Here is a 56,296-nt window from a genome sequence, read left to right as displayed (position 1 = left end):
GGCGAGGATCCGGCCGTCGGCCGCCAGCCACAGGATGCTTTGCACCGCCGGCAGGGCTTGTTGCAGACGCGCCAGGGTATCGGCTTTCTCGCGACCGCTGGGGAAGGGCGGCGTGGTCAGCAGGCGGTTGAGCGCCGTCTGGGAGTTGAGCGCCAGGTTCAGGTCCAGCCGGGCCACCCGTTCGGCGCTGGCGTCTATGCTGTGTTGGCGCTGGTCGCTGAGGGTCCGCTGGAATTGGTCGACCAGTTGCCACAGCAACAAGGCCAGCAGAAACAGCACCAGGACCGCCAACGCGCTTTTCAGCATCCCGCGCAACGGGGTAGCGGGGGCGGTTGGCGCTGAGCGCAGGGACGACGGCGGATTGAGATTGGTCAAACTGTGGTCCTGCGGTCTGTCTGGCGGTGGCAGGGGTGCCGGCGTCGAGGTCTGTAACACGGCTGACAGCAACGGCCCGGACTTCGCGCACTATAAGCCCCTGCCCATGAGGCGGCTAGGGTTGCGGCGCGGCACCGATCAAGCCGTCTTTCGTGAGCGGTAAAATTGGCTTGGGTGCATGGCAAAGAGTAGCAAAGTGCCAGCCCAAAACGTAGGCCGTTTGCCCTGTCAGGCGCATTCCGGTAGCTTTGCGGTCTGCATTTTTTTCATCTGTCTCCGACACCAGGTTTACCCATGGCTCAATACGTTTTCACCATGCATCGGCTCAGCAAGGTTGTGCCGCCGAAGCGGGAAATCCTCAAGAATATTTCGCTGTCGTTCTTCCCCGGCGCCAAGATCGGCGTGCTAGGCCTCAACGGTTCGGGCAAGTCGACCTTGCTGAAAATCATGGCCGGCGTCGACACCGAATTCGACGGCGAAGCGCGGCCGATGCCCGAGCTCAATGTCGGCTATTTGCCTCAGGAGCCGCAACTCGACCCGAACAAGACCGTACGCGAAGTGGTCGAGGAAGCCGTCAGCGTGATCAAGGACGCCCAGGCGCGCCTTGACGAAGTCTACGCCGCCTATGCCGACCCGGACGCCGACTTCGACAAGCTGGCTGCCGAGCAGGCCAAGCTGGAAGCCATTCTTCAGGCCAGCGACGGCCACAACCTCGAACGCCAGCTGGAAGTGGCCGCCGACGCGCTGCGTCTGCCGGCGTGGGACGCCAAGGTCGAGGTCCTGTCCGGTGGCGAAAAGCGCCGCGTGGCCCTGTGCCGCCTGCTGCTGTCGGCCCCTGACATGCTGCTGCTGGACGAACCGACCAACCACCTGGATGCCGATTCGGTGGCCTGGCTGGAGCAGTTCCTGCACAACTTCCCGGGCACCGTGGTCGCCATTACCCACGACCGTTACTTCCTCGATAACGTCGCCGGCTGGATCCTCGAACTCGACCGCGGCGCCGGCATTCCGTATGAAGGCAACTATTCGGGCTGGCTGGAAGCCAAGTCCGATCGTCTGGCCCAGGAATCCAAACAGCAATCGGCCCATGAAAAGGCCATGAAGGAAGAACTGGAGTGGGTGCGCAAAGGCGCAAAGGCGCGCCAGTCCAAATCCAAGGCCCGTCTGCAGCGTTTCGAAGAAATGCAGTCGCAGGAATTCCAGAAACGCTCGGAAACCAACGAGATCTACATCCCCGCCGGCCCGCGGTTGGGTGACAAGGTCATCGAGTTCAAGAACGTCAGCAAGGGCTATGGCGACCGCGTGCTGATCGACAACCTGTCGTTCGCCATGCCCAAGGGCGCCATCGTCGGCGTCATCGGCGGCAACGGTGCCGGCAAGTCGACCCTGTTCCGCATGCTGATGGGCAAGGAGCAACCGGATTCGGGCAGCATCGAAATCGGCGAAACCGTACAACTGGCCTGCGTGGACCAGAGCCGCGATGACCTGGACGGCAGCAAGACGGTGTTCCAGCAGATTTCCGATGGTTCGGATCAGATCCGCATCGGCAACTACGAGATTCCGTCGCGCACCTACGTCGGCCGCTTCAACTTCAAGGGTGGCGACCAGCAGAAGTTCGTCAAGGACCTCTCCGGCGGTGAGCGCGGGCGCCTGCACCTGGCCCTGACCTTGAAAGAGGGCGGCAACGTCCTGCTGCTCGACGAACCGTCCAACGACCTCGACGTGGAAACCCTGCGCTCGCTGGAAGAAGCCCTGCTGGACTTCCCTGGCGCCGCCATTGTGATCTCTCACGATCGGTGGTTCCTGGACCGCGTGGCCACCCACATCCTGGCCTATGAGGATGACTCGCAGGCGGTGTTCTTCGAAGGCAACTACACCGAGTACGAGGCCGATCGCAAGAAACGCCTGGGCGATGCCGCCGCACAGCCCCATCGTGTGCGGCACAAGAAGCTGGCGTGATAAACGCAACGGGCCCTTCGGGGCCCGTTTTGGTTTATCTCTGGCGCAATTTCGCTGCAGGCGGGTGCTTAGCGAAATCCTCCCGCCCGCTGACTCAACCCCGCACTGGAAATCGACCGCGCCGTTTCGATCAACTGTGGCGCCAATTGCTCGCGCGCATCCTCGGGGCGCCAGCGGCTGGCGGGGACCGAGATGTTCACGGCGCCGAGGGGAATGCCCGCCGCATCAACGATCGGCGCCGCCAGGCTGATGTCGCCGGGGAAATACTCCCCCACGGTCATCGCGTAGCCCTCATCCCGAGCCTTTGTAACGGCCTCCAGCAACGGCTCCAGCGCGGTCACGGTAGCGGGCGTATGCGCTGGCCGTGGCATCTGCTCCAGCATCAGGCGCGCCTCGCTCGCGGCAATCCGCGACAGCCAGGCGCGGCCCGATGCCGTGCAGTACATCGGCAGGCTCAGCCCCAGGGGCATGGGGATCATCACCTGATTGTGGCTGGGGAAGCGCGCGACGAAAATCATGTCGTTGGCGTCTGGCTCCGACAGGTTGCAGCTCTCGTGGCACTCGCGGTTCAGCTGGTGCAGGTAGGGCGTGGCGCGGTCGATCAGGCTGTCGGTCTGCAAGAAGCCGAAGCCCAGCGACAGTGCCCGTGGTGTCAGTTGATAGCGCTTGCTCTGCGGGTCCTTGCGCAGATAGCCCAAGGTTTCAAGGGTGTACGCAAAGCGCTGCGCGGCGCTTTTGGTCATGTGGGTTGCCGCCGCCAGCTCGGGCAGGTTCATGCTTGGCCGGCCGGCGCGGAACGCATTGATCACCTCCAGACCGCGCGCCAGGGTGCTGGCGAACAAAGGGGATTTGTCAGGCGAAGTCATGAGGCCTCTGGGCAGAAAAAAGTGGCAGGGCGCCGAGCGCGCCCCAGTATAACCAAGCTCGCAGCACCCGGCTCAACCGCCCAGGTGCACCCACACCGATTTGGTCTGGGAGTACTGGGTCAGCGCCTCCAGGCAACGGTCGCGGCCGTTGCCCGATTGTTTGAAACCGCCCCAGGGCTGGGTCATGTCGCCGTGATCGAAACAGTTGACCCAGACAATGCCGGCCTCTACATCCCGGGCGAAGGTCAGGGCGCGGTCGATGTCGCGGGTCCAGACCGAGGCGGCGAGGCCATAGATCGAATCGTTGGCAATCGCCAGCGCCTCCTCAAGGTCCTTGACCCGGATGGCCGCCGCCACCGGACCGAACACTTCCTCGCGGGCCAGGGTCATGCTCGGCGTGATGTCCGCATACAGGGTCGGATTGACGTAAGCGCCATGGGCCAGTGCCGCCGGTACATCGCCGCCGAACACCAGCCGGCCGCCTTCGTCGCGGGCTTTTTCGACATAACCGAGCACCCGTTGCTGCTGCTCGAAGGACACCAGCGAGCCCATTCGCGTGGCGGGGTCCAGCGGGTTGCCCGGTACGTACAGGCTGGGCGCAAGTTCCGCGAAGCGCTCGACGAAACGCTCGTAGATCGACGCCTGTACCAGGATCCGCGAACCCGCATTGCACACTTCGCCCTGGTTGGCGTAGATGCCGTTGATGGCGTAGGTCACGGCGCGGTCGAAGTCGGCCACGTCCTCCAGAATGATCTGGGGGCTCTTGCCGCCGCATTCGGTGGTGACCCGCTTCATGTTGGACTGGCCGGCATAGACCATCATCAACTTGCCGATTTCCACCGAGCCGGTGAAGCCGATCTTGTCGACGTCCATGTGCAGCGCCAATGCGGCGCCGGCCTCGGCGCCGTGGCCCTGAACCACGTTGAAGATCCCCGGCGGGCCGCCGGCCTGAACGAACAGTTCAGCCAGCAACACGGCGCTGCTGGGTGACTGCTCGGCCGGCTTGAGCACCACGGCGTTCCCCATGGCCAAGGCCGGCGCCAGCTTCCACGCAGCCATCAGCAACGGATAGTTCCACGGCACGATCAGCCCCACCACCCCCAAGGGCTGGCGCAGGATGTAGTGCAGGGCCTCGGGCGTCGTGCTGGTGACCGAGCCTTCGAGCTTGTCGATGGTCTCGGCAAAGAAGCGAAAGGACAAGACCGAGCCCGGCACGTCGACATTGAGCATGTCGCTGATGGGTTTACCCACATCCAGCGTGTCCAGCAAGGCCAGGCTTTCAGTGTGCGTCTCGATCAGGTCGGCGAAGCGATACAGCACGGCCATCCGTTCGCGCGGCGCCAGGCGCGACCAACTGCCACTGCGAAAGGCCTTGCGCGCGGCCTTTACTGCCAGGTCCACGTCTGCGCTGGCGCTGCGCGGTGCTTGGGTGTGCGGGTGTCCGGTGGCCGGGTTGAGCACGTCGAAGCGTTCCCCCGAGAGGGCCGGGCAGCGCTGACCGTCGATAAAGTTGTCAACGTGATAAACAAACCGCTCGGCGCGCTGCTGCCAGTCGCCTGCGCTGAGTTGGCCGAGGGTGGGGTCTAAATGAGGCATGGGACGCACAGCTCCTTCAAAGGGTCGGTTGCACGGCAAACGCACAGGCGGCGCCGGGCTGGATACTCAGAGTGATTTCATCGCCGGGGTACAGGGCCTGGCCTTGGGCGGCTTCCCTCGACACATCGAGGGTCAGGCTGTCGATCCCCGGCAGGCTGATCTGCAGGCGCAAGGCGCGACCGTGAAACAAACGTTGCAGCACCCGGCCAGTGGCCTGTGGCTGACTGTCGGCGCGCACACCGAGCCGCAGATCTTCGGGGCGCAATGACACGGTCACCGCACTGCCTCGTGCCAGTGGCCCTCGGCTGCGTGCCACAAGGTGCAAGGCGCCGACGCCCACCGTCACCTGATCATCGACGCTGTGCAGCACCTGCCCGTCGAGCAGGTTGGAGGCACCAATGAAACCGGCGACGAAAGCCGATTCCGGAGAGTCGTACAGCGCGTCCGGGCTGGCGATCTGTTCGATGCGACCCTTGTGCATCACGGCAATACGGTCGGAAATCGACAGCGCTTCGGTCTGATCATGGGTGACCATCACGAACGTCGTGCCCAGGCTCGATTGCAGGCGTTTGAGTTCCACCTGCATGTGCTGGCGCAAGTGCGCATCCAGGGCCGACAGCGGTTCGTCGAGCAGCAGCACGCGGGGTTGGCAGACCAGCGCGCGGGCCATGGCGATGCGCTGTTGCTGGCCGCCCGACAACTGCTGCACCCGCGCCCGCGCCTTGTCCGCCAAGCCCACCAGTTCCAGCATGTTGACGACGCGCTGGCGCGCCTCGGCGGCAGGCACCTTGGTCAGGCTCAGGCCGAAGCCGACGTTGTCGCTGACGTTCAAGTGGGGAAACAAGGCGTAGTCCTGGAACACCGTGTTCACCGGCCGTCCGTAAGGCGGCGCGGCGGTCAGGTCCTGGCCGTCGATCAGTACCTGCCCGGCCGTGGGCTGCTCGAACCCGGCGATCATCCGCAGGGTGGTGGTCTTGCCGCAGCCCGAAGGCCCGAGCAGGCTGATGAACTCGCCGGGGGCGATGTCCATATCGATGTTGTCGACGCTCAGCACCTTCTCGCTGTAGCGCTTGCTCACACCCCTGAGGCTGACCACGCTGGAATGGGCCATGACTCGGTTCTCCTGTGCTCGGTAAGGAAGATGGACCGTCTGTCAGCCGCCGGCCTTGACCCGTTCGAACAGCTTGGCCAGTTCTTCGTTGCTGGGGATCGGCCGGGTCAGCACGGTGTCCTTGAGCATGGTTTCCGGATCGTTGGGCAGTTGCAGTTCTTCGAGTTTGGCCTCGGGCACGCGAGCGAACGCAGCCTTGCTGGCGCTGCCGTAGCCGTACTCGGTGATCAATTTTTCACCGGATTCGGGGGCCAGTCGCGCATTGATGAAGTCGTAGGCCAGGTCGACGTGCTTGGCATCCTTGAGCATGACGATGCCGCAGACCCAGGTAAGCATTCCTTCTTTGGGCTTCATGAATGCCACGGGCACGTTCTGCTTTTTCAGGGCGGTGGCCGAGGCGTTCCAGGCCATGGCCGCCACCAGTTCGCCACTGGCCAGTGACTGCTCCACCGAGGTCATGTCGGTGGTGTAGGTGGTCACCAGCGGCCGTTGCTGACGCAGCACGGCGCCGACCTTGTCCAGCTCTTCGGGGGTGAGTTTCTTGAACGGGTCGACACCGGCCAGCAGGGCGGCCACCAACGGCGTGTCGTGCACTGCGTCGATGGTCGCGATGCGCCCGGCGTACTGTTTGTCGAAGAGCATCTTCCAGCTGGCTTCGGGGTTTTTCACCAGGTCGGTGCGGTACAGCACCGAGGTATTGCCCCAGTCCCATGGCACCATCCAGACCTTGCCATCGGCGTCGACGATACCCGGCAGCTTTTGCAGGACCGGGAAGATCTGATCGAAGTTCTTCAGCCGCGACTTGTCCAGCGGCTGGATCAGCCCGGCCTGTTTCCAGCGTTCCAGCTTGTCGTAGCAGGGGTGAGCGAGGTCGGGGTGAAAGCCGGCGCGGGCTTTGGACAACGCATCGTCATCATCGCCGAATACCGTGATGTCGACCTTCTTCGGGTGGGCCGCCTCGAACGCGGGGTTGAACTCCGGCAGCTCATAGCCCGACCAGGTGAAATAGGTCAGGTTGCCGGCGTCGGCGGCGATGGCGCCTTGCAGCAACGCGGTGTTCAGGGCAAACGCTGCCAGACCCACCACCCACGAGCGTTTAGCGATTGTGCGAACTTTCATATGACCTCCAGAGGCTGGACTAGGAGCGTGTTGATTGAGGTGTTCATTGTTCGAGCTTGGCAGGCGGCCCAATGCCGCGGCGACGCAGTGCTTCGGCCCCGGCGGCTATCGCCACCGAGACCAGCAGAATCAGACTGCCCAAGGCCATGACCATGGGCAGTTGCCTGGGGAAGCGCAGTTGGCTCCAGATGTAGATGGGCAGGGTGGGCTCGGTGCCCACCAGGAAAAACGCGACGATGAACTCGTCGAACGAGGTGATGAACGCCAGCATGAAGCTGGACACCAGACCCGGCAGGGCCAGGGGCAGGGCGATGCGCCGCAGGGTCGTCCATTCGTCGGCACCCAGATCCATGGCCGCTTCTTCGAGGCTGCGGGGGAAGGCGGCAAAGCGGCTGCGCATCACCACCACGGCGGTGGGCAGGCAAAAGCACACATGGCCGACCACGATGGCCCCCAGCGAAGGACCGGGGCCGATCAGGTTGACGCCCACCAGCAGGGCGATCCCCAGCACCACGCCGGGCAGCAGGATCGGCAGCCGCGCCAGCAGCGACACGGCATTGGCCAACGGGCTGCTGCGCCGCACGTCGGCATAGGCGATCAAGGCGCCGACCACGGTGGCGATGGCCGCTGCCGAACCGGCGACGATCAGGCTGTTGAGCGCGGCATGGGCCAGCGCCGGGTTGTTGAACAGGTCGGCGTACCACTGCACGGTGAAACCCTTGAGCGGGAACACCGGGGCGATCGAGTCGTTGAAGGAAAACACCGGGATCAACAAGGTCGGCAGGTACAGGAAGGCCAGGTACAGCAGCACGTACAGCCCGAGCCAGCGGCCTTGCATGGCCGGCCAGCGTTTCAAGGTCATCCGGTTCATCGCGGTTCCACCCAGCGCTGGACCAGCGCCCTCGTCAAGAGCACCACCAGAGCAATCGCCAGCATGCTGATCACGGCCAGCGCGGCGCCGGCGGTCCAATCGTTGGCCTTGCCGAACTGCGCCTGGATCAGGGTGCCGATCATCGAACTGGCCGGCCCGCCCACCAGCGCCGGGGTCACGTAGTCGCCCACCGTGGGCACGAACACCACCAGCGCTGCCGAAAGAACCCCGGGCATCGACAGCGGCAACACCACTTTGCGAAAGCGCTGATGGGGCCGTGCACCGAGGTCGGCGGCCGCCTCCAGCAGGTTGCGGGCGAGGCCGTTCAGGCAAATGTACAACGGCAACACGGCGAAGGCCGCGTAGGCGTGGGCCAGGGTAATCACCACGGCGGTCGGCGTATTGAGCAGGCCGGTCAGGGGCGCGTCGGTGATGTGCAGGGCCATCAGGCTGGAGTTGAGCACGCCGTTATAGGCCAGCACGATCTTCCAGGCGAACACCCGCAGCAGGTAGCTGGTCCAGAAGGGCAGGCTGATGAGAAACAGCAGCAGATTGCGTCGTTTGCCAGCATAAAAAGCCAGGTAATAGGCCACCGGGTACGCCAGCAGCACAGTCACTACGGTGACGATGGCCGACAGGACGATGGAGCGCAGCAGCACCGTGCGGGTCAAGGGATCGCGCAAGGCGAAGGACAGGTTGTCGGTGGTGAACGCGCTGCCGATGATTTGCCCGTCGTTTACCCGCACGCTCAGGTACAGCAGCAGGCCCAGGGTGAATAGAATCAACGTGCAGGTCAGCAGGCCGCCGGGCAGGTTGACAAAAAAGTCGAAGCGCTTGCTGGAGTTGCGCCGAGGCTGGGTCGCAGGCGCTGTGTCGCGGGCTTCTCCCGCCCGAACGAGGGTCATGAGCCGGCTCCCGCCCGAAGGCGCCGTTCCAGCAGGTCGCGCAGGCGCATGACGTTGGCGGTGATCCGTGCCGCGCTGCGATGCAGGGGGGCCGCTGGGAACGGTTTGAAGGGCAGCACCGGATAAGCGCTGTGGGCCGCAGGCAGGCCGTTGACCAGGTCGGCGACAAAGCCACCCATACGCGTGGCCATGGCGACCCCACGCCCGTAATAACCCAAGGCAACGGTGACGCCTTTGGCCGGCTGGCTGAGGAATGGAATGGTGGACGCGGGCACCGCGACCCGGCCGCACCAACAGTGGCTCAAGGGTACGCTGTCGAGTTCGGGGTAGAGGCTGAGCATCTCATCGCGCACCCGTCGTGCATCGCCGGCACCGAGCTCGTCGCGAAAGGCACCGCGGGTGCCCAGTACGAAGCGTCCGTCGTGGCTGCGGCGGAAGTAGCGCAGCACGCGGAAGGTGTCCGACACCGGCAGGTCGCCGGGCAGAATCCGTGCGGCGAGTTCGTCTGGTAGCGGCACCGTGGCCGCTTGCAGGCTCCACAGGGTGACGTAGGTTTGCGGCAGGCCTGGCAGCAGCGCAGGGGAGTAGGCGTTGGTGGCAATGACAATTTGTTCGGCGTGGATGTCGCCGCGCGAAGTGCTCAGGGTCCAGCCCTGGGCGTCGGGGCTCATGCTCAGCGCGCGGGTCTGTTCCAGCAGGGTGACACCTTGTGCCCGGGCTGCAGCGCCAAGGCCCAAGGCGTACTGATAAGGCTGCAACTGGCCAGCGCGAGTGTCGAGCAAGGCGCCATGGTAGATCGAGGTGCCTAGCCGCGCCTGGGTCTGCTGACGGTCGAGCATGCGCACGTCGGCGCCGTGTCGCTGCCACTGTTCGGCGCGTTGGCTCAGCACTCGCAAGGTGCCTTCGGTATGGGCCGCTTGCAGCCATCCGCATTGGCGGGCGTCGCAGTCGATGCCCAGGCGTTTGATCAGGTCGAAGGTGTAATCCGCCGCGCCGCCTACCGCTTCGATCAAAGCGGCGCCACCCGAGACGCCAAAACGCTCGATCAGGGTGTCCGGGTCCAGCTTGAGACCCGGAATGACCTGCCCACCGTTGCGCCCCGAAGCGCCTTCGCCGATGTGCAGGCTGTCGAGCACCACCACGCCCTCGCCACCGGTAGTGCGGGCTATTTCCAGTGCGCTATTCAAGCCGGTGTAGCCCGCGCCGATGATCACGCAGCGAGCGCGAGAAGGCAGGGCCGGGACGGCTTGTGGGGAAGGCATGAGGCCTTCCCTCCAGAGGCATTCGAAACGAGGTTCGGGGTTATTCACGCATCACCTGTATCGATTATCGATATACTAGTATTTATATTTCTAGTAGGCGCACTGAATTACCGCAAACAACCTTGTCGTTTTCAGAATGGTTGTGTCGTTTTAGCGAGGGCGGATCCGAGATCAGTCGGGGTATATCTCAATGGGCCGCGATGGAGATCACTTCGATCGCCACATCCCCCACCGGTCGTTGCCACACCACCTCATCCCCAGGTCCCGCGCCCAGCAGCGCGCGGCCCAGTGGCGAGGCCCAGTTGATCAAACCTTGACTGACATCGGCCTGGTCCTCGCCCACCAGCTGTACCCGTTGCTGCTGGTCGTGCTCATCGGCAAAGGTCACCCAGCTGCCGATCTGCACCTTGCGGGTGGAATCGGCCAGCACCACCACCTGAGCGCTCTGCAAGCGCTGGGTGAAGTAGCGCAGGTCGCGCTGCACGTCGACCAGGCGTTGCTTGTCGCCGTCGTCACCGCGGGTCTGCAGCAAGGCTTGTTCGCCTTGCAGGTCGGCCACACGTGTCTGCAACTGGGCGAAGCCTTCGGTGGTGACGTAGTTGGTCTGCTCACTGACGCTGCGCTCTACCGGCTGGTCGGCCTGGGCGGCGGCGTTGTCTTCGTTGACGAATGCTCGGCTCATGATTGTTCTCCTGTCGTAAGGCTTGGGCCATGCTGACAGGCAGGTAGTTTCAATGGATGTCCCATCACGACCTAATCAGATTTGAATGCGCGCCCCATGGACTGGCTCCGTTGCTGTTCCCAATTGCGCTCGCGGTCGTCCCAGCGGTTGCGATAACCTTGGTCTTCCTGGGTCTGCGCACTGGTCTGGCATTGCTGGAAACCGTCGTCCCAGCCGGTGCTGTACTGCTTCTCCTTAAGGTAGCGAGGGACGTTCTTGACGAAATCACCCACCGCCGCCACCGCACTGTGGCCGCTGACGCAGCCATCCTGATAACCGTCGGCAAACGCGGGCGGGTAACCCTGTTGCACCATCTGCTCGTGAGTGGACTGGCAACCGACCAACACCACCATCACCACACCCACGCACCACCCTTTGTTGTTCATGATCCTGACCTCGGAAGCGGTCAACGTCTGCATGACCACTCTTTGAGTCTAGGTGCTGGTGCGTTAACGCGAGGTCAAGCCGATGTAAGGAAAATGTCGGCGTCAGTAGTGGTACCACTTGAGCGACAGCATGACTTCGTTCTGCGGCGCCGTCAGCTGGCTGAAATCGCGCTGGGCGCTCAGGCGCAAGCCCAGGTTACGAGATAACTCCCACTGCTGGTTGAGGCTCAGGGTACGGCGCACTTCGCCGTTGGTGAAGTAATCGCCGGCGGCTTCCAGACTGAAATTGCCCAGCGGATTGCGCCACAGCAGGCCGGTGTCGAAGCCGGCAGCGGGCGAGACGAAGGCGTCGAAGTTGTTATTGTGTTCCACGCGCACGGTGCCCATGGCGAAACCCAGCAGGTCTGGCGCCAGTTGCCAGGTGCTGCCGGCGCCGCCATTGACGTGGCTGACCAGGCTTTCGTGGCCGTGTTTGCCGATGACGCGCTCCAGGCCGCTGGTGACCTGCCACGACCAGGGTTGCAGCAGCTCGGTGCGCGGCGTGAGGGAGCGGATGGTGGCCAGGTTGAGGTTCTGCAATTGCCAGCGATTGCCCTCGTATTGACGCAGCTTGAGCCCGAGGATCTCGATCTGCGCGCCCAGCGGGAAGCCATAGGCGTTGTCGTTCAGGTCGTGATAGGCCATGCGCAAGCCGTACTCGGCGAAATTCTGGCCGTCACGGTTGCCGGCGCCGACGTCCCACGTCCGTGAGTCGTGGCCCTTTTCCGGCAGGCCGGGGCGGGCGACCTGGAGGACGGGGGGTGGGTTGCCGTTGATTGCCCGCAGCAACGCGAAGCTGCGCTCGGTACGGGCCTTGTCGCGCTCCTGGCCGGTGGCGCGATAGCGCTCCAGGCGGTAGGCGGCATCCTGAATCAGGGCCTGGCGCGCAGCCGGCAGCGCCTTGAACGCCGGGCTCTGCAACAGGGTAGTGTCAGCGCTGATCTTGAGCACCCATTGTTGCTCGTCGCGGGCCATAGGATGGGCGCGAGTCAGCAACTCGCGCTCGCGGGAGGGCCGGTAGTCGACGTGCTCCACCATCCCGGCGTGGCTGACGGCCTTGACCGTGTCGGTGGGGATGGCGGTCAGTGGGAACTGCCCGGTCAGCTGCAGGCCGGGCCGGGCCACTTGCAGCAGCTCCAGCAGACGGTAGGAGCAGTTTTCGTCAAAGAAGAAGTAGTCGAACTTGATCTCCTGCAATTCCCACACGTGCTCCACCATGCGCGCGGTTTCTTCGTGGGTCAGGTTGAGTCGGTACTCCCATAGGTCGCGGTTTTCCAGGCTGTTGTATTCGGCCAGTTTCTGCTGGTAGGGGACCACGGCGAACATGCCGGGATAGCCACCGGCCAGGCCCTTCCAGGCGTAGAGGATGCTGTTGTCATTGCCCTGGATATAGGCGCCGAAGTTGATCGCGTAGCTGAGCAGGGCGGTCTTGTCGCTCTGCACGTCGGCCTGGTCGATGCGCAGCAAGGTGTGGCCGAACATGGACGACGGGCTGTTCAGGTAGGCGGCCGGGAACACCAGCACCGCGCTGTCCGGCGCGATGTCGGAAAACCATTGATTGAATTTCTGGCAGTCGACGCTCGGCAGATCAGTGAGGTGCAACTGCGCCTTGAGCCAGCGGGCGCGGGCCGGATAGACGCATTGGGCCTGCTGGTCGGCGCTGCTGGCAGGCGCATACAGCGCCTCGACGGTCGCGCGTAACTCGGCGTCGGGATGATGAGCACCCTCAGCGGCGAGGAAAAACTTCGGGTCATCGACGTAGCTGCGCCAGCCGCCCAGTCGGGCAGGGGTGTAGTGCCCCAGTGCCAGCCAGTAAGGGTCGCTGGCCAGTTGCTCGGAACGGGAGTTGTCGACGTGGGTGGCAGCGTGGAGCGCAGGGCTGGCACAGAGCGCCAGACAGGCAAGGCGTTTGAGCATCGTGGGCTACTTAGAGGGCAGGGCGGTCGATAAAAGCCCCGCCCCTGGCGAGGCGGGATACTGCGGGCGAGATTAAGCCTGGGCGGCGTATTTAGCCAGACGAGCGTCACCCTTGAGGACGTTCAAGGTGTTGGCGTGTACGTCATTGGCGGTGGCATCGGCGCTGGTGAAGATCTGCTGGAAGTGCTGGTGAGTCACGGACTCGAAGTAAGCGCGGTCTTCCGGTTTCACACCCAATACCACCGCATAGGTGGTCAGTGCTTCGCCGTGGCCCATGGCCATATCCTGGGACAGTTCGTTCATCATGCCGTTCATGGCCAGCCAGGATTTGCCGCCATAGGTCAGTGGCGCGGTGGTGTTGCAGCCGTTGGTACCCGAGGTCATGCCAAAGGTGGCGTTGCCCGAGGAGCCGTTGGTGGTGGACGCGAGGAAGTGAGCCGGCGTGCCGCGCTGGCCTTCGAACAGCAGGTTGCCCCAACCGCAATCCGGACCACCTGGCGCTTGAGCCATGGCGTGGAACGAAGCAGCGGCCAAAAGAGTACCCAGTAGAATCCTTTTCATAGCGTTTTTTCTCTTTGCGTGCGAACCAGAGGGGACGGGCCGGTGTAATTCCCGACCGCGCATGTTGGAGCTTAGGCGTGATCTTCCGGTTCCGCAGGTCGGCAGAAGTTTTCCAGCTACGCTCAAGGGGTGGGGGGTGATCGGTGCATGCACGCTTGCAGCTTGCAGCCCGAAGATTGAAACTGCCCCCAACCTCTGAAGTAAGGATGCCCGATGCCCGATCCTGTAGCTGCCAGCCTGCGTCTAGCGCCCGAGGCGCTGACTCGTCCCTTTTCCGCTGAACAGTTCAGCTTTACGACCACCAACGATCTGGAGCCCTTTCGCGGTGTACTTGGCCAGGAGCGTGCGGTAGAGGCGCTGCAATTCGGTGTGGCCATGCCGCGCCCCGGCTACAACGTGTTCGTCATGGGCGAGCCCGGCACTGGCCGGTTCTCTTTCGTCAAGCGCTACCTGAAGGCCGAAGGCAAGCGCCTGCAAACCCCGGCCGACTGGGTCTACGTCAACAACTTCGACGAGCCGCGCGAACCCCGCGCACTGGAGCTGGCCCCCGGCAGTGCCGACGCTTTCATCACCGACATCGGCAGCTTCATCGACAACCTGGTTGCCACCTTTCCAGCGGTGTTCGAGCACCCGTCCTACCAGCAGAAGAAAAGCGCCATCGACCGCGCCTTCAATCAGCGCTACGACCGTGCGCTGGATGTGATCGAGCGTCTGGCGCTGGAGAAAGACGTCGCCCTGTACCGCGACAGCACCAACATCGCTTTCACCCCGATGCTCGATGGCAAGGCGCTGGACGAGGCCGAGTTTGCCCAATTGCCGGAAGCCGATCGCGATCGTTTTCACAGTGACATTTCCGACCTCGAGGAGCGCCTCAACGAGGAGCTGGCGAGCCTGCCGCAGTGGAAGCGCGAATCCAGCAACCTGCTGCGCCAGTTGAACGAAGAAACCATCACCTTGGCCCTGCAGCCGCTGCTGGCACCGCTCTCGGAAAAGTACGCCGAGAACGCGGCGGTCAGCGGTTACCTGCAAGCGGTCCAGGTGTACTTGCTCAAGACCGTGGTCGAGCAACTGGTGGACGACAGCAAGACTGATGCCGTGGCCCGCAAAGTGCTCGAAGAACAATACTCGCCGAGTCTGGTGGTAGGGCACCACGCCAGCGGCGGTGCGCCGGTGGTGTTCGAGCCGCACCCGACCTACGACAACCTGTTCGGCCGCATCGAGTACAGCACCGATCAGGGCGCGCTCTATACCAACTACCGGCAGTTGCGCCCAGGTGCGCTGCACCGGGCCAATGGCGGCTTCCTGATTCTGGAAGCGGAAAAAATGCTGGGTGAGCCCTTCGTCTGGGACGCGCTCAAGCGGGCCTTGCAGTCGCGCAAGCTGAAAATGGAATCGCCGTTGGGCGAATACGGCCGCATTGCCACCAGCACGCTGACGCCGCAGATGATCCCCTTGCAGGTCAAGGTCCTCATCATTGGTGCCCGCCAGCTTTACTACGCCTTGCAGGACGCCGATCCGGACTTTCAGGAGATGTTCCGGGTGCTGGTGGACTTCGATGAAGACATTCCCATGCACGACGAGAGCCTGGAGCAGTTCGCCCAGTTGCTCAAGACTCGTACTTCGGAAGAGGGCATGGCGCCACTGACCGCCGACGCGGTGGCGCGTCTGGCCACCTACAGCGCCCGCCTGGCGGAAAACCAGAAGCGCCTGTCGGCGCGTATCGGTGATCTGTTCCAGCTGGTCAGCGAAGCCGATTTCATTCGTCATCTGGCCAATGAAGAGAAAACCGACGCCGGCCACATCGAGCGCGCACTGCGGGCCAAGGCGACGCGCACCGGGCGTGTGTCGGCGCGGATTCTCGACGACATGCTGGCGGGCATCATCCTCATCGACACCGACGGCGCAGCCGTGGGCAAGTGCAACGGCCTGACCGTGCTGGAAGTCGGCGATTCGGCCTTCGGTGTGCCCGCGCGAATTTCCGCCACGGTGTATCCGGGTGGCAGCGGTATTGTCGACATCGAGCGTGAGGTCAACCTCGGCCAGCCGATCCACTCCAAAGGGGTGATGATCCTCACGGGGTACCTGGGCAGTCGTTATGCGCAAGAATTCCCCTTGGCGATTTCCGCCAGCATCGCCCTGGAGCAGTCCTACGGCTATGTGGACGGCGACAGTGCCTCGCTGGGCGAAGCCTGCACGCTGATCTCGGCCTTGTCGAAGACGCCACTCAAGCAGTGTTTCGCTATTACCGGATCCATCAACCAATTCGGCGAAGTGCAGGCGGTGGGCGGGGTCAACGAGAAGATCGAAGGGTTCTTCCGTCTTTGCGAGGCGCGCGGGCTGACCGGCGAGCAGGGGGCGATCATTCCCCAGGCCAACGTCGCCACGCTGATGCTCGATGAGCGCGTTCTTCAGGCTGTGCGCACCGGTAAATTCCATGTGTATGCGGTGCGCCAGGCCGACGAGGCGTTGAGCCTGCTGGCCGGGGAGCCGGCCGGGACACCGGACGAAAACGGCGAGTTCCCCGAGGGCAGTATCAACGCGCGGGTGGTGGAGCGTCTGCGGGTGATTTCCGAAATCATCAGCGAGGAGGAACTCAAGGAAGCAGAAAAGGGCCATGCCGTCGAGGACCTGGCTGAAGTCAAACCGACGATCTGAGGGGCTGATCCAGCGCCACGGACGCTGATGGCACAATGACCACTCGGCGCCCCGTGGCCAACCTCGCGAACTTTTGTTCTATCCTCCAATCCATAGCCTATCCACGGCTCGTTGGATGGACGGCTTTCCAAGGCAACGCCCTGCAAGGTCACAGAACGGTTCTTCGAGGGTCTCGCCATGCCGCGCAGCCTTTGCCTCATACGCCAATGCCTGGGTCTGCAGACCCGCATCGAGTGTTCGATTCGCCCGCTGGCCGGGGACAACGGCATGTGGACCTTGCTGTTCGCCGCTGGCATGTCCGGTGAGCAACCCACCGCCATCAAGGCCCAAGGGCCGTTTCACGGCCCATTCGTTGCCCAAAGTATTCTTGACTCCATCGTCGACAGCCTGACCCTGCATGGCTACAGCCTGGCGGACGACCCGCAGATCTGGAGCCTGCACTTGCAGGGACAACTGCGCAAACTCAATCTGGAGCGCAGCCCCCGCGTTACAGACTTCCAGTTACGGCCGGAGCGCTGAGCGTCTAGAATGCGCAGCGCTGGCATTTTACAGGTGCCGGCATTGCCTTCTCCCCGACTATCAGTGAGCCGTAATGGAACGTTTCATCGAAAAAACCATGTATGCCTCGCGCTGGCTGTTGGCACCTATCTATGTAGGCCTGTCCCTCGGCCTGTTGGCGCTGGCGCTGAAGTTCTTCCAGGAAGTGTTTCACGTCCTGCCCAACGTGTTCGCCCTCGGTGAGGCTGACCTGATACTGGTGCTGCTGTCGCTGATCGACATGGCGCTGGTCGGTGGCCTGCTGGTAATGGTGATGATGTCCGGCTATGAGAACTTCGTCTCTCAGCTGGACATCGACGACGATGTGGAGAAGCTCAGCTGGCTGGGCAAGATGGACTCCACCTCGCTGAAGATGAAAGTGGCGGCCTCGATCGTGGCGATCTCGTCGATTCACCTGCTGCGGGTGTTCATGGAGTTGCGCAACATCGAGACGCAGTATTTGCTGTGGTACGTGATCATCCACATGACCTTCGTGGTGTCGGCCTTTGCCATGGGTTACCTGGACAAGCTGACCAAACACTGAGGCATCGCCTGGCGGGCTGAACCGCACACGCCAGTGTGCTAGTCTGCTGGCCCTTTTGATTGGGCGTGCGCGATACCGGCACGGCCCACAGCGGAGCAACGACATGTCCGAAGTACAACTGTCCACCGACGAAACCCGCGTGAGCTACGGCATTGGCCGTCAACTGGGCGACCAGCTGCGCGACAACCCGCCGCCGGGTGTGAGCCTGGAAGCCATCCTGGTCGGCCTGACCGACGCCTTCCGTGGCCACGCCAGCCGCGTCAGCCAGGAAGACCTGTCGGCCAGCTTCAAAGTTATCCGTGAAATCATGCAGGCCGAAGCCGCAGCCAAGGCCGAACTGGCCGCCGGCGCCGGCAAGGAATTCCTGGCCGAGAACGGTCAGCGTGATGGCATTACCACCCTCGCCTCCGGCCTGCAGTACCAGGTGCTGACCGCTGGCGATGGCGCTCAGCCAAGCCGTGATGACACCGTGCGTACTCATTACCACGGCACCCTGATCGACGGTACCGTGTTCGACAGTTCCTACGATCGTGGCGAGCCAGCGGAATTCCCGGTCAGCGGTGTGATTGCCGGCTGGACCGAAGCCCTGCAGCTGATGAATGCCGGCAGCAAATGGCGCCTGTACGTGCCAAGCGAACTGGCCTACGGCGCTCAAGGCGTGGGCAGCATCCCGCCGCACAGCGTGCTGGTGTTCGATGTGGAGTTGCTGGAAGTTCTGTGATTGCCTGATTCCCGGGCTCCTGCGGTTGTCATCGTCGCAGGAGTCCGCGACAGGCTCAATGCAACTCACTCACCGGCCGCAACGCCCGGGCATAGCAGAACAGAAACAAACTGCGCACCATTTCCTTGAGCACAATCGGCTCACTGGACGACAGGCCCGTCATGTCCAGGTCGCCCTGATCACGCAGCTCATCCAGTGCTTCTTCTTCCAGTACGGCACACACCTGACCGGTCTCGCGATTGAGAATACGCAGGTAGGGATGTGGGCGGTCGAGCCAGGCGTCGATCAAATAGGTCATGGCGATTCTCCTTGAATGCATTCAATGAGAATAATTCTTATTCAAATAATAGCAAGGCCATTCATCAGACCTTGCGCACGAACTCCGATTTCAGCTTCATGGCGCCGATGCCGTCGATCTTGCAATCAATGTCGTGATCGCCGTCCACCAAGCGGATGTTCTTGACCTTGGTGCCGACCTTGACCACCAGTGACGAGCCCTTGACCTTGAGGTCCTTGATCACGCTGATGGTGTCACCGTCGTTCAGGACGTTGCCCACCGAGTCCTTGATGACCCTGGTGTCCGAGGCTGCATCCGCTTCACCGCTGGCTGACCATTCGTGGCTGCATTCGGGGCAGATGAGCTGGGCGCCGTCTTCGTAGGTGTACTCGGAGTTGCATTTCGGGCAGGCGGGCAGGGTGCTCACGGGGATTCTCGCGACTTGGGGAAAATAAAGGCGCGTAGTATATAGGGTTTTCGCGGGGGGCACGTGCCCCCCCTGCAGGGGGGCAGGAAGGATTTGTCAGTGAGTTCGCGCGACCGCAAACTCGCTCAGCTCGACCAGCGCATCACGGTATTCGCTGGCCGGCAGAATGCTCAGGCATTCGATGGCCCGAGCCACATAGTCGCGGGCCAGTTGCGCGGTGTAGTCCAGTGCCCCGGAGCTTTCTACGGCGGCGCGGATGCTTTCCAGGTCTTCGATACCGCCTTTCTGGATCGCCTTGCGCACCAGTGCGGCCTGCTCGGCAGTGCCTTCGCGCATGGTGTAGATCAGCGGCAGGGTCGGCTTGCCTTCGGCCAGGTCGTCACCGACATTCTTGCCCAGGGTCTCGGCGTCGCCGCGGTAGTCGAGCAGGTCGTCCACCAGTTGGAAAGCCACGCCCAGGTGGTCGCCGAAAGTGCGCAGCGCTTCACGCTGTTCGCTCGACGCCTCGGCCAGGGCTGCAGCACTGTGGGTGGAGGCCTCGAAGAGCATAGCGGTCTTGCCGCGAATGACTTCCATGTAGGTCTCTTCCGTGGTGCTGGCGTCACGCACCTTGGACAGCTGCAGGACTTCGCCCTCGGCGATGATGCGGGTGGCTTGCGACAGAATGCGCATCACCGGCATGGAGCCCAGCTCCACCATCATTTCGAACGAGCGCGAATACAGGAAGTCGCCCACCAGGACGCTCGGGGCATTGCCCCACATGGCGTTGGCGGTCGAACGACCGCGGCGCATGCCGGACATGTCGACCACGTCGTCGTGCAACAGGGTGGCGGTGTGCAGAAACTCGATGGTCGCGGCCAGCAGACGCAGGTCGTCGCCCTCGCGTCCCAAGGCCTTGCCACACAGCAATACCAATAAAGGACGCAGGCGTTTGCCGCCGGCCGAGGTGATGTAATCGCCGATTTTCGACACCAGCGGTACGCGCGAGGTCAACTGCTTCTTGATGATCTCGTCGACGGCGTTAAAATCATCCGCCACCGCGCGGTAGAAGGCTTGGGGTTGCATCAGCGACAGGTGCTCCAAAAGGGTTGCGCGGCATGCTAGGTCTCAGGCTGGGGTGTGTCAAGGCGACACGTGCGCCACTTGCAAGGTGTGCACGGCTTGCGTACAATCGCGCACCCTGAACTTCCTGGGCAGCACCTGCCTTACGCAATGCATTTGGGGCGTTCCAACCCATGCAGCCATGCCAGCCGACACTCTACTTATAAAGAGCTGGGTGAGCAGGATTATCGGAGAAATACCATGTCGTACGCAGTAATTGTTACTGGTGGCAAGCAATACAAGGTCGCCCCAGGTGAATACCTGAAAATCGAAAAACTGGAAATCGCCACTGGCGAATCCGTGACTTTTGACCGCGTTCTGTTGGTTGCCAACGGCGACGACGTGAACATCGGCGCTCCTGTTGTTGCCGGCGCTACCGTTGTGGCTGAAGTGATCTCCCAAGGTCGTCACGATAAAGTCCGCATCATCAAGTTCCGTCGTCGTAAGCACCACATGAAGCGTATGGGCCACCGCCAGTGGTACACCGAGATCAAAATCACCGGTATTCAGGCTTAATTTCAGCCTAATCCTCTCTAGGAGAATTGACTCATGGCACACAAAAAAGCTGGTGGTAGTACCCGTAACGGTCGCGACTCAGAAGCCAAACGCCTTGGCGTGAAGATGTATGGCGGCCAGGCTATCAAAGCGGGCAACATCATCGTGCGTCAGCGCGGCACCCAATTCCACGCCGGTTACGGTGTTGGCATGGGTAAAGATCACACCCTGTTCGCTAAAGTCGAAGGCGTGATCAAGTTCGAAGTAAAGGGCGCCTTCGGTCGTCGTTACGTCAGCGTTATCGCGGCTTAATCGCGGCATCGCTGGAAAAGCCCTGTCTCGCGACGGGGCTTTTTCGTTTGTGGAGTGAGTCTCTTGCAAAGCTGTTTGCAGTGGGCTGGCGGTGCGAGTGTCATTGACGGGGTTCATCGTGCTCATTTTTGCAAGAGCCTTATGTCTTGGCTCTTTTTGGCTCGTCCATCGGGCGAGAGGCGTTTTTTATGAAGTTTGTAGATGAAGTGTCCATTCGCGTGAAAGCGGGTGATGGCGGTAACGGTTGCATGAGCTTCCGCCGCGAAAAATTCATTGAGAACGGTGGCCCCAACGGCGGCGACGGGGGTGATGGCGGCTCGATCTTCATGGTCGCCGACGAAAACCTCAACACCCTGGTGGACTACCGCTATACCCGTCACTTCGATGCCGAGCGCGGCTCCAATGGCGGCAGCACCGATTGCACCGGTAAAAAGGGCGAGGACCTGATCCTGCGTGTGCCGGTCGGCACCACGGTGATCGACTCTGCCACCCAGGAAGTCATTGGCGACCTGACCAAGGCCGGTCAGAAGCTGATGGTGGTACAGGGTGGCTGGCACGGCCTGGGCAACACCCGCTTCAAATCCAGCACCAACCGTGCGCCACGCCAGACCACCCCCGGCAAGCCGGGCGAGCAGCGTGACTTGAAGCTGGAAATGAAAGTACTGGCTGACGTGGGCTTGCTGGGATTGCCGAACGCCGGCAAGAGTACGTTGATCCGTGCGGTATCGGCGGCCAAGCCGAAAGTGGCCGACTACCCGTTCACCACCCTGGTGCCGAACCTGGGCGTGGTCAGTGTCGACCGCTGGAAAAGCTTCGTGGTTGCGGACATTCCGGGCCTGATCGAAGGCGCTTCCGACGGTGCTGGCCTGGGGATCCGCTTCCTCAAGCACTTGTCCCGTACGCGCCTGCTGCTGCACCTCGTCGACATGGAGCCGCTGGATGAAACCAGCCCGGCCGATGCGGCAGAAGTCATCGTCAACGAGCTGGTCAAGTTCAGCCCGGCGCTGGCAGACCGTGATCGTTGGTTGGTGCTGAACAAGTGCGATCAGTTGCTCGATGAAGAGCACGACGCGCGGGTCAAGGAAATCGTTGATCGCCTGGAGTGGGAGGGGCCGGTCTACGTGATTTCTGCCATTTCCAAGCTGGGCACCGAAAAGCTCTGCCAAGACATCATGCGTTATCTGGAGGATCGTCAGGACCGCCTGGTCAACGATCCGGTCTACCGCGAACAGTTGCGCGAGCTGGACCAGAATATCGAAGACGAAGCCCGCGCCCAGCTGCAGGCCTTGGACGATCAGCGTGCCCTGCGTCGCAGTGGCGTGAAGAGCGTGCATGACATCGGCGACGAGAACGACGGCTTCTGGGACGAAGAAGACGCCGAAGACGGTCCGGAAATCATCTACGTGCGTGATTGACCCTGCTCGGGAAACCGACGCCGCGATTCCGTAGTAACATGACGCCGCTCCCCTCAAAAGGAGCGGCGTTTTGCGTTCCATGAATTGATAGCCCTGGGAAAGGTTGGAAAATGATGCGGAGCAAGGTGACAGGTGCCCAGCGCTGGGTCGTGAAGATCGGCAGCGCACTGCTGACGGCTGATGGCAAGGGGCTGGACCGCACGGCAATGAGTGTCTGGGTCGAGCAAATGGTGGCCTTGCACGAGGCTGGCGTCGAGCTGGTGCTGGTGTCTTCCGGTGCGGTGGCCGCTGGCATGAGCCGGCTCGGCTGGACCAAGCGACCCAGTGGCATGCATGAGCTGCAGGCCGCTGCCGCCATTGGCCAGATGGGCCTGGTGCAGGCATGGGAATCGAGCTTTGCCGAGCACGGTCGCCACACCGCGCAGATTCTCCTGACTCATGACGACCTGTCGGACCGCAAGCGCTATCTCAATGCCCGCAGCACCCTGCGTACCCTGGTGGAGTTAGGCGTGGTCCCGGTCATCAATGAAAACGACACCGTGGTGACCGATGAAATCCGCTTTGGTGATAACGACACCTTGGCCGCGCTGGTGGCGAACCTGGTGGAAGCTGACTTGTTGGTGATTCTTACCGATCGCGATGGCATGTTCGACGCCGACCCACGCAATAACCCTGACGCCCAGTTGATCTACGAAGCGCGCGCCGACGATCCGGCGCTTGACGCTGTGGCGGGTGGTACCGGTGGCGCGCTGGGGCGTGGTGGTATGCAGACCAAGCTGCGCGCCGCTCGGCTGGCTGCTCGTTCGGGGGCGCACACGGTGATCGTCGGTGGGCGTCTGGAGCGCGTGCTGGCCCGTCTCAAGGCCGGTGAGCGGCTGGGGACATTGCTCTCCCCCGAGCGCGAAATGCTCGCGGCGCGCAAGCAGTGGCTGGCGGGCCATCTGCAGACCCGGGGAACTCTGGTGCTCGATGACGGGGCTGTCCAGGCCTTGCTGGGTGGGCGCAAGAGTCTGCTGCCTGTGGGCGTGAAATCCGTTCAAGGTGGGTTCCGCCGAGGCGAAATGGTGGTGTGCGTAGCGGCTGACGGGCGCGAGATTGCCCGTGGCCTGGCCAACTACAGTGCCATCGAGGCGCAGAAAATCATCGGGCTGCCCTCCGATGCGATCGAAGGCTTGCTGGGCTACAGCGCCGAGCCCGAATTGGTGCATCGTGACAATCTGATTCTGGTCTGACCCAAAGGATGCATCCATGCGACTGATTCAAGGGCTGTGCGCCGCCGCACTGTTAACGGTGCCGTTGCTGGCGGGTGCCGAGGAAATCGGTTCGGTGTCCACGGTGTTCAAGTTTGTGGGGCCGAACGACCGCATCGTGGTCGAAGCGTTTGACGATCCCAAGGTGGACGGCGTGACCTGCTACCTGTCCCGGGCCAAGACTGGCGGTATCAAGGGTGGTCTGGGCATGGCGGAGGATCGCGCCGAGGCGTCCATCGCCTGTCGCCAGGTCGGGCCGATCCACTTCAAGGAGGACCTCAAGGATGGCGATGAGGTGTTCAAGGAGCGCACCTCGCTGGTATTCAAGACCATGCAGGTGGTGCGCTTTCTCGACAAGAAGCGCAATACCCTGGTCTACCTGGTGTATAGCGACCGGGTGATCGATGGCAGTCCGCAAAATGCGGTGACGGCGATTCCGATCGTGCCGTGGGCGGGTGCAGCCCAGTAAGTTCTATTCGCGTAGGAACGAGCTTGCTCGGGAATAAGGCGCCGCAGTGTAGCGGGTGTGGCGCATGGTCTTCTTCCCGAGCAAGCTCGCTCCTACAAGATGGCGCACTATTGCAGGCATAAAAAAACCGGCCCTAGGGCCGGTTTTTTACATCAAGCGACTAAATCAGGCTGCAGCAGCCAGGTTCAGTGCCTTGATGTGACCGTTCAGACGGCCCTTGTGACGTGCAGCCTTGTTCTTGTGGATGATGCCTTTATCGGCCAGACGGTCGATAACTGGCACAGCCAGAACGTAAGCAGCTTGTGCTTTAGCTGCATCTTTAGCGTCAATGGCCTTCACTACGTTCTTGATGTAGGTACGGACCATGGAACGCAGGCTGGCGTTGTGGCTGCGACGCTTCTCAGCCTGTTTTGCACGTTTTTTGGCAGAAGGTGAGTTGGCCACCGTCGAGCTCCTCGGAAAGACTTTTTAAATAGCAAACAAAATAGGCCGCGAATCATGCCGATGAGTTGATGTGTTGTCAAGGGCGGGTGATGCGTTCCGCTGAGTGGTCGTCTGAGTTCGAAGTTATTCACTTCTGGCGCACGACCTGTAAACTCGCGAACTTTGGCTCTGTCTGCTGATGCGGCGCGGAGTATCGCATACCTGAGCGCGTCAGGGCCTGTTGTTTGTCCACAAGGCGTGAAAATCTTTCGATGAACCTCCTCAAATCCCTGGCTGCAGTCAGCTCCATCACCATGATCTCGCGGGTGCTGGGCTTCGTACGTGACACCATCGTGGCGCGCATCTTCGGTGCCGGCATGGCCACCGATGCCTTCTTCATCGCTTTCAAATTGCCGAACCTGCTGCGCCGGATCTTCGCCGAGGGGGCCTTTTCCCAGGCGTTCGTACCGATTCTCGCCGAATACAAGCAGCAAAAAGGCGAGGAAGCGACCCGCACCTTTGTCGCCTATGTGGCTGGCCTGCTCACGTTGGCGCTGAGCCTGATTACCGTCCTGGGCATGATCGCCGCGCCCTGGGTGATCTGGGCCACGGCGCCGGGCTTTGCTACCACGCCGGAGAAATTCCAGCTTACCAGCGACCTGCTGCGGGTGACTTTCCCCTATATATTGCTGATCTCGCTGTCATCCTTTGCGGGAGCGATTCTCAATACCTGGAACCGCTTTTCGGTGCCGGCCTTCACGCCGACGCTGTTGAACGTGTCGATGATTGTCTTTGCCTTCTTTCTGACCCCGTATTTCCATCCGCCAGTGATGGCGTTGGGCTGGGCCGTGGTGGTCGGCGGCGCCGCGCAGTTGCTGTATCAACTGCCGCACCTGAAAAAGATCGGCATGCTGGTGCTGCCACGCATCAACTTTCGCGACACCGGCGCCATGCGCGTCATGAAACAGATGCTGCCGGCGATTCTCGGGGTATCGGTCAGCCAGATCTCGCTGATTATCAACACCATCTTCGCCTCTTTTCTCGTGGCCGGTTCCGTGTCCTGGATGTACTACGCCGATCGCCTGATGGAGTTGCCCTCCGGCGTGCTGGGTGTGGCCCTGGGCACGATTCTGCTGCCGACCTTGGCGCGCACCTACGCCAACAAGGACCGTCATGAATACTCGCGCATTCTCGACTGGGGCCTGCGCCTGTGTTTTATGCTGGTGCTGCCTTGCTCGCTGGCCCTGGGGATTCTGGCCGAGCCGTTGACAGTGGCCCTGTTCCAGTACGGCAAGTTCACTGCGCTCGACGCGGCCATGACCCAGCGTGCGCTGGTGGCTTATTCGGTGGGGTTGCTGGGGATCATTCTGATCAAGGTGCTGGCGCCGGGCTTCTACGCCCAGCAGAACATTCGCACCCCGGTCAAGATCGGGCTGTTCACCCTGGTGGTGACCCAGTTGTTCAATCTGGCGCTGATCAGTCACTTGCAGCACGCCGGCCTGGCGCTGGCCATCAGCATGGGCGCGACGATGAATGCCGGGTTGCTGTTCTGGAAGCTGCGTCAGCAGAAGCTGTTCGAACCGCAGCCGGGCTGGAGGTCTTTCCTGATCAAGCTGGTGATCGCGGTGACTGCCATGTCGGCCGTGCTGGTCGGCCTGATGCACGTGATGCCGGCCTGGACCGACGGTGCCATGCTGGCGCGGTTCAGTCGGCTAGGGCTGCTGGTGGGTGCCGGCGTGCTGGTGTATTTCGGCCTGCTGTACGCCATGGGTTTTCGCCTGAAGGACTTCGCCCGGCGCGGACTGGCATGAGTCAGGCGTCGCTTTTCGTCGTTCCTGCACATTCGCTGACGCTGTCGCCTGTCGTCAGCGCGCGGGTGTGGTTATAATCGACCACTTTATGAGCAAGAAGCGCGTTATGCAGCTGGTTCGAGGCCTTCACAATCTGCGGCCCCAGCATCGGGGCTGTGTCGCCACCATTGGCAATTTCGACGGCGTCCATCGCGGCCACCAGGCGATCCTGGCCAGGCTGCGCGAGCGCGCCCGGGAATTGGCGGTGCCCAGCTGCGTGGTGATTTTCGAGCCCCAGCCCCGGGAGTATTTCGCCCCGCTGACCGCGCCGGCGCGCCTGGCGCGTCTGCGCGACAAACTGGAATTGCTGGCCGAGGAGGGCGTCGATCTGGTGCTCTGCCTGGCGTTCAACGAACGCTTGAGCCGCTTGGGCGCCGCCGAGTTCGTCGACACCATTCTGGTGGACGGTCTGGGCGTGCAGCATCTGGAAGTGGGTGACGACTTCCGCTTCGGTTGCGACCGCCTGGGGGATTTCGACTTTCTGTTGCAGGCCGGCGCCATGCGCGGCTTCAGCGTCGAGGCCGCCCAGACCGTGGAGTTGGCCGACGTGCGGGTCAGCAGCACCCAAGTGCGCAAGGCGCTGTCTGCCGCCGACTTCCCGTTGGCCGAGCTGCTGCTGGGGCGTCCCTTCAGCATCTCCGGGCGCGTGCTGCATGGCCAGAAACTGGCCCGCCAGCTGGGTTGGCCGACCGCCAACGTCCAGCTCAAGCGTCGCCGCGTGCCCTTTACCGGGGTGTACCTGGTGAGCGTCGAACTCGAGGGGAAATTCTGGCCGGGAGTCGCCAACATAGGCGTACGGCCAACCGTTGCAGGTGATGGCCGTGCCCACCTGGAAGTGCATCTGCTGGACTTTGCCGGTGATCTTTACGACCGGCGTTTGACGGTGGTTTTCCACCAGAAGCTGCGCGATGAGCAGCGTTTCGCCTCTCTTGAGGCGCTCAAGGCAGCGATCGATGCGGATGTCGCCGCCGCTCGTGCGCATTGGCACGACCAACCGTTAATCAAGAGCCTGAAATGACCGACTACAAAGCCACGCTAAACCTTCCGGACACCGCCTTCCCGATGAAGGCCGGCCTGCCACAGCGCGAGCCGCAAACTCTGCAGCGCTGGGACAGCATTGGCCTGTACCAGAAGCTGCGTGTAATTGGCAAGGATCGGCCCAAGTTCGTCCTGCACGACGGCCCGCCCTACGCCAACGGCACGATTCACATCGGTCATGCGGTCAACAAGATCCTCAAGGACATGATCACCCGTTCGAAGACCCTGTCGGGTTTCGACGCGCCCTACGTTCCGGGTTGGGACTGCCATGGCCTGCCGATCGAGCACAAGGTCGAAGTCACCTACGGCAAGAACCTGGGCGGCGACAAGACCCGTGAGCTGTGCCGCGCCTACGCCAGCGAGCAGATCGAGGGCCAGAAATCCGAGTTCATCCGTCTGGGTGTGCTCGGCGACTGGGACAACCCGTACAAGACCATGAACTTCGTCAACGAGGCCGGCGAAATCCGTGCCCTGGCGGAGATGGTCCGAGGCGGTTTCGTGTTCAAGGGCCTCAAACCGGTGAACTGGTGCTTTGATTGCGGTTCGGCCCTGGCCGAAGCCGAGGTCGAGTATCAGGACAAGAAGTCCCCCACCATCGACGTCGCCTTCCCCCTGGCCGACACCCAGAGCCTGGCCGATGCCTTCGGCCTGCCGGGCCTGGAAAAGCCCGTGGCCGCCGTGATCTGGACCACCACCCCATGGACCATCCCGGCGAACCAGGCGCTGAACGTGCACCCGGAGTTCACCTACGCCTTGGTGGACGTCGGTGATCGTCTGCTGGTTCTCGCCGAGGAGCTGGTCGAAAGCAGCCTGGCCCGTTACAAGCTGGAAGGCTCGGTCATTGCCACTACCGAAGGCAAGAACCTGGAGCTGATCAACTTCCGTCACCCGTTCTACGACCGCCTGTCGCCGGTGTACCTGGCCGACTACGTCGAACTGAGCGCCGGTACCGGTATCGTCCACAGCTCGCCGGCCTACGGCCTGGACGACTTCAACATCTTCAAGCAATACGGTCGCAGCAATGACGACATCATCGGCCCGGTGCAGAGCAATGGCGTCTATGTCGACTCGCTGGAGTTCTTCGGTGGCCAGTTCGTGTTCAAGGCGACCCAGCCGATCCTCGACAAGCTGACCGAAGTCGGTGCGCTGCTGCAGTCTGAAGTCATCACCCACAGCTACATGCACTGCTGGCGCCACAAGACCCCGCTGATCTACCGCGCCACCGCGCAGTGGTTCGTCGGCATGGACAAAGAGCCCGTGGTGGGCGACACCCTGCGCGTGCGTGCGGTGAAAGCCATCGAAGAAACCAAATTCATCCCGGCCTGGGGCCAGGCGCGTCTGCACTCGATGATCGCCAACCGTCCGGACTGGTGCATCTCTCGCCAGCGCAACTGGGGCGTGCCGATCCCGTTTTTCCTGAACAAGGCCACTGGCGAGCTGCACCCGCGCACCGTCGAGCTGATGGAAGAAGTGGCGCAGCGCGTCGAGCAGCAAGGCATCGAAGCCTGGTTCAAGCTCGACGCTGCCGAACTGCTGGGCGCCGAAGCCGACCAGTACGACAAGATCAGCGACACCCTCGACGTCTGGTTCGACTCGGGCACCACCCACTGGCACGTGCTGCGTGGTTCGCACCCCATGGGCCACGAGACCGGCCCGCGCGCCGACCTGTACCTGGAAGGTTCGGACCAGCACCGTGGCTGGTTCCACTCTTCCTTGCTGACCGGTTGCGCGATCGACGATCACGCTCCCTACCGCGAGCTGCTGACCCACGGCTTCACCGTGGACGAGAACGGCCGCAAGATGTCCAAGTCGCTGGGCAACGTCGTCGCCCCGCAGAAGGTCAACGACACGCTGGGCGCCGACATCATGCGCCTGTGGGTTTCCTCGACCGATTACTCGGGCGAGATGGCCGTGTCCGAAACCATCCTGCAGCGCAGTGCCGACGCCTACCGGCGGATCCGCAACACCGCGCGCTTCCTGCTCTCGAACCTGAGCGGCTTCAACCCGGCCACCGATCTGCTGGCCCCTGAAGACATGATCGCCCTGGACCGCTGGGCCGTGGACCGCGCGCTGCTCTTGCAACGCGAGCTCGAAGAGCATTACAGCGAGTACCGATTCTGGAACGTCTACTCCAAGGTGCACAACTTCTGCGTGCAGGAGCTGGGCGGTTTCTACCTGGACATCATCAAGGATCGCCAGTACACCACCGGTGCCAACAGCACCGCGCGGCGCTCCTGCCAGACCGCGCTTTACCACATCAGCGAAGCGCTGGTGCGCTGGATCGCGCCGATCCTGGCCTTCACCGCCGACGAGCTGTGGCAGTACCTGCCGGGCGAGCGCAACGAATCAGTGATGCTCAACACCTGGTATGAAGGCCTGACCGAGCTGCCGGAAGGCTTCGAACTGGACCGTGCCTATTGGGACCGCGTCATGGCGGTCAAGGTGGCGGTCAACAAGGAGCTGGAAAACCTCCGTGCGGCCAAGGCCATCGGCGGCAACCTGCAAGCCGAGGTGACCCTCTACGCCGAAGACGCGTTAGCCGCCGACCTGGCCAAGCTGAAAGACGAACTGCGCTTCGTGCTGATCACCTCCAAGGCCGCTGTGGCCCCGTTGGCCCAGGCGCCGGAAGACGCGGTGGTCACTGAAGTCGCCGGCCTCAAGCTCAAGGTGGTCAAGTCGGGCTACACCAAGTGCGCCCGTTGCTGGCACTTCATCGAAACCGTGGGCAGCAACCCGGAGCACCCGGAAATCTGCGACCGTTGCGTGACCAACATCAGCGGCTCGGGCGAGGTGCGTCACTATGCCTGATGCGGCAGTGCGTAACGGCCGTGGCCAGCTGCTGTGGTTGATCCTCAGCGTGCTGGTAGTGGTCCTCGACCAGCTCAGCAAGCTGCATTTCGAGAACGCCTTGAACCTGTACCAGCAGATCGTGGTGATCCCCGATCTGTTCAGCTGGACGCTGGCCTACAACACCGGCGCGGCGTTCAGCTTCCTCGCCGATGGCTCGGGCTGGCAGCGCTGGTTCTTCGCCGCCATCGCGGTGGTGGTCAGCGTGGTGCTGGTGGTCTGGCTCAAGCGCCTGGGCCGCGCCGACACCTGGCTGGGCATCGCCCTGGCGCTGATTCTGGGCGGGGCGCTGGGCAACCTGTACGACCGCATGGTGCTGGGCCACGTCATCGACTTCGTGCTGGTGCACTGGCAGAACACCTGGTATTTCCCGGCGTTCAACCTGGCCGACAGCGCCATCACCGTCGGTGCCGTGATGCTGGCGCTGGACATGTTCAAGAGCAAGAAAAGCGAAGAGGCCGTTCATGACTGAGCAGCGCATTGGCCAGAACACCGAGGTGAAGCTGCATTTTGCCTTGCACCTGGAAAACGGCGACACCGTCGACAGCACGTTCGACAAGGCCCCGGCCACGTTCAAGGTCGGTGACGGCAATCTGTTGCCCGGGTTCGAAGCCATGCTCTTCGGTTTCAAGGCCGGCGACAAGCGCACGGTAGTGGTACCGCCGGAGAATGCCTTCGGCCAACCCAATCCGCAAAACGTACAAGTGATGCCGCGCTCGCAGTTCACCGACATGGACCTTTCCGAAGGCCTGCTGGTGATCTTCAACGATGCCGCCAACACCGAGCTGCCGGGGGTGGTCAAAGCCTTCGACGACCATCAGGTCACCGTGGACTTCAACCATCCGCTGGCCGGCAAGACCCTGAACTTCGAAGTGGAAATCCTTTCGGTCACGGCTATTCAGTAGCCCCGAGGCAAGCATGCAAATCAAACTCGCCAACCCCCGTGGTTTCTGTGCCGGCGTGGACCGGGCGATCGAAATCGTCAACCGCGCCCTGGAAGTGTTCGGGCCACCGATCTACGTGCGGCACGAAGTGGTGCATAACAAGTTCGTGGTCGAGGACCTGCGGGCCCGTGGCGCGATCTTCGTCGAAGAGCTGGATCAAGTCCCCGACGACGTCATCGTCATCTTCAGCGCCCACGGTGTGTCCCAGGCCGTGCGTCATGAAGCCTCCGGCCGCGGCCTGAAGGTGTTCGACGCGACCTGCCCGCTGGTGACCAAAGTGCACATCGAGGTGGCGCGCTACAGTCGCGATGGCCGCGAATGCATCCTCATCGGCCACGCCGGTCACCCGGAAGTGGAAGGCACCATGGGCCAGTACGATGCCAGCAACGGTGGCTCCATCTATCTGGTGGAAGACGAAGCCGACGTTGCCAAGCTGCAGGTGCGCAACCCCGATGCCTTGGCGTTCGTGACCCAGACCACCTTGTCCATGGACGATACCAGCCGGGTGATCGACGCCCTGCGCAGCCGCTTCCCGTCCATCGGCGGCCCGCGCAAGGACGACATCTGCTACGCCACACAAAACCGTCAGGACGCGGTCAAGCAACTGGCCGACGAGTGCGACGTGGTGCTGGTGGTCGGCAGCCCCAACAGCTCCAACTCCAACCGCCTGCGCGAGCTGGCCGAACGCATGGCCACCCCGGCCTACCTGATCGACGGTGCCGAAGACCTGCAACAAAGCTGGTTCGACGGTGTGCAGCGCATCGGTATCACCGCCGGTGCTTCGGCACCGGAAGTGCTGGTGCGCGGCGTGATCGACCAGTTGCACGCCTGGGGCGCGACCGGGGCCGATGAACTGGCCGGCCGGCCGGAAAACGTGACGTTTTCGATGCCGAAGGAGCTGCGGGTCAAGTCGTTGATTTGATCTCCCGCAGAGGACCACCTCGAGCGGGGGCAACCCTGTGGGAGGCCTTGGCCGCGTAGCCGTTACGCGGTTTCGCTGCTCTGCGCGCACCAAGGCTCATCCATGGCGCCTGACTCCATCCTTACCCGCCCGCTGGTGCTCATCACCACCCGCCAATGACTGACCCCCTGTTCGCAGATGTGCAACGTGCCATTGCCCGGTGACGCCCCGCTGTAAGCAGGCCACCCCTGCGGGATGAACCGCGCTCGCGTCGCCAGCCGCGTGTTGCCCACCACCCGCACCTGACCACCGAGCGCCCGCTCGACCACCAGCGGATTGTCCGGGTCCTCCGCGCCGCGCCCACTCAAGTCCAACAGCATGCGCCAGCCCAGCCCCCAGTCGTCGTCGATGGCCTGGATCAGCACCACCTGTTGCTGCAGGATCGCCTCGGCACGCGCCGAACGCAGGCCGCTGGCCAGTTCATGCGCCGTCATCGCATAGCGCTGCTGAGCCACGAAGTGCTGCCAGCTGGGCAGCGCAAGGCGCAGCAACAGCCCCATCAGGGCGATGCTGATCAGCAGTTGAATCAAGGTATAGCCATCCTGGCGCATGACTTTTCATCCCTGAAAAATTAATATCACAGCGCCATCTTTGCGCTGGTCTGGACATAACAACCGTATATCCTGTGGCAGGATTGCCCGGTCAAACCGCCGAGGTATAGTCGCGGTTCGTCGGGGAGGGTTGCAATGCGGTTTCGTGACAAGGGGTTTACGTTGGTGGAGTTGATGGTGACGGTGACAATCGCCGTTATCGTCATGAGCATCGCGATCCCGTCTTTTGTCGGTGCCATAGCCAACACCAGTGCGAACGGTGAAATCAGCGAGTTTTATCGTGCCCTCAACTTTGCCCGCAGTGAAGCCATCAACCGGGGTGTACCGGTTCGCGTGGTGCCGCAGACGGCCAGCCTGTGGACCGGGCTGCTCAATGTGCAAATCGGCTCGGCACCGACCGCCGATCAAATTCTGCGGATATGGCCCGCGATGCGCACCGGGACGGTGATGAGCGTGACCTCGACGTCCGGCGCCGCCACCTATATCGAATTCAACAATCTCGGCGCGCTGAATTTTCCAACCGCGCTGGTCGCCATTGGCTACACGCGTGGCACCCAGGTACGCACAATGGGTGTGTGCCTCAATGGTCGGGTTGTGTCCGGGGGGCCTTGCTGATGGGGCGGCGTGGGCATCAAGGCGGCTTTTCGCTGATCGAGGTGATGATTTCCGTCTTGATCCTGGCGGTTGGTTTGCTGGGGGCTGCCGCCATACAGCTTACTGCCCTGAAATATACCGACAGCTCCACAATGCGCAGTCAGGCCAGCTTCATTGCCTACGACATGATGGACCGTATCCGTGCCAACCCGGATCTCAGCTACGCGTTGGCCAACCTGACCTCGATCACCACGACCACGGGTACGACCCTGTACGGATCTCCGCGTGACCAGGACTGGAATGATTTCGCCAGCAATATCCAGAGTTTTGCCGGCCCGGTTAACGGGCAGGGGAGCAGCATCGTGGTGACCGGTCGCGTCGTGACCGTGACAGTCCAATGGTGTGATCAGCGTGCCATGGGTACCAATGACTGTACCAGCGCCATGCAGTCGTTCGCCCTGACCAGCCGGGTCGCTATCGACACGGGTATCAAATGAGCTCAAGAAAACGCCTCGAGACAGGCTTCAGTCTTATCGAACTCATTGTCGCCATGTCACTGGGCATGGTCGTGACCCTGGGCATCATGCAAGTGTTTCTGGCTGCCAGGAGTACCTACGTGTCGCAGAATGCTGCCGCTGCGATCCAGGAAGACGGACGCTTTGCACTCAGCAAGATGATGCAGGAGATTCGTATGGTGGGCATGTTCGGCTGTCTGACGCCACAGGCTACCGACGCTATCGGCGCTGCCGCTCCTTTTTTGGTGGCGCAGGTTACACCCATCACTTATGTCACCAGCAGCACCGCTGGCAACGTGCTGACGCTCACCACGGCGGATGTCGGCAGCAATGGGGGGACCCCGACGTGGACGATCGTGACCGACTGCGTTACTTCGACCAAGGTGTATGTTGGTACGCAAGCCGCCGGTGCGGGGCAGATGGCAATTCCAGTCAGGCAGGTTATCTACACCTACCTAAACAATCAGATACTGACCACCGTGGGCAACACCACCAGCGTGTTGATCAACAATGTTACCGGGTTCGACATCCTGTTTGGCCTGGCCGCGACGGCAACCGATAAAATTGTGGGAAGTTACAGCGCCACAGCGCTCAATCCGGCGTTGATCCGCTCCATCAGGCTGAAGCTGACGTTGAGTGATCCGGCCGGTAAAGTGGCCCCCCAAACGTTCACTGTCGTGGCCTCGCTGCGCAACAGGACTAACTAGCCATGGCCGCTTTGCGTCGGCGTCAACCCCCATGCTTCAGCCACCGCCAAAAGGGCGTGGTGCTGATTGTCGCCCTGATTTTCCTGCTGCTCGTCACGCTTATAGGCGTGTCATCAATGCAGAACGCCACCATGCAGGAGAAAATGGCCGGCAGTGTGAGCATCAAGAATGAGAGTTTTCAGGCTGCGGAGGCGTCGCTGCGAGTCGGGGAGAATGCCGTGGCGGCCACCGCCTATGTGTTGGCCAAATGCACGCCGGCTGCAAATTGCTTGCCACCGCCCGATTCGACTTCGGCCGCTCTAGCGGTGGGGGGGGGGACCAACGGAGTCATCTGGGTCGCGACACCCTACGGCTTTTATGGGGTGCAAAATCTTGGCCCGGCGCAGGCGACGGCTGTGAATACGCCGACAAGCTGCGGGTCGACGCTGCCCACCCTGTATCGCATTACAGGTGTGGGTGTCTACGGCGCCAGCCGTTCAGTTGTGGAGAGTATCTATGCCAAGTGCTGACGCCCGAGCGCTCATCAACAAGGGCCGAGCCTGCCTGCTCGGGTTGATCGCCCTGTGCCTGAGCGGGTCGCTGTGGGCCTTCACGCCGGCCGCGTCGCCTCTGCTTAGTGCGGCAGCCGTGACCCCCAACCTGATGCTGCTGGTGGATAACTCCGGGAGCATGAACAGCCTGATTCGCGCGACCGATTTTGATCAGACGGCCACCTTCCCTCAGGTCTATGTGCCGAGTTCCTGCGGTTTCAATCGAGGGGTGTACTCCTGTAGCTACAACACGGCTCTTGATATGGACAACGAGAATCTGTTTCAGGGCAACTTGTCCTCGGGCGAGTGTTCAAACAGCAACTATTCGGCTTTCAAGGTGGCCGGTTCCAACAGTGTGTATTGCCTGAACATTCCTGATCCGGTGGGCGGCGGCAATACGCGGCTCTCGGCGAAGTACATGTCCTACCTGATTGCCAAAATGACGGGGACCACAAAGGACTACACCGACGGCAGTATCCCCAACGATTACCGGATCAACGTGGCGCGCAACGCCGCCACGGCCATCGTCAAGGCCAACACCTCACTGCGCATCGGTCTGGCCTCCTACAACGCTCCGCGTACCGGCGACTCGGGGCCGGGGGGCAACATCACGCGGGTGGTCAGTGACCTGCAGGCCACCTCTACCACCACAGGCGCGCAGGCCACCACCAACTACAACAACCTGCTGACATCTATCGCCGGGTTGGGCGCCACATCCAACACGCCGCTGGCCGAGACTTACTATGAGGTCACGCGGTACATGCGTGGCCTGTATCCCTTCTCCAATTACAACCCCACCATCAGTGGCGTGCGCTACACCAGCCCAATCCAATACCGCTGTCAGAAGAACTATGGCGTGGTGATCACTGACGGCTTGCCCACCTATGACCGGACCTTTCCTACGTCTTCCGCGGACAGCAGCACGGGCGACCCTGCCTTGGCGTCACCGGAAACCCGGACATTGCCGAACTGGGACGGTATCAACAACGATGGCGACAACCTGAATGGTGACGGCGAGGGTGACACGCTGTACCTGGATGACATCGCCAAGTTTGCCTACGACATCGACATGCGCTCGAGCGGGACTGACCTAGCGGGCAAAAGTTGGGACGCCACCGATTTTCCCCAGCAGAACATGCTCACCTACACCGTAGGCTTCACCACGACTCAGCAGATGCTGTCCGATGCGGCCGGTTATGGCCATGGCACCTACTATCAAGCCAGCGATGCGTCGACGTTGGCAGCGGCACTGAATAACGCTCTGAGTAGCATCAACTCCAAGTCCGGTTCCGGCGGCGCGGGCAGTTCCAGTTCGAGCACGCTGACCAGCAGCACTGTGTATTACCAGACGTTGTACGATCCCACCGACTGGAGGGGAATCATCCGAGCGTATCCGTATAACACTGATGGCTCCGTTGGCACTACGCTGAACTGGACTACCGACACCACCATCGTTCCGGCATCTTCCTTGCCCACGTTCGAGTCATGGAACGGCACTTCCGTGATCAGCCTGGCTTACGCGAGTTTCACTACCACCCAACAGGGCTACCTGAATGCCAACCTACCCACAGGGTTGACCGGCAATGACCTGATCAACTGGAGCAAAGGCACTAACAAGACTGGCCTGCGCACTCGTGCGGTGCTGTTGGGGGACATCATCAACTCGCCTTTGAGCTATGTAGCACCGACCGCCCAGACCGCTTCCAACACCACTACCGATACGACTTACACGACCTACCTGACTACCAAGTCGACGAACATGAGCCCGGTGCTGGTGGTCAATGCGAATGACGGATTTACCAACGTCATCAACCCCGCCACGGGGGCGCGGCTCTACGCTTATCTGCCGTCCAGCGCTCTACCGACGCTGTACACCGTGTCCAGCACCAGTTATGTCAACGGGACCTCGCACACATTCCTGAACGATGGCCAGATCACGGTCGCCGACGTCCAGATCAATGGCGGCTGGAAAACCGTTGCATTCGACGGCACCGGCGCGGGCGGCAAGACCTTCTCGGCCATTCAGCTGTTCGATGCCGCCAACAGCAATGTGCGCAAGGCATTGTGGGAGATCAGCGCACCGGCCACGTCCACCACCAGCAACGCGCTCAATGACCTTGGCTATGCCTACGCCAAGCCGGAAATCGCACGGCTGCCAGACGGCCGCTGGGCGGCGTTCATCGCCAACGGCTACGGTAGCTACACAGGACATGCTGCGCTGTATGTTGTCGATGTCGCCACCGGAGCGGTGATCACCGAACTGGTCGCCGACGCCAGCGAAACCACCGGTGGCAATGGCTTGTCCTCGGTGAAACTCAAGGTCGACGCCACCAGCACCGTTCAGGCGGCCTATGGGGGCGACTTGAAAGGGCGCATGTGGAAGTTCGACCTGAGTAGCACCTCGATCAGTTCCTGGGGGGTGGCGTTCTCTGGCAAGCCTTTGTTCACGGCGCCGGGCGGGACTTCCCAGCCCATCACGGCACAACCTTTGCTGGTCAATAACAACACCAGCGGACTCATGGTCTATTTCGGTACTGGCAAGTTCAACGAGACGGTCGACAAGACCACCACCGCTACCCAAGCCTTTTATGCCGTGTGGGACAAGGACGGGGGCGCCGGAAACTACACCGTCAGCAATCTCGCGGCACAAGCCATCACGGGGACGTTTACCTCCAGTGGCAGTACCTACATGACCACTACGTCCAATACAGTCGATTACACCAGTCAGTACGGCTGGTACTTGCCATTGACCTACAACAACACACTGGTGGGCGAACGAGTTATCTATCAGGCCGTCTATCTCTATGGTCGGATTCTTTTCACCACCGCCGGTGTGGACACCACCGATCCATGTGCCAGCCAAGGGTTCGGGCGGTTAGTAGTTCTGGATGCTTTGTCAGGTGGTGAACTGACGACCGCTGTGCTGGATACCAATGGCGACAAAAAGGTGACCAGTGCCGACGTCGCATCAAGCGGCAAGATCTACACTTCCGGGATTCCGACCTTGACGGCAGTTGTTACTATTTCATCGACGTTAGCGGTAGCGACGGTACAGACTTCGGACGGTGGTCCACCGGACAACCCAACCATAAACCTGCCTACCGGCGGCGGTCGCATCATGTGGCGGCAAATCCAGTGACCGAGAACAGACATGCGCACTAGAAACCAAGGCTTCACCCTGATCGAACTGATGATAGTGGTGGCGATCATCGCCATCGTGGCAGCCATCGCCTACCCCAACTACATCAACCACGTAAAGACCACCCGACGGGCCGAAATCGTCGCGTTGTTGACCCAAGGCGCCCAGGCCCTTGAACGGCAATATTCGCAATCGGGCAGTTATGCCACCCTGACCACGGCTGACCCGGTAGGCAATGCCACCTACACCGTGATTGCCGTGCGTACCGCCACGACCTTTACCCTGACCGCAACACCGGTGGCCAGTGGCATCATGGCCAACGATACCTGCGGCAACTTCGTCCTGACCAACACCGGGGCGCGCAGCAACACCGGGTCGACCGCAGTCGCCACGTGCTGGGGGCGCTAACCCTCGCTTTTTTCTACCGGGATCCCCATGTCCACCCAAGCCCATATAATAATCGTCGGCGGCGGCGTCATCGGCCTGCTGACCGCACTGAATCTGGCCCCTCACGTCGCCCGGGTGACCCTGCTCGACCGCAACGCCGTCGGTCAGGAGTCCTCCTGGGCCGGTGGCGGCATTGTTTCGCCTCTCTACCCCTGGCGCTACAGCCCGGCCGTGACCGCCCTGGCCCACTGGTCCCAGGACTTTTATCCACAGCTGGGCGAGCGTCTGTTCCAGCGCACCGGGCTCGATCCCGAAGTGCACACCACCGGCCTGTACTGGCTGGATCTGGATGATGAGGCCGAGGCGCTGGCCTGGGCTCGTCGTGAGCGCCGTCCGTTGAGTGCTGTCGACATCTCGGCCGCCTACGATGCCGTCCCGGCGCTGGGCCCCGGTTATCGCCGGGCGATCCACATGGCCGACGTGGCCAACGTGCGCAACCCGCGACTGGTCAAGTCGCTCAAGGCGGCCTTGTTCGCGCTGCCCAACGTCAGCATCGAAGAGCACAGCGAGGTGCTGGGCTTTGTCCGTGACGGTAGCCGCATCCAAGGTGTTCGCACGGCTGCCGGGGAGGTTCTGGGTGATAGCGTCGTGCTGGCGGCTGGGGCTTGGAGTGGTGAGCTACTGGAAAGCTTGGGCATCGGCCTGCCAGTGGAGCCGGTCAAGGGACAGATGATCCTGTACAAATGCGCAGCGGATTTCCTGCCATGCATGGTGCTGGCCAAGGGCCGTTATGCGATCCCGCGGCGCGACGGGCATATTCTGGTGGGCAGCACGCTGGAGCATGAAGGGTTCGACAAGACGCCGACCCTCAGTGCGCTGGAAAGCCTGAAGATATCGGCGGCCGAATTGTTACCGGCGCTGGCGCGGGCCACCCCGGTGCGGCATTGGGCGGGTTTGCGGCCGGGGTCGCCGGAGGGGATTCCCTATATCGGGCCGGTATCGGCGTTCGAAGGGTTGTGGCTCAACTGCGGGCATTACCGCAATGGGTTGGTGCTGGCACCGGCTTCGTGTCAGCTGTTTGCCGATCTGGTATTGGGCAATGAGCCGATCATTGATCCGGCGCCCTATGCGCCGGATGTGCGGTTGGGCCGGCGGGAAAGCTGATCGCCATTCCCGCTCGGTCATTCAGGTCAAGGTCAATCCAGGCCCAGCTTTTTTAGCCGATAGCGCATCGACCGGAAGGACAAGCTCAACCGCTGGGCCGCTGCCGTCCGGTTCCAGCGGGTCTCTTCCAGTGCCTGCAGGATCAGCTTGCGCTCGATGCTCTCCAGATAATCCTCAAGATTATCGATCTGGGCAAAGTCCGGTTCGCCGGCCTCGCTGCTGGTGGCTGAATCGCTCAAGCGCAGGTCGGTGGCCTCGATGCAGTCGTCTTCGCAGAGGGTGTACGCCCGTTCGAGCATGTTCTCCAGTTCGCGTACGTTGCCCGGAAAGCGGTAGCCCTTGAGGGTGCTCAAGGCTTCGGCGCTGAGGGTGGCCGGCGGCAGGCCGCTGCCCTGAGCGAGGCGCTGCAAGACCCGGCCTGCCAGCAACTCGACGTCTTCGCGGCGTTCACGCAGGGACGGTACGCGCAGTTCGATCACGTTCAGGCGGTAGTACAGGTCCTGGCGAAAACGTCCAGCGGCGACTTCGGCGGCGAGGTCCTTGTGGGTGGCGCAGAGGATGCGCACGTCCACCACCACTTCAGCCTGACCGCCCACGGCGCGTACGGCTTTCTCCTGGATCACCCGCAGCAGCTTGACCTGCATGGGCAGCGGCAAGTCCGCCACTTCATCGAGGAACAGCGTGCCGCCGTTGGCCGCCTGAAACAGCCCCGGCTTGTCTTCAGTGGCACCGGTGAAGCTGCCTTTGCGGTGGCCGAAGAACTCGCTTTCCATCAGCTCCGACGGGATGGCGCCGCAGTTGACCGGCACAAAGGGCAGGGCGCTGCGCGGGCCTTGCTCATGGATAAGCCGAGCCACCAGCTCCTTGCCACTGCCGGATTCGCCGCTGATATAGACCGGTGCCTGGCTGCGGGCCAGGCGCAGGATCTGCTTGCGCAGGGCCAGCATGGGCGGCGAGTCGCCCAGCAGGCGCTCGTCGATCAGGGGTTCGCCACCGGCGGTGGGCGCCGCTTGCAGGCGCAGTGCGCTGGTCACCAGCTCGCGAAGGCGGCCTAGGTCCACCGGCTTGGTGAGAAAGTCAAAGGCGCCGGCCTTGAGGGCGGTGACCGCAGTGTCGAGGCTGCCGTAGGCAGTGATCATGGCCACGGGCACATTGGGATGGCGCAATTGAATGTGCTGCACCAGTTCCATACCGGTGCCGTCGGGCAAGCGCATGTCGGTCAGGCACAGGTCGAAGGGCTCGCGGGCCAGCCAGTCGCGGGCCTCTTTGCAGTTGCGGGCACTGCGGGTGTCCAGCTTCATGCGGCCGAGGGTGATTTCCAGCAATTCGCGGATGTCCGGTTCGTCGTCGACGATAAGGATTTTTTGCCGTTGGCTCATGATCAGCTCAGTCTGCGCGGGTGGGCGAAGGTAATGCGCATGCAACTGCCGCCGTTTTCACGGGGGCGGTAATCCAGGTGGGCCTGGTTGCTTTCGCACAGCTCGCGGGAAATATACAGGCCCAAACCTGTGCCCTTGACTTCGGTGGTGAAGAAAGGCTCGAAGATATGTTGTAGTTGATCCTTCGGGAAGCCCGGGCCGTCGTCCAGCACTTCAAGGATCGGCAAGCCGTTGCTCTGCTCGACGAACAGGTTCAGCCAGACCTGTGCCTGGCCATTCTGCTGGCCGCTATAGCGCAGGCCATTTTGCACCAGATTGTCCAGCACTTGGGTCAAGTGATGGGGGTCCATGCGGGTTTCAAGTGGCCCGTCGGTCACATACATGTGCAAGTGTTGCCGACCTTGGGCGCTGACGCGGAAATCGCCGACGAAGCGCTCCAGCCAGTGGGCGAGGTCGAGCATTTCCGGTTCGGCCTGGCGTCGGCGTGAGAGCTGCAGGACGTTCTCGATGATCAGGTTCATGCGTTTGCACTGGTCCTGGATGATCTGGGTCAGGCGATGGTCCGGCTCGCTCAACTCGTCGGACTCATGCAGTAGCTGGCCAGCGTGGCTGATGGCGCCCAGCGGGTTGCGGATTTCATGGGCAATGCCGGCGGTCAGGCGGCCGAGGGCGGCGAGTTTGAGCTGTTGCGCCTGTTGGGCGATCTGCGAGAGGTCTTCAAGGAAGATCAACGTCTGGGTCTGCTCACGTACGCGCAGGCCGATGAAACTGACCTGCACGGCCGGCCCGGTGGGCTTGAACTTGAGACTCTTGAGGCGCAGGGTCGGGTTGGTCTGCCATTGCTGCAGGCGTTCGATGAGTTCCGGGGCATGAGCGTTGATCGGCTCTCCAGTCAGGGCATCGTTGCCCAGCAGTTTGGCGGCGCCCTGGTTGACCAGCTGCACATTCTGCTCGCCGTCCAACACCATGATGCCGGTGCGCATGCGCTGCAGGATCACGCCGTTGAGTTCTTCCAGATTGGTCACGTCGTGGGCGCGCTGCTCGGCAAGGGTTTCGCTGGTGATCAGCAACCGGCACAGCGCCTGGACCATGAATGACACGGCAAAACACAACACACCCAGGGTGCCGGCCTGGACATAGTCGGCGGTGTGGGCGAGGCGGATGTAATTAAGGTAGAAGCTCAGGTAAACGATGGCTATGGTCGCCACCGCGGCGATCAGCAGGCCGATGCGACCGCGCAGCAGCACGTTACTCATGGCCACCGAGGCCACCATCAGGTTGCCGATGCCGCTGGGCGTGCCGCCGCCGGCGTAGAACAGCCCGGCCAGCAGCAGCACGTCAGCCAGGGCGAGGCTGAACACCTGGGCGGGGCTGCGCACGCTGGCCAGTACCACCACCAGGATGTTGAGGATCAGGTAAGTCCAACTGCCCACGCGGAACAGCTGGCCGTTAGCCACTTCCAGCAGTTTGCTGTCCATCTCGCTGGAAATCAGCAACACCAGGGCAATGCCGATGGTCAGGCGGTACAGGTGATAGAGCCGCAACATTCTCCGGGTCTGCACCGCGCCGGGTGCGAACAGGTCAGCGACCACTGGCGGCAGGGCCTTGTTCCAGATGTTTCTGGCTGCAATACCAGAGGTTGCCTTGGCGCAGGGCGCTGTTGTCGGGGACGTGCAGGCCGCAATGGGCACAACGGACCATCGGCAGGGCGGTTTCGGCGTTGGGTTTGCGGGTGCTTGCAACGGGGGCCTTGAACTTGCGCCAGGCCCACACGGCGACATAAATCAAGACGACCCAGAACAGTAGGCGAATCATGGTGACCAGCTTTGCTAGATAGGATGACGCAGTGTAGGAGGGGGCTGGTTGGCGGGCAAGAGGGGCGTTTGGCACATGGCCGCCATCCGTATGACGCCATGCAACAAAAAAGGCCCCGAAGGGCCTTTTTCAGCAGATGAGCGCTCAGCCAAACAGGCCGAACGTTGCATAGCTCCACCAGGAACGCTTCTTCTTGGGCGCAGCATCTTCAGCTGGCTTGTCAGCCGTGCCGCCGTCAGCCGGTTGCAGCAGCTCTTTGGGGAGGTTGTCCTTGTCATCCTGGTATTGCTTCTGGATGTCGAGGTTGGCGCGGGTTTCACCCGGTGGCAGCGGGTCCTTGTTGCCGATCAGGCCCAGGGTGGCGCGGGTCAGCCAGCTGCGGTTGTCCGCTTCCTGCTGTTGCGGCACGAACTTGCCGTCTTTCAGGCTCGGGCTGTCCGGGTAGTTGAGCTTGAGGGTTTCCAGCGAGGTCGCGGCCAGATCGTCCATGTGCAGACGCTGATAGGCTTCGACCATCACCGCCAGGCCGTCGCCCACCGATGGGGTGCCCTGGAAGTTTTCCACCACGTAGCGCCCACGGTTGGCGGCGGCGACGTAGGCCTGACGGGTCAGGTAGTAGTCGGCCACGTGGATTTCGTAGGAGGCCAGCAGGTTGCGCAGGTAGATCATGCGCTGCTTGGCGTCCGGCGCGTAGCGGCTGTTGGGGTAGCGGCTGGTGAGCTGGGCGAACTCGTTGTACGAGTCACGGGCAGCACCCGGGTCGCGACGGGTCATGTCCAGCGGCACGAAGCGCGCCACCAGGCCACGGTCCTGGTCGAACGAGGTCAGGCCCTTGAGATAGTAGGCGTAGTCGACGTTCGGGTGCTGTGGATGCAGGCGGATGAAACGCTCGGCAGCCGACTTCGCCGCTTCAGGCTCGGAGTCCTTGTAGTTGGCGTAAATCAGCTCGAGCTGGGCCTGGTCGGCATAGCGGCCGAAGGGGTAGCGCGAGTCCAAGGCCTTGAGTTTGGCCGTGGCACTGGAATAGTTATGGTTGTCCAGGTCGGCCTGCGCCTGCTGGTACAGCTCGACTTCGCTGAGGTTTTCGTCGACCTTCTCTCCTTTCGACGAACAGGCAGCGGTGAGTCCGAGGATGGCGATCAGCAGCAGGTGTTTCACTTGCATGGCGGCTTGCGTCCCTATAACGGCCGCTGTCTCGGGCGTGGCCGTCCTGTTATGATGAGCACCCCGTGGAACCCTCGGGGCAAAAGACGCCGTATTTAACCACAAGCGTGCAGCCGAAACCAAAGGCTGTGCCGTTGCCTAGTCCGAGTATGTCCGAGATCATCCAACTTAGCGCCGAGGTGCCGTCCGAAATGGGCGGTCAACGCCTTGATCAAGTCGCCGCCCAACTCTTCGCCGAGCACTCTCGCTCGCGCCTTTCCGCCTGGATCAAGGAGGGCCTCCTGACTGTGGACGGTGGTGTACTGCGTCCACGCGACATTGTTCATGGCGGTGCCGTGCTTGAGCTCAAAGCCGAGCAGGAAGCCCAAGGTGAGTGGGTGGCCCAGGACATCGCGCTGGATATCGTCTACGAAGACGACGACATCCTGGTGATCAACAAGCCGGCCGGCCTGGTGGTGCACCCGGCGGTCGGGCACGCCGACGGCACCCTGCTCAACGCGCTGCTGCACCACGTGCCGGACATTATCAATGTGCCGCGGGCCGGGATCGTGCACCGTCTGGACAAGGACACCACCGGTCTGATGGTGGTGGCCAAGACCATTCAGGCGCAGACCCAGCTGGTCACCCAGCTGCAGAATCGCTCGGTCAGCCGTATCTATGAGTGCATCGTCATCGGTGTGGTTACCGCCGGGGGCAAGATCAACGCGCCCATCGGCCGCCACGGCCAGCAGCGCCAGCGCATGGCGGTGATGGAAGGCGGCAAGCCAGCTGTCAGCCACTACCGCGTGCTGGAGCGTTTCCGTTCCCACACTCACGTGCGGGTCAAGCTGGAAACCGGACGGACCCACCAGATCCGCGTGCATATGTCGTACATCAACTTCCCGTTGGTCGGCGACCAGGCCTACGGCGGCCGCTTCCGTATTCCACCGGCGGCCAGTCTGACCATGGTCGACGCGCTGAAAACCTTCCCGCGCCAGGCGCTGCACGCGCGCTTCCTGGAGCTCGATCACCCGACCACCGGTGAGCGTATGGGTTGGGAAACGCCGCTGCCCGATGACTTTGTCTGGCTGCTGTCGCTGCTCAAGCAGGACCGCGAGGCGTTCATCGGGTGAGCGAGCTGACCTCGACACTGATCATTCCAGACTGGCCCGCGCCCGCCGGTGTTCGCGCTTGCGTGACCACGCGGGCTGGCGGGGTCAGCGTCGGCGCCTATGCCGGGCTGAACCTGGGCGATCACGTCGGTGATGATCCGCTGGCGGTGGCCGAGAACCGCCGGCGCCTTGCCGCCTGCATGGGCGCACAGCCGGCCTGGCTGAGCCAGGTGCACGGTGTGCAGGTGGTCGAGGCTGATCCTTCTGTAGTGGCGCAAGCTGATGGTGCCTGGACATCCACGCCCGGCATCGCCTGTGCGGCGATGACCGCCGATTGCCTGCCCGCGTTGTTCTGTGACCGGGCCGGCAGCAAGGTTGCGGCGGCGCACGCGGGCTGGCGCGGTTTGGCCAATGGCGTGCTTGAGGCGACGGTGGCCAGCCTGGCCGTTGAGCCCGCAGAGATTCTGGTCTGGCTGGGTCCGGCCATCGGGCCGCGCAACTTTGAAGTGGGCGCGGAGGTGCGGGCGACCTTCATGGCCAGCCATCCGCAGGCGCAACGGGCTTTTGTGGCCGGCGAACAGCCGGGCAAATTCATTGCCGACATCTATGAGCTGGCGCGGATTCGCCTGGCGTCGGTGGGGGTGACTGCTGTTTATGGTGGTGGCCTCTGCACCATTGAAGACGAGCGGTTCTTTTCCTATCGCCGTAACAATCCAGCCGGTCGGTTTGCTTCGTTGGTGTGGCTGGCCTGATTCTTTATTGATGCGGCTGGCCTCATCGCGGTCCCACGCCGACATGGCACTTTGCCCCGCTTGAATCTTGCGCATATCCCCCCATCTATAAGCCATCTCTGGCAGGTTTTCTTCATCAAGGTGTGTTCATCGCTCCGGCCTGCCCCTCAGGAAGGTGACTCATGCGTATAGACCGTTTGACCAGCAAATTGCAGTTAGCCTTGTCCGATGCCCAATCGCTTGCCGTGGGCATGGACCATTCGGCCATCGAACCGTTGCACCTGGCCCAGGCGTTGCTCGACCAACAGGGTGGCTCGGTCAAGCCGCTGCTGATGCAGGTCGGCTTCGACGTGAACAATCTGCGCAAGGAGCTGAGCAAAGAGCTCGATGCCCTGCCGAAAATCCAGAACCCTACCGGCGACGTGAACATGTCCCAGGACCTGGCGCGCCTGCTCAATCAGGCCGATCGCCTGGCGCAGCAGAAGGGTGATCAGTTCATCTCCAGCGAACTGGTGTTGCTGGCCGCACTCGATGAAAACAACAAGCTGGGCAAGCTCCTGCTCGGCCATGGCGTCAGCAAGAAAGCCCTTGAAAACGCCGTGAACAACCTGCGCGGCGGTGAAGCGGTAAATGACGCCAACCATGAAGAGTCGCGCAAGGCCCTCGAAAAATACACCGTCGACCTGACCAAGCGCGCCGAAGAGGGCAAGCTGGACCCGGTGATCGGCCGTGACGACGAAATCCGTCGCACCATCCAGGTCCTGCAACGCCGCACCAAGAACAACCCGGTGCTGATCGGTGAACCGGGCGTGGGCAAGACCGCCATCGCCGAAGGCCTGGCCCAGCGCATCATCAACGGTGAAGTGCCGGATGGCCTGCGCGGCAAGCGTCTGCTGTCGCTGGACATGGGCGCATTGATTGCCGGGGCCAAGTTCCGTGGCGAGTTCGAGGAACGCCTCAAGTCGCTGCTCAATGAGCTGTCCAAGCAGGAAGGCCAGATCATCCTGTTCATCGACGAACTGCACACCATGGTCGGCGCCGGCAAGGGCGAGGGCTCCATGGACGCCGGCAACATGCTCAAGCCGGCTCTGGCACGCGGTGAACTGCATTGCGTGGGGGCCACGACCCTCAACGAGTACCGTCAGTACATCGAGAAGGATGCGGCGCTGGAGCGGCGTTTCCAGAAGGTATTGGTGGAAGAGCCGAGCGAGGAAGACACCATTGCCATCCTGCGCGGCCTGAAAGAGCGTTATGAGGTGCACCACAAGGTGGCCATCACCGACGGCGCCATCATCGCCGCCGCCAAGCTCAGCCATCGCTACATCACCGACCGGCAACTGCCGGACAAGGCCATCGACCTGATCGACGAAGCGGCCAGCCGTATCCGCATGGAAATCGACTCCAAGCCCGAGGTGCTCGACCGTCTTGAGCGCCGTCTGATCCAGCTGAAGGTGGAATCCCAGGCCCTGAAGAAGGAAAAGGACGAGGCCGCCATCAAGCGTCTGGAAAAACTTCAGGAAGAGATTGCCCGTCTGGAGCGTGAATATTCCGACCTGGAAGAGATCTGGACCTCGGAAAAAGCCGAAGTACAGGGTTCGGCGCAGATCCAGCAAAAGATCGAGCAGTCCCGCCAGGAACTTGAGAGTGCGCGCCGTCGTGGCGACCTGAGTCGCATGGCCGAGTTGCAATACGGGGTGATCCCGGACCTGGAGCGCAGCCTGCAGATGGTCGACCAGCATGGCAAGACCGAGAACCAGTTGCTGCGCAGCAAGGTGACCGAAGAAGAGATCGCCGAAGTGGTCTCCAAGTGGACCGGCATTCCCGTCTCGAAAATGCTCGAGGGCGAGCGCGAGAAGCTGTTGAAAATGGAAAGCCTGCTGCACCAGCGCGTGATCGGCCAGAACGAGGCGGTCATCGCCGTGGCCAACGCAGTGCGGCGCTCCCGTGCCGGGTTGTCGGACCCTAACCGGCCCAGCGGCTCGTTCATGTTCCTCGGCCCGACTGGCGTGGGCAAGACCGAGCTGTGCAAGGCTCTGGCCGAGTTCCTGTTCGACACGGAAGAGGCCATGGTCCGGATCGACATGTCGGAATTCATGGAGAAGCACTCGGTGGCGCGGCTGATCGGTGCGCCGCCGGGCTATGTGGGCTACGAGGAAGGCGGTTACCTGACCGAGGCCGTGCGGCGCAAGCCTTACTCGGTGGTGCTGCTGGACGAGGTGGAGAAGGCCCATCCAGACGTGTTCAACGTGCTGCTGCAGGTGCTGGAAGACGGCCGCCTGACCGACAGCCACGGGCGTACGGTGGATTTTCGCAACACGGTGATCGTGATGACTTCCAACCTGGGGTCGGCACGTATCCAGGAGCTGGTGGGTGATCGTGAAGCCCAGCGGGCCGCCGTGATGGATGCTGTGGGTTCGCATTTCCGTCCGGAGTTCGTCAACCGTATCGATGAAGTGGTGATCTTCGAGCCACTGGCGCGGGATCAGATCGCCGGCATCACCCAGATTCAGCTGGGCCGCCTGCGCAGCCGCCTGACCGAGCGCGAGCTCAACCTGGTGCTGAGCGATGAGGCCATGGACAAGCTGATTGCGGTCGGCTACGACCCGGTCTACGGCGCACGGCCGCTCAAGCGCGCCATCCAGCGCTGGATCGAGAACCCGCTGGCGCAGTTGATCCTGTCCGGCAAGTTTTTGCCGGGGAGTACAGTGACCGGGTCGGTGCAAGGCGACGAGATCACCTTCGTCTAAACACCCCTGCAGGACCGAGCTTGCTCGGGAAAGGCACGACACGGTCGGTCGAATCCACCGCGTCGCGTCGTTCCCGAGCAAGCTTGGTCTTGCAACAGAGCGAAACACCCCCTTGCATTTCCTTTCATCAGCTTGTAAAGTGCGCCCCGCTGTAAGTCACCCGCAGAACACCCCGCTTCATCGGTGATCTGAAAAAAAGTTGCAAATCAGTGTCTTGAAAGCAATTTAAGGGTTGACAGAGGTTGCGAAGATTGTAGAATAGCGCGCCTCAGAGGCACTAACGCAGCGATGCGGGAAAGCCGAAGAGACTTGCAGTAAGCGACACATGCAACACCTGAAATGAATAGTTCCGTGATAGCTCAGTCGGTAGAGCAAATGACTGTTAATCATTGGGTCCCAGGTTCGAGTCCTGGTCACGGAGCCACATTTCAAACGGGGTATAGCGCAGTCCGGTAGCGCGCCTGCTTTGGGAGCAGGATGTCAGGAGTTCGAATCCCCTTACCCCGACCATTTTTGGGTCGTTAGCTCAGTTGGTAGAGCAGTTGGCTTTTAACCAATTGGTCGTAGGTTCGAGTCCCACACGACCCACCATTTTTGATTCCGGTTCGCTGGATCAGATCTTAAAAAGCCCCACCGATTAACACCGGTGGGCAGCAGAAAAGGCGCCTTTCGGGGTGCCTTTTTTGTACCGGGGTATAGCGCAGTCCGGTAGCGCGCCTGCTTTGGGAGCAGGATGTCAGGAGTTCGAATCCCCTTACCCCGACCATATTCAGAAAAAAAGGCGCCTTGCAAAGGGCGCCTTTTTTTTGCTTGTCATTTTTCACTGCCCTTCGCGGTAAGCCCCATTAGCCGCCATCCGGCTGCCCAGCCGGTAGCGCGACGACGGGTGCACCAGGCGCACGTAGGTCACCACTTTGGCCCCGTTCCACGTGCGGCGCATCAGCACCAGGCACGGCTCGTCCAGCTCGATGTGCAGCAGGCGACTCTCTTCGGTATTGGGGTGTCCGGCTTCGACGATGTGCTCGATTTCATCCGGGCGCAGCACCTGCAACAGGTAGCGCGAGGGCTGCAACTTTTCGCCGAAGCTTTGCGCAATGAAGTCAGGCACCAGCTCTGGATTGACGTAGCGGTCTTCCAGCTGCACCGGTACGCCTTCTTCCAGGTGCACGCACACCAGGTGATAGACCGAGGCGCCAGTGGGCAGCGACAGCGAGGCCGCCACGCTCATGGAGGCCGCTTCACGACTCAGGCGCAGCACTTCGCAGCTGTAGCGATGGCCTCGGGCAAGAATCTCGTCGGCAATGCTGGTGATGCGCAGCAGGTTGGACTGCGGCCGGCTTTCGGCGACAAAGGTGCCGACCCCGGAGACCCGCATCAAGTGACCTTCTTCGGTCAGCTCGCGCAAGGCCCGGTTGATGGTCATGCGTGACATGCCCAGCTCCACCACCAGACGGTTTTCCGAAGGGATCAGCTCGCCGGGTTTCCACACGCCGGCGCGCAACCGTGACTGCACAAAGTCCTTGGCTTGCTGATAAAGGGCCTGTGACGGGGTTTTCATGGTCGGCATCCTGCTGATGAACGGTTACGGGCCAGGGAAAGGTTCAAGCTGGCACGTCCTCCTTGCTGTCCTGCCAGAAGGCGTTGCGGTCCAGGTAGTTCTGCAGAAACTGCTGCAGCCGCGGATGTTCGCTGTTGTGAAAGATCTCCCGAGGCGTGCCCTGGGCGACAATTTCACCGTGGTCGAGAAACACCACCGAGTCGGCCACCTGGGCGGCGAAGCCCATTTCGTGGGTCACCACCACCATGGTCATGCCCTCTTTGGCCAGGGCTTTCATCACTTGCAGCACTTCACCCACCAGTTCCGGGTCCAGCGCCGAGGTGGGCTCGTCGAACAGCATGATCTGCGGCTCCATGGCCAAGGCCCGGGCGATGGCCACGCGCTGCTGCTGGCCACCGGACAGCTGGGAAGGGTAGGCGTCGCCCTTGTGGCCCAGGCCAACCTTGGTCAGCATCGCCAGGGCCCGCTCACGGGCGTCCTTGGCCGGCAGCTTGCGCACACGCAGCAAGGCTTCGCTGACATTGCCCAGCGCCGTCATGTGTGGCCACAGGTTGAACTGCTGGAAGACCATGCCGATGTTGCTGCGCACCTGGTTGACCCGCGCCTGGGAGGCGCGCTTGCGCGGCTTGCCACTGCTCAGGCTGTCTGGCTGCCAGCCCAGCAGTTGACCTTCTACCAGAATGTCGCCTTCGTCGTATTCCTCGAGAAAGGCCATGCTGCGCAACAGGGTGCTCTTGCCCGAACCCGAAGGGCCGATCAGGCAGACCACCTCGGAGCGCGAGACGGTGAGATCGATGCCCTTGAGCACGCGCAAGGGGCCGAAGCTTTTGCCGACGTTATTGAGGGTTAGCATGCAGTCATCTCGGTTGTCTTTGCAGGTAACGGCCCGCTCGGGCCTCGAGGAACATGCCGAGGCGCGAGCAGGCCTCGACCAGCACCAGATAGCCGATGCACAACACCAGCAGGGTTTCGACGAAGGCGAAGGTTTCCGAGCCGATGCCGGTGAGCACCATGGTCAGCTCGGGAATGGTGATGATCGACAGCACCGCCGTCTCTTTGCACATCACCGTGATCAGGTTGATGATCGCTGGCAGGATGATCACCATCATTTGCGGCAGCTGAATCCGCGCAATGGCCTGCCAGCGGGTCACGCCCAGGCAATCAGCCGCTTCCAGCTGACCCCGCGGTACCGACTCGAAGCCGCCGCGAAACACCTCGGCAAAATAAACGCTGGCATAGATACCCAGGCCGATGACCCCGGCCGGCACCGGCGCCAGGCTCAGGCCGAAGGCCGGCCCGCCGTAATACACCAGAAACAGCTGGACCAGAAACGGCGTGCTGCGGATGACCTCGATGAACACCCGCAAGGGCGCCCGCAGCAACGCGTTGCCGAACAGTTGCGCCACGGCGATCAGCAAACCCAGCGCCAACCCCAATGCGACACCGCCGCTCCAGGTGCCCAGGGTGACGAGGAAGCCGTCGCCGATCTCGCCCAAATGATCGGTTATGACGTGAGGGTCGAAGATCATGCGCCCTGCTCCTTGAGTCGTCGTTCCAGACGGCTGCCGCACCAGGCCAGCGGCATGTTGATCAGGCAATAGAACACCGCCAGCATCAGGTAATCCTGGACGAACAGGTAATCACTGGCGGCCATGTTCTGCGCGGTGCGCGTCAGGTCGGCCAGGCCCACCACCGAGACCAGCGACGAGGCCTTGATCAGCAGGATCATTTCATTGACCAGCGCCGGCAGGGTCAGGCGCACCGCTTGCGGCACCCGAATGCGCACCAGCATCTGCTGGGCACTGAGCCCCAGCAGCCCGGCCGCTTCCAACTGGCCGGCGGGAATGGCCAGAAAGCCACCCCGCAGGATTTCGGCGATGTAAGCGGCGCAGCACAGCGCGAGCGCGATCACCGCCGCCGTCATGGGCGACACATTGGGCATCCCCACCCGTGGCAGGAAGTAGTAGACAAACAGCAGTTGCACCAGCAGCGGAATGCCGCGGAACACGAAAATGTAGGCGCCGCCGCAGCGGCGCAGCCAAGGCGCGGCCGACAGGCGCATGCTGGCCACGCCAATGCCGATGAAAAAGCCGATCACCAGCGCTGCCACCGACACCTGGAGCGTGACCCACAGCGCCTCAAGCAACAGCGGCAGGTTTTGCAGCACTAGCGGCCAATCGAACATCGCTCCGACTCCAAGGCTGTTCACCGGCCCGGGCGGGCCGATGAGGCGCTCGACGAATTACCAGCTTGGGGTGAAGTCAGCTTTGGGCACGTCCATTTCGGCGCCCAGCCATTTCTTTTGCAGCGCGGCCAGGCGACCGTCGTCGTGCATCTTCAGCAAGGCGGCGTCGAGGGCGGCGATCAGGCTGTCGGCGTCGGCATCCTTGCGCCCGAGGAAGGCGAAGTAGGATTTCTTGCCGAACGGCGGCATCACTACTTTGTAGAGGTTGCTGCGCTGGGAGGCGACGTAGGAGATGTTCGGCAACGAGTTGGCCACGGCGACAATGCGCTTGGCGGCGAGGTCGGCGTAGGCCTGATTGTTGTCGACGTATTCGCGGATGTCGACCTTCTGCGGCAGGGTCGCGGCGAAGGTTTTCAGTTCTTCCAGCTGCGCCGAACCCTTGCCCGCGCCCACGGCCTTACCGGCGATGTCTTCCGGCTTCATGATGCTGCCGTCCTTGGCCCCGGCCATCAGCGACACGGTGGCTTCGGCGATCGGCAGCATGAAGTGGTAACGGTCCTTGCGCGCCTGGGTCACGATGATCGGGCCGGCGACCACGTCGAATTTCTTCGCTTCAAGGCCTGGCAGCACGCTGGGCCATGGCAGGTCCTGGAAAGTCACCTTGACCCCCAGCTCCTTGCCCAACTCGGCGAACAGCTCCGAGTTCATGCCTTTCTGCTTGCCGGCCTCGGTGAAGTCGAAGGGGGCAAATTGCAGTTCGGTCCCGACGGTGAGCACACCGGCCTTTTTCACGTCCGCGAGCTGATCGGCATGGGCCGCCAGCGCTGCACCCGCCAGCGCGAGCCCCAGGCACAGGCTGTTGAAGGTCTTGCCAAACGTCTTGATGCAGCGGGAATCGAGTTGCATGAATAACTCCTTGATCGGCGCAGGGAAAACGAGCTGAGTCTTTTGTTAGAAAGCAGTTAGCGTGCCAGCCGGTATATACAGCTGAAAGCCTTGATCGGCGGGGGGTGGAGGCGTTTTCGCTGTGCAGGGCGGGGGAGTGGATGCACTGTTTCAGGTCGCATGTGTAATGGCTGCGGCAGCCTTGTCATCTGCAAACCTGCAGGACCGAGCCGGCCGCCGTAGCGGTTGCTCGGGAATCACCGCCCCGTTGCAACAGGTGCAACGCGGTGGTCGTTTCCCGAGCAACCGCTACGGCGGCCGGCTCGGTCCTACGGGAATAGTGCGAGGTGGTTCAAGCCTCGTACAAGCGCTCGAACGGCAACCAGCGCCCGAACACCCCACCCTCAACCCAGGCCCGCGCCGCCGCGATGTCCGGGGCGAAGTAGCGGTCTTCATCGTAATGGGGCACTTCGGCCCGCACCATTTTCAGCACCTCGGCCAGGGTGGCCGACGTCTGCAACGGCGCCAGCAGGTCGATCCCCTGGGCGGCGCCCAGCACTTCGATGGCCACCACGGCGCTGCTGTTGCCGGCCATGTCCAGCAGGCGGCGCGCGGCGAAGGTCGCCATGGACACGTGGTCTTCCTGGTTGGCCGAGGTCGGCAGGCTGTCGATGGACGCCGGGTGGGCGAGGGTCTTGTTCTCCGAGGCCAACGCCGCAGCGGTAACCTGGGCGATCATGAAGCCGGAGTTCAAGCCGCCTTCGCGCACCAGAAACGCCGGCAGGCCAGACATCGCCGGGTCCACCAGTTGCGCGGTGCGCCGCTCGGACAGTGCGCCGATTTCGGAAATGGCCAAGGCCAGCACGTCAGCCGCCATGGCCACCGGTTCGGCGTGGAAGTTGCCGCCAGACAGCACGTCGCCGTCAGCGCTGAACACCAGCGGGTTGTCCGAGACCGCGTTGGCTTCGCGCAGGAACACCCCGGCAGCGAAGCGCATATGGTCCAGGCAGGCGCCCATCACCTGGGGCTGGCAGCGCAGGGAGTAGGGGTCTTGCACGCGGCCGCAGTCGCGGTGGGATTCGCGGATCTCGCTGTTGGCCAGCAGCTCGCGGTAGAACGCCGCCACGGCAATCTGGCCCGGCTGGCCACGGACCGCCTGAATGCGCGCATCAAAGGGCACGTCGGAGCCTTTCAGAGCTTCTACGGTCAAGCTGCCGGCCACAACGGCGGCCGAGAACAGCTTCTCGGCCGCAAACAGGCCACGCAGGGCCAACGCGGTGGACACCTGTGTGCCATTGATCAGCGCCAGGCCTTCTTTCGGGCCCAGCACCATCGGGCTCAGACCGGCCAGGGCCAGGCCCTCGACCGCATCCATCTCGCGGCCTTCATGGCGCACGCGGCCGACACCGATCAACACTGCCGACATGTGCGCCAGCGGGGCCAGGTCGCCGGAAGCGCCCACCGATCCCTGGGACGGAATGCACGGGTAGACCTTGGCCGCGTACAGTTTGCCCAGCGCGTCGATGATGTCCCAGCGCACACCAGAGAAACCGCGAGCCAGCGAGGCCACCTTGAGGGCAATGATCAGGCCGACGCTGGCGTCGTCGAGCAACGGCCCGGTGCCGGTGCAGTGGGACAGCAACAGGTTGCGTTGCAGCTTGGCCAGGGACTCGGTGGGGATCGAGGTGCGTGCCAGCAGGCCGAACCCGGTGTTGATGCCGTACACCGTGCGCTGGTTGGCGATGATGTCGCTGACCGTCTGCTGGCTGGCAGCGACGACGTCACGGGCGCTCGGGTCCAGTTCGAAAGGCGCCTGGTGCTGGTAGATGGCACGCAGTTGGTCGAGATCGAAATGGCCGGGTTGGATAAGCAGGGACGCTGGCATGGCATGGGTCCTGAGTGGGGAATTTAGGTAGCCTATATAAGCCTGTATATACAGGTATGCAATACCTGGGCCCGTCGGCCCCATGCTTTATTTTGCGAGGGTTGTGCGAAATTCAGCCGCTGCGGATGTCACCGAAAGTGGCAATACCGGCAGGGCGAGCGCACAGAAAGAGGGCGTGGAGTGTTCAGCATAGGCTGAAAAGCGGGGGGAGGGCACATAGCGCTGTAGGACCGAGCTTGCTCGGGAATGCGGGTTCCCGAGCAAGCTCGGTCCTACAGCGCTGGGGTAAAACGGTCGATCAATGCAACTTCAAGCGCGGCTCGGTTCCGCGACCAATCCGGCTGCCCAGCATCAACATCGCCGTACGGAACATGCCAAACAGCGCCATCTGGTGCATGCGGTACAGCGACACGTAGAACATCCGCGCCAGCCAGCCCTCCAGCATCACGCTGCCCGGCAAACCGCCCATCAAGTTGCCCACCGCCGAATAGCGCGACAGCGAAATCAGCGAGCCGTAATCCTTGTAGGTGAATTCCGGCAGCGTGGTGGTGCCTTCGATGCGCAGCTTCAGCGACTTGGCCAGCAACGACGCCTGCTGGTGAGCCGCCTGGGCCCGTGGCGGCACCGGGCGATCACTGCCGACCTGCGGGCACGCCGCGCAGTCGCCGAAGGCGAAAATCGCGTCGTCGCGGGTGGTCTGCAGGGTCGGTTTGACCACCAGTTGGTTGATACGGTTGGTTTCCAGGCCGTCGATGTCCTTGAGGAAGTTCGGCGCGCGAATCCCCGCCGCCCACACTTTCAAGGTGGCCGGGATTTCCTTGCCATCAGCGGTAATCAAGGCATCGGCCCGGACTTCACTCACGGACGAGCTGGTCAGCACGGTCACGCCGAGCTTCTCCAGGGTCTTGTGCACCGGCCCGCCGATGCGCTCGGGCAGCGCGGGAAGCACCCGTGGCCCGGCCTCGATCAGGGTGATGTGCATGTTTTCCGGCTTGATCCGGCCAAAGCCATAAGCCGCCAGTTCATGGGCGGCGTTGTGCAGCTCGGCCGACAACTCCACACCGGTGGCACCGGCGCCGACGATGGCCACGGCAATCCGGTTCTCGTCATGATCGGTGGCGTGGGCGCGCAGGTAGTAGTTCAGCAGTTGCGTGTGAAAGCGTTCGGCCTGGGCACGGGTGTCGAGGAACAGGCAGTGCTCGGCCGCGCCACGGGTACCGAAGTCGTTGGTGGTGCTGCCCACGGCGATGACCAGGCTGTCGTAGTTCAGCACCCGTGCGGGCACCAGTTCGACGCCTTGTTCGTCATAGGTGGC

Annotated in this window: 54 protein-coding genes and 4 tRNA genes (2 of these 58 cut by a window edge); 30 read left to right on the top strand and 28 right to left on the bottom strand. The window is 62.3% G+C overall.

The window, feature by feature from the left end:
• Window positions 1-375: the start of an EAL domain-containing protein gene (locus HB675_RS01890; protein ID WP_213875386.1), read on the bottom strand. It extends 3,450 nt beyond the left edge of the window; 375 of the gene's 3,825 nt are visible here — the first part of the coding sequence; the start codon lies at window positions 373-375; the stop codon falls past the left edge of the window.
• Between the two features lie 294 nt (window positions 376-669).
• Between HB675_RS01890 and ettA the strand changes: the two genes are divergently transcribed.
• Window positions 670-2,334: an energy-dependent translational throttle protein EttA gene (gene ettA / locus HB675_RS01885; RefSeq protein ID WP_213875385.1), complete on the top strand. Its 1,665-nt coding sequence runs from the start codon at window positions 670-672 to the stop codon at window positions 2,332-2,334.
• 68 nt (window positions 2,335-2,402) lie between these two features.
• Here the strand turns inward: ettA and HB675_RS01880 are convergent, their stop codons facing one another.
• The 11 genes from HB675_RS01880 to HB675_RS01830 form a co-directional block, all read right to left on the bottom strand.
• Window positions 2,403-3,200, bottom strand: coding sequence for an IclR family transcriptional regulator (locus HB675_RS01880; RefSeq protein ID WP_213875384.1), 798 nt, complete (start codon window positions 3,198-3,200; stop codon window positions 2,403-2,405).
• 72 nt (window positions 3,201-3,272) lie between these two features.
• The gene (locus HB675_RS01875) at window positions 3,273-4,796 is read right to left on the bottom strand and encodes an aldehyde dehydrogenase family protein (protein ID WP_213875383.1); all 1,524 of its coding nucleotides are present in this window, start codon (window positions 4,794-4,796) and stop codon (window positions 3,273-3,275) included.
• 16 nt (window positions 4,797-4,812) lie between these two features.
• Window positions 4,813-5,907, bottom strand: a complete 1,095-nt coding sequence (locus HB675_RS01870; RefSeq protein ID WP_213875382.1) for an ABC transporter ATP-binding protein — start codon at window positions 5,905-5,907, stop codon at window positions 4,813-4,815.
• Window positions 5,908-5,949: 42 nt separating this feature from the next.
• The gene (locus HB675_RS01865) at window positions 5,950-7,026 is read right to left on the bottom strand and encodes an ABC transporter substrate-binding protein (RefSeq protein WP_213875381.1); all 1,077 of its coding nucleotides are present in this window, start codon (window positions 7,024-7,026) and stop codon (window positions 5,950-5,952) included.
• A 43-nt stretch (window positions 7,027-7,069) separates the two neighbouring features.
• A complete protein-coding gene (locus HB675_RS01860) occupies window positions 7,070-7,897 on the bottom strand; it encodes an ABC transporter permease (protein ID WP_213875380.1) in 828 nt (275 codons plus the stop codon).
• Window positions 7,894-8,802: an ABC transporter permease gene (locus tag HB675_RS01855; RefSeq protein ID WP_213875379.1), complete on the bottom strand. Its 909-nt coding sequence runs from the start codon at window positions 8,800-8,802 to the stop codon at window positions 7,894-7,896. Before HB675_RS01855 ends, HB675_RS01860 begins: the two co-directional genes overlap by 4 nt.
• Window positions 8,799-10,064: an FAD-binding oxidoreductase gene (locus HB675_RS01850; protein WP_213875378.1), complete on the bottom strand. Its 1,266-nt coding sequence runs from the start codon at window positions 10,062-10,064 to the stop codon at window positions 8,799-8,801. Before HB675_RS01850 ends, HB675_RS01855 begins: the two co-directional genes overlap by 4 nt.
• A 187-nt stretch (window positions 10,065-10,251) precedes the next feature.
• A complete protein-coding gene (locus HB675_RS01845) occupies window positions 10,252-10,746 on the bottom strand; it encodes a GreA/GreB family elongation factor (RefSeq protein WP_213875377.1) in 495 nt (164 codons plus the stop codon).
• Window positions 10,747-10,817: 71 nt separating this feature from the next.
• On the bottom strand, window positions 10,818-11,171 hold the full coding sequence (locus HB675_RS01840) for a hypothetical protein (RefSeq protein WP_213875698.1): 354 nt from the start codon (window positions 11,169-11,171) through the stop codon (window positions 10,818-10,820).
• Between the two features lie 102 nt (window positions 11,172-11,273).
• Complete coding sequence (locus tag HB675_RS01835) at window positions 11,274-13,127, bottom strand: DUF4105 domain-containing protein (RefSeq protein WP_213875376.1); 1,854 nt, start codon at window positions 13,125-13,127, stop codon at window positions 11,274-11,276.
• A gap of 72 nt (window positions 13,128-13,199) precedes the next feature.
• The gene (locus tag HB675_RS01830; protein ID WP_213875375.1) at window positions 13,200-13,688 is read right to left on the bottom strand and encodes a DUF3015 domain-containing protein; all 489 of its coding nucleotides are present in this window, start codon (window positions 13,686-13,688) and stop codon (window positions 13,200-13,202) included.
• Window positions 13,689-13,901: 213 nt separating this feature from the next.
• On the opposite strand from HB675_RS01830, the gene HB675_RS01825 reads away from it, so the two are divergent.
• From HB675_RS01825 to HB675_RS01810, 4 genes are all read left to right on the top strand, one after another.
• The gene (locus HB675_RS01825; protein WP_213875374.1) at window positions 13,902-16,343 is read left to right on the top strand and encodes an ATP-binding protein; all 2,442 of its coding nucleotides are present in this window, start codon (window positions 13,902-13,904) and stop codon (window positions 16,341-16,343) included.
• 177 nt (window positions 16,344-16,520) lie between these two features.
• Window positions 16,521-16,862 (top strand): hypothetical protein, encoded by a 342-nt coding sequence (locus HB675_RS01820; RefSeq protein WP_213875373.1) that lies wholly within the window; start codon window positions 16,521-16,523, stop codon window positions 16,860-16,862.
• 73 nt (window positions 16,863-16,935) lie between these two features.
• Complete coding sequence (locus HB675_RS01815) at window positions 16,936-17,424, top strand: TIGR00645 family protein (RefSeq protein WP_213875372.1); 489 nt, start codon at window positions 16,936-16,938, stop codon at window positions 17,422-17,424.
• 103 nt (window positions 17,425-17,527) lie between these two features.
• A complete protein-coding gene (locus HB675_RS01810; RefSeq protein ID WP_213875371.1) occupies window positions 17,528-18,145 on the top strand; it encodes an FKBP-type peptidyl-prolyl cis-trans isomerase in 618 nt (205 codons plus the stop codon).
• Between the two features lie 55 nt (window positions 18,146-18,200).
• Here the strand turns inward: HB675_RS01810 and HB675_RS01805 are convergent, their stop codons facing one another.
• The 3 genes from HB675_RS01805 to HB675_RS01795 form a co-directional block, all read right to left on the bottom strand.
• Entirely contained in the window at window positions 18,201-18,443 is a 243-nt protein-coding gene (locus HB675_RS01805) for a hypothetical protein (protein WP_213875370.1), read from the bottom strand.
• Between the two features lie 64 nt (window positions 18,444-18,507).
• Window positions 18,508-18,849, bottom strand: a complete 342-nt coding sequence (locus HB675_RS01800; RefSeq protein ID WP_213875369.1) for a zinc ribbon domain-containing protein YjdM — start codon at window positions 18,847-18,849, stop codon at window positions 18,508-18,510.
• Between the two features lie 96 nt (window positions 18,850-18,945).
• Window positions 18,946-19,914, bottom strand: coding sequence for a polyprenyl synthetase family protein (locus HB675_RS01795; protein ID WP_213875368.1), 969 nt, complete (start codon window positions 19,912-19,914; stop codon window positions 18,946-18,948).
• Window positions 19,915-20,151: 237 nt separating this feature from the next.
• On the opposite strand from HB675_RS01795, the gene rplU reads away from it, so the two are divergent.
• The 5 genes from rplU (at window position 20,152) to HB675_RS01770 (ending at window position 23,891) form a co-directional block, all read left to right on the top strand.
• A complete protein-coding gene (rplU, locus tag HB675_RS01790) occupies window positions 20,152-20,466 on the top strand; it encodes a 50S ribosomal protein L21 (protein ID WP_003176051.1) in 315 nt (104 codons plus the stop codon).
• A 33-nt stretch (window positions 20,467-20,499) separates the two neighbouring features.
• Window positions 20,500-20,757: a 50S ribosomal protein L27 gene (gene rpmA / locus HB675_RS01785; RefSeq protein ID WP_003205738.1), complete on the top strand. Its 258-nt coding sequence runs from the start codon at window positions 20,500-20,502 to the stop codon at window positions 20,755-20,757.
• A gap of 188 nt (window positions 20,758-20,945) precedes the next feature.
• Window positions 20,946-22,172 (top strand): Obg family GTPase CgtA, encoded by a 1,227-nt coding sequence (gene cgtA / locus HB675_RS01780; RefSeq protein ID WP_213875367.1) that lies wholly within the window; start codon window positions 20,946-20,948, stop codon window positions 22,170-22,172.
• Between the two features lie 113 nt (window positions 22,173-22,285).
• Window positions 22,286-23,404, top strand: a complete 1,119-nt coding sequence (gene proB / locus HB675_RS01775) for a glutamate 5-kinase (protein WP_213875697.1) — start codon at window positions 22,286-22,288, stop codon at window positions 23,402-23,404.
• 16 nt (window positions 23,405-23,420) lie between these two features.
• Entirely contained in the window at window positions 23,421-23,891 is a 471-nt protein-coding gene (locus HB675_RS01770) for a CreA family protein (protein WP_213875366.1), read from the top strand.
• Between the two features lie 165 nt (window positions 23,892-24,056).
• Here the strand turns inward: HB675_RS01770 and rpsT are convergent, their stop codons facing one another.
• Window positions 24,057-24,335, bottom strand: a complete 279-nt coding sequence (gene rpsT / locus HB675_RS01765; protein WP_213875365.1) for a 30S ribosomal protein S20 — start codon at window positions 24,333-24,335, stop codon at window positions 24,057-24,059.
• Window positions 24,336-24,586: 251 nt separating this feature from the next.
• Here rpsT and murJ point away from each other — a divergent pair, with 251 nt between their 5' ends.
• The 6 genes from murJ (at window position 24,587) to ispH (ending at window position 31,915) form a co-directional block, all read left to right on the top strand.
• A complete protein-coding gene (murJ, locus tag HB675_RS01760; protein WP_213875364.1) occupies window positions 24,587-26,125 on the top strand; it encodes a murein biosynthesis integral membrane protein MurJ in 1,539 nt (512 codons plus the stop codon).
• A gap of 106 nt (window positions 26,126-26,231) precedes the next feature.
• The gene (gene ribF, locus HB675_RS01755) at window positions 26,232-27,182 is read left to right on the top strand and encodes a bifunctional riboflavin kinase/FAD synthetase (protein ID WP_213875363.1); all 951 of its coding nucleotides are present in this window, start codon (window positions 26,232-26,234) and stop codon (window positions 27,180-27,182) included.
• Window positions 27,179-30,010 carry an isoleucine--tRNA ligase gene (gene ileS / locus HB675_RS01750; RefSeq protein ID WP_213875362.1) on the top strand — a complete coding sequence of 944 codons (2,832 nt, stop codon included), beginning with the start codon at window positions 27,179-27,181 and terminating at the stop codon, window positions 30,008-30,010. Before ribF ends, ileS begins: the two co-directional genes overlap by 4 nt.
• A complete protein-coding gene (gene lspA / locus HB675_RS01745) occupies window positions 30,003-30,521 on the top strand; it encodes a signal peptidase II (RefSeq protein ID WP_213875361.1) in 519 nt (172 codons plus the stop codon). The genes ileS and lspA overlap by 8 nt, the downstream gene beginning before the upstream one ends.
• A complete protein-coding gene (gene fkpB / locus HB675_RS01740; RefSeq protein WP_213875360.1) occupies window positions 30,514-30,954 on the top strand; it encodes an FKBP-type peptidyl-prolyl cis-trans isomerase in 441 nt (146 codons plus the stop codon). Before lspA ends, fkpB begins: the two co-directional genes overlap by 8 nt.
• Before the next feature lie 13 nt (window positions 30,955-30,967).
• Entirely contained in the window at window positions 30,968-31,915 is a 948-nt protein-coding gene (gene ispH / locus HB675_RS01735; RefSeq protein ID WP_213875359.1) for a 4-hydroxy-3-methylbut-2-enyl diphosphate reductase, read from the top strand.
• A 62-nt stretch (window positions 31,916-31,977) separates the two neighbouring features.
• Here the strand turns inward: ispH and HB675_RS01730 are convergent, their stop codons facing one another.
• Window positions 31,978-32,505: a GspH/FimT family protein gene (locus HB675_RS01730; RefSeq protein WP_213875358.1), complete on the bottom strand. Its 528-nt coding sequence runs from the start codon at window positions 32,503-32,505 to the stop codon at window positions 31,978-31,980.
• Between the two features lie 135 nt (window positions 32,506-32,640).
• Between HB675_RS01730 and HB675_RS01725 the strand changes: the two genes are divergently transcribed.
• Genes HB675_RS01725 through thiO form a run of 7 tightly spaced genes read left to right on the top strand, consistent with a single transcriptional unit; the run spans window position 32,641 to window position 39,541 of the window.
• The gene (locus HB675_RS01725; RefSeq protein WP_213875357.1) at window positions 32,641-33,120 is read left to right on the top strand and encodes a GspH/FimT family pseudopilin; all 480 of its coding nucleotides are present in this window, start codon (window positions 32,641-32,643) and stop codon (window positions 33,118-33,120) included.
• Window positions 33,120-33,596, top strand: coding sequence for a type IV pilus modification protein PilV (gene pilV, locus HB675_RS01720; RefSeq protein WP_213875356.1), 477 nt, complete (start codon window positions 33,120-33,122; stop codon window positions 33,594-33,596). The genes HB675_RS01725 and pilV overlap by 1 nt, the downstream gene beginning before the upstream one ends.
• Window positions 33,593-34,321, top strand: coding sequence for a prepilin-type N-terminal cleavage/methylation domain-containing protein (locus tag HB675_RS01715; RefSeq protein WP_213875355.1), 729 nt, complete (start codon window positions 33,593-33,595; stop codon window positions 34,319-34,321). The genes pilV and HB675_RS01715 overlap by 4 nt, the downstream gene beginning before the upstream one ends.
• Window positions 34,322-34,323: 2 nt before the next feature.
• Window positions 34,324-34,830 (top strand): PilX N-terminal domain-containing pilus assembly protein, encoded by a 507-nt coding sequence (locus HB675_RS01710; protein ID WP_213875354.1) that lies wholly within the window; start codon window positions 34,324-34,326, stop codon window positions 34,828-34,830.
• On the top strand, window positions 34,817-37,990 hold the full coding sequence (locus HB675_RS01705; protein ID WP_213875353.1) for a PilC/PilY family type IV pilus protein: 3,174 nt from the start codon (window positions 34,817-34,819) through the stop codon (window positions 37,988-37,990). Before HB675_RS01710 ends, HB675_RS01705 begins: the two co-directional genes overlap by 14 nt.
• Before the next feature lie 12 nt (window positions 37,991-38,002).
• Window positions 38,003-38,398 (top strand): type IV pilin protein, encoded by a 396-nt coding sequence (locus HB675_RS01700; RefSeq protein WP_213875352.1) that lies wholly within the window; start codon window positions 38,003-38,005, stop codon window positions 38,396-38,398.
• 27 nt (window positions 38,399-38,425) lie between these two features.
• Window positions 38,426-39,541 carry a glycine oxidase ThiO gene (gene thiO / locus HB675_RS01695; protein ID WP_213875351.1) on the top strand — a complete coding sequence of 372 codons (1,116 nt, stop codon included), beginning with the start codon at window positions 38,426-38,428 and terminating at the stop codon, window positions 39,539-39,541.
• A 32-nt stretch (window positions 39,542-39,573) separates the two neighbouring features.
• On the opposite strand, the gene HB675_RS01690 is transcribed toward thiO, so the two are convergent.
• The 4 genes from HB675_RS01690 to HB675_RS01675 form a co-directional block, all read right to left on the bottom strand.
• Window positions 39,574-40,920: a sigma-54 dependent transcriptional regulator gene (locus HB675_RS01690; RefSeq protein WP_213875350.1), complete on the bottom strand. Its 1,347-nt coding sequence runs from the start codon at window positions 40,918-40,920 to the stop codon at window positions 39,574-39,576.
• Between the two features lie 2 nt (window positions 40,921-40,922).
• Window positions 40,923-42,467, bottom strand: coding sequence for an ATP-binding protein (locus HB675_RS01685; protein ID WP_213875349.1), 1,545 nt, complete (start codon window positions 42,465-42,467; stop codon window positions 40,923-40,925).
• A gap of 34 nt (window positions 42,468-42,501) precedes the next feature.
• Window positions 42,502-42,735 (bottom strand): PP0621 family protein, encoded by a 234-nt coding sequence (locus HB675_RS01680; RefSeq protein ID WP_213875348.1) that lies wholly within the window; start codon window positions 42,733-42,735, stop codon window positions 42,502-42,504.
• 144 nt (window positions 42,736-42,879) lie between these two features.
• The gene (locus HB675_RS01675; protein WP_213875347.1) at window positions 42,880-43,899 is read right to left on the bottom strand and encodes an outer membrane protein assembly factor BamD; all 1,020 of its coding nucleotides are present in this window, start codon (window positions 43,897-43,899) and stop codon (window positions 42,880-42,882) included.
• Window positions 43,900-44,048: 149 nt separating this feature from the next.
• On the opposite strand from HB675_RS01675, the gene rluD reads away from it, so the two are divergent.
• From rluD to HB675_RS01640, 7 genes are all read left to right on the top strand, one after another.
• On the top strand, window positions 44,049-45,011 hold the full coding sequence (gene rluD / locus HB675_RS01670; protein WP_213875346.1) for a 23S rRNA pseudouridine(1911/1915/1917) synthase RluD: 963 nt from the start codon (window positions 44,049-44,051) through the stop codon (window positions 45,009-45,011).
• Window positions 45,008-45,742 carry a peptidoglycan editing factor PgeF gene (pgeF, locus tag HB675_RS01665; RefSeq protein ID WP_213875345.1) on the top strand — a complete coding sequence of 245 codons (735 nt, stop codon included), beginning with the start codon at window positions 45,008-45,010 and terminating at the stop codon, window positions 45,740-45,742. The genes rluD and pgeF overlap by 4 nt, the downstream gene beginning before the upstream one ends.
• A gap of 161 nt (window positions 45,743-45,903) precedes the next feature.
• Window positions 45,904-48,468, top strand: a complete 2,565-nt coding sequence (gene clpB / locus HB675_RS01660) for an ATP-dependent chaperone ClpB (protein ID WP_213875344.1) — start codon at window positions 45,904-45,906, stop codon at window positions 48,466-48,468.
• 348 nt (window positions 48,469-48,816) lie between these two features.
• Window positions 48,817-48,892: transfer RNA gene (locus HB675_RS01655), tRNA-Asn, on the top strand.
• A 9-nt stretch (window positions 48,893-48,901) separates the two neighbouring features.
• A tRNA-Pro gene (locus tag HB675_RS01650) sits at window positions 48,902-48,978 on the top strand.
• A 5-nt stretch (window positions 48,979-48,983) separates the two neighbouring features.
• Window positions 48,984-49,059, top strand: a tRNA-Lys gene (locus HB675_RS01645).
• A 98-nt stretch (window positions 49,060-49,157) separates the two neighbouring features.
• Window positions 49,158-49,234: transfer RNA gene (locus tag HB675_RS01640), tRNA-Pro, on the top strand.
• A 54-nt stretch (window positions 49,235-49,288) separates the two neighbouring features.
• Here HB675_RS01640 and hutC read toward each other — a convergent pair.
• The 7 genes from hutC to HB675_RS01605 all read right to left on the bottom strand — a co-directional run.
• Window positions 49,289-50,026: a histidine utilization repressor gene (gene hutC / locus HB675_RS01635; protein WP_213875343.1), complete on the bottom strand. Its 738-nt coding sequence runs from the start codon at window positions 50,024-50,026 to the stop codon at window positions 49,289-49,291.
• A 43-nt stretch (window positions 50,027-50,069) separates the two neighbouring features.
• Entirely contained in the window at window positions 50,070-50,879 is an 810-nt protein-coding gene (locus HB675_RS01630; RefSeq protein WP_213875342.1) for an amino acid ABC transporter ATP-binding protein, read from the bottom strand.
• Between the two features lie 4 nt (window positions 50,880-50,883).
• Window positions 50,884-51,555: an amino acid ABC transporter permease gene (locus HB675_RS01625; protein WP_213875341.1), complete on the bottom strand. Its 672-nt coding sequence runs from the start codon at window positions 51,553-51,555 to the stop codon at window positions 50,884-50,886.
• The gene (locus HB675_RS01620) at window positions 51,552-52,211 is read right to left on the bottom strand and encodes an amino acid ABC transporter permease (protein ID WP_213875340.1); all 660 of its coding nucleotides are present in this window, start codon (window positions 52,209-52,211) and stop codon (window positions 51,552-51,554) included. Before HB675_RS01620 ends, HB675_RS01625 begins: the two co-directional genes overlap by 4 nt.
• Before the next feature lie 57 nt (window positions 52,212-52,268).
• The gene (locus HB675_RS01615) at window positions 52,269-53,117 is read right to left on the bottom strand and encodes a transporter substrate-binding domain-containing protein (protein WP_213875339.1); all 849 of its coding nucleotides are present in this window, start codon (window positions 53,115-53,117) and stop codon (window positions 52,269-52,271) included.
• A gap of 331 nt (window positions 53,118-53,448) precedes the next feature.
• The gene (gene hutH, locus HB675_RS01610) at window positions 53,449-54,981 is read right to left on the bottom strand and encodes a histidine ammonia-lyase (protein ID WP_213875338.1); all 1,533 of its coding nucleotides are present in this window, start codon (window positions 54,979-54,981) and stop codon (window positions 53,449-53,451) included.
• A gap of 298 nt (window positions 54,982-55,279) precedes the next feature.
• Window positions 55,280-56,296: the 3' portion of an NAD(P)/FAD-dependent oxidoreductase gene (locus HB675_RS01605; protein ID WP_213875337.1), read on the bottom strand. Its footprint extends 282 nt past the window's final position; only the last 1,017 of its 1,299 coding nucleotides appear in the window; its start codon lies beyond the right edge, outside the window; it ends in the stop codon at window positions 55,280-55,282.

Origin of the sequence: Pseudomonas sp. dw_358, assembly GCF_018449655.1 — a bacterium.
In the GTDB taxonomy this organism is placed as follows: Bacteria; Pseudomonadota; Gammaproteobacteria; order Pseudomonadales; family Pseudomonadaceae; genus Aquipseudomonas.
This window is presented reverse-complemented; position numbering and strand designations above follow the sequence as displayed.

Coding starts and splice junctions, on each gene's coding strand:
- ileS (WP_213875362.1), top strand. CDS start 27,179: ATGACCGACTACAAAGCCACGCTAAACCTTCCGGACACCGCCTTCCCG.
- HB675_RS01715 (WP_213875355.1), top strand. CDS start 33,593: ATGAGCTCAAGAAAACGCCTCGAGACAGGCTTCAGTCTTATCGAACTC.
- HB675_RS01725 (WP_213875357.1), top strand. CDS start 32,641: ATGCGGTTTCGTGACAAGGGGTTTACGTTGGTGGAGTTGATGGTGACG.
- HB675_RS01820 (WP_213875373.1), top strand. CDS start 16,521: ATGCCGCGCAGCCTTTGCCTCATACGCCAATGCCTGGGTCTGCAGACC.
- lspA (WP_213875361.1), top strand. CDS start 30,003: ATGCCTGATGCGGCAGTGCGTAACGGCCGTGGCCAGCTGCTGTGGTTG.
- rluD (WP_213875346.1), top strand. CDS start 44,049: ATGTCCGAGATCATCCAACTTAGCGCCGAGGTGCCGTCCGAAATGGGC.
- HB675_RS01845 (WP_213875377.1), bottom strand. CDS start 10,746: ATGAGCCGAGCATTCGTCAACGAAGACAACGCCGCCGCCCAGGCCGAC.
- HB675_RS01865 (WP_213875381.1), bottom strand. CDS start 7,026: ATGAAAGTTCGCACAATCGCTAAACGCTCGTGGGTGGTGGGTCTGGCA.
- HB675_RS01810 (WP_213875371.1), top strand. CDS start 17,528: ATGTCCGAAGTACAACTGTCCACCGACGAAACCCGCGTGAGCTACGGC.
- HB675_RS01690 (WP_213875350.1), bottom strand. CDS start 40,920: ATGAGCCAACGGCAAAAAATCCTTATCGTCGACGACGAACCGGACATC.
- HB675_RS01685 (WP_213875349.1), bottom strand. CDS start 42,467: ATGTTGCGGCTCTATCACCTGTACCGCCTGACCATCGGCATTGCCCTG.
- HB675_RS01875 (WP_213875383.1), bottom strand. CDS start 4,796: ATGCCTCATTTAGACCCCACCCTCGGCCAACTCAGCGCAGGCGACTGG.
- thiO (WP_213875351.1), top strand. CDS start 38,426: ATGTCCACCCAAGCCCATATAATAATCGTCGGCGGCGGCGTCATCGGC.
- HB675_RS01630 (WP_213875342.1), bottom strand. CDS start 50,879: ATGCTAACCCTCAATAACGTCGGCAAAAGCTTCGGCCCCTTGCGCGTG.
- ispH (WP_213875359.1), top strand. CDS start 30,968: ATGCAAATCAAACTCGCCAACCCCCGTGGTTTCTGTGCCGGCGTGGAC.
- HB675_RS01770 (WP_213875366.1), top strand. CDS start 23,421: ATGCGACTGATTCAAGGGCTGTGCGCCGCCGCACTGTTAACGGTGCCG.
- HB675_RS01620 (WP_213875340.1), bottom strand. CDS start 52,211: ATGTTCGATTGGCCGCTAGTGCTGCAAAACCTGCCGCTGTTGCTTGAG.
- murJ (WP_213875364.1), top strand. CDS start 24,587: ATGAACCTCCTCAAATCCCTGGCTGCAGTCAGCTCCATCACCATGATC.
- HB675_RS01835 (WP_213875376.1), bottom strand. CDS start 13,127: ATGCTCAAACGCCTTGCCTGTCTGGCGCTCTGTGCCAGCCCTGCGCTC.
- clpB (WP_213875344.1), top strand. CDS start 45,904: ATGCGTATAGACCGTTTGACCAGCAAATTGCAGTTAGCCTTGTCCGAT.
- ribF (WP_213875363.1), top strand. CDS start 26,232: ATGCAGCTGGTTCGAGGCCTTCACAATCTGCGGCCCCAGCATCGGGGC.
- HB675_RS01850 (WP_213875378.1), bottom strand. CDS start 10,064: ATGCCTTCCCCACAAGCCGTCCCGGCCCTGCCTTCTCGCGCTCGCTGC.
- HB675_RS01625 (WP_213875341.1), bottom strand. CDS start 51,555: ATGATCTTCGACCCTCACGTCATAACCGATCATTTGGGCGAGATCGGC.
- HB675_RS01880 (WP_213875384.1), bottom strand. CDS start 3,200: ATGACTTCGCCTGACAAATCCCCTTTGTTCGCCAGCACCCTGGCGCGC.
- ettA (WP_213875385.1), top strand. CDS start 670: ATGGCTCAATACGTTTTCACCATGCATCGGCTCAGCAAGGTTGTGCCG.
- HB675_RS01705 (WP_213875353.1), top strand. CDS start 34,817: ATGCCAAGTGCTGACGCCCGAGCGCTCATCAACAAGGGCCGAGCCTGC.
- HB675_RS01815 (WP_213875372.1), top strand. CDS start 16,936: ATGGAACGTTTCATCGAAAAAACCATGTATGCCTCGCGCTGGCTGTTG.
- fkpB (WP_213875360.1), top strand. CDS start 30,514: ATGACTGAGCAGCGCATTGGCCAGAACACCGAGGTGAAGCTGCATTTT.
- HB675_RS01680 (WP_213875348.1), bottom strand. CDS start 42,735: ATGATTCGCCTACTGTTCTGGGTCGTCTTGATTTATGTCGCCGTGTGG.
- rpmA (WP_003205738.1), top strand. CDS start 20,500: ATGGCACACAAAAAAGCTGGTGGTAGTACCCGTAACGGTCGCGACTCA.
- HB675_RS01855 (WP_213875379.1), bottom strand. CDS start 8,802: ATGACCCTCGTTCGGGCGGGAGAAGCCCGCGACACAGCGCCTGCGACC.
- HB675_RS01795 (WP_213875368.1), bottom strand. CDS start 19,914: ATGCAACCCCAAGCCTTCTACCGCGCGGTGGCGGATGATTTTAACGCC.
- HB675_RS01830 (WP_213875375.1), bottom strand. CDS start 13,688: ATGAAAAGGATTCTACTGGGTACTCTTTTGGCCGCTGCTTCGTTCCAC.
- cgtA (WP_213875367.1), top strand. CDS start 20,946: ATGAAGTTTGTAGATGAAGTGTCCATTCGCGTGAAAGCGGGTGATGGC.
- HB675_RS01615 (WP_213875339.1), bottom strand. CDS start 53,117: ATGCAACTCGATTCCCGCTGCATCAAGACGTTTGGCAAGACCTTCAAC.
- HB675_RS01730 (WP_213875358.1), bottom strand. CDS start 32,505: ATGCGCCAGGATGGCTATACCTTGATTCAACTGCTGATCAGCATCGCC.
- HB675_RS01825 (WP_213875374.1), top strand. CDS start 13,902: ATGCCCGATCCTGTAGCTGCCAGCCTGCGTCTAGCGCCCGAGGCGCTG.
- rplU (WP_003176051.1), top strand. CDS start 20,152: ATGTCGTACGCAGTAATTGTTACTGGTGGCAAGCAATACAAGGTCGCC.
- hutH (WP_213875338.1), bottom strand. CDS start 54,981: ATGCCAGCGTCCCTGCTTATCCAACCCGGCCATTTCGATCTCGACCAA.
- hutC (WP_213875343.1), bottom strand. CDS start 50,026: ATGAAAACCCCGTCACAGGCCCTTTATCAGCAAGCCAAGGACTTTGTG.
- pilV (WP_213875356.1), top strand. CDS start 33,120: ATGGGGCGGCGTGGGCATCAAGGCGGCTTTTCGCTGATCGAGGTGATG.
- HB675_RS01840 (WP_213875698.1), bottom strand. CDS start 11,171: ATGAACAACAAAGGGTGGTGCGTGGGTGTGGTGATGGTGGTGTTGGTC.
- HB675_RS01710 (WP_213875354.1), top strand. CDS start 34,324: ATGGCCGCTTTGCGTCGGCGTCAACCCCCATGCTTCAGCCACCGCCAA.
- HB675_RS01700 (WP_213875352.1), top strand. CDS start 38,003: ATGCGCACTAGAAACCAAGGCTTCACCCTGATCGAACTGATGATAGTG.
- HB675_RS01860 (WP_213875380.1), bottom strand. CDS start 7,897: ATGAACCGGATGACCTTGAAACGCTGGCCGGCCATGCAAGGCCGCTGG.
- HB675_RS01675 (WP_213875347.1), bottom strand. CDS start 43,899: ATGCAAGTGAAACACCTGCTGCTGATCGCCATCCTCGGACTCACCGCT.
- HB675_RS01870 (WP_213875382.1), bottom strand. CDS start 5,907: ATGGCCCATTCCAGCGTGGTCAGCCTCAGGGGTGTGAGCAAGCGCTAC.
- HB675_RS01805 (WP_213875370.1), bottom strand. CDS start 18,443: ATGACCTATTTGATCGACGCCTGGCTCGACCGCCCACATCCCTACCTG.
- proB (WP_213875697.1), top strand. CDS start 22,286: ATGCGGAGCAAGGTGACAGGTGCCCAGCGCTGGGTCGTGAAGATCGGC.